The 51,194-nt window shown below is 55.3% G+C and carries 50 protein-coding genes, 4 tRNA genes and 9 pseudogenes; 15 read left to right on the plus strand and 48 right to left on the minus strand.

The window, feature by feature from the left end; genetic code table 11:
- Positions 1–12: 12 nt before the first annotated feature.
- A pseudogene (uvrB, locus tag JCM15764_RS17675) lies at positions 13–2,001 on the minus strand (excinuclease ABC subunit UvrB).
- Positions 2,002–2,071: 70 nt separating this feature from the next.
- Positions 2,072–2,518, minus strand: a complete 447-nt coding sequence (locus JCM15764_RS17680) for a response regulator (RefSeq protein WP_054698108.1) — start codon at positions 2,516–2,518, stop codon at positions 2,072–2,074.
- A 164-nt stretch (positions 2,519–2,682) separates the two neighbouring features.
- Between JCM15764_RS17680 and JCM15764_RS17685 the strand changes: the two genes are divergently transcribed.
- Entirely contained in the window at positions 2,683–2,874 is a 192-nt protein-coding gene (locus JCM15764_RS17685; protein WP_054698111.1) for a twin-arginine translocase TatA/TatE family subunit, read from the plus strand.
- Between the two features lie 76 nt (positions 2,875–2,950).
- Here the strand turns inward: JCM15764_RS17685 and JCM15764_RS17690 are convergent, their stop codons facing one another.
- The 28 genes and pseudogenes from JCM15764_RS17690 to JCM15764_RS17770 all read right to left on the minus strand — a co-directional run bounded on the left by JCM15764_RS17690 (position 2,951) and on the right by JCM15764_RS17770 (position 28,888).
- The gene (locus tag JCM15764_RS17690) at positions 2,951–3,550 is read right to left on the minus strand and encodes a YceI family protein (protein ID WP_054698114.1); all 600 of its coding nucleotides are present in this window, start codon (positions 3,548–3,550) and stop codon (positions 2,951–2,953) included.
- 75 nt (positions 3,551–3,625) lie between these two features.
- Positions 3,626–4,072 carry a MarR family winged helix-turn-helix transcriptional regulator gene (locus tag JCM15764_RS17695; protein ID WP_054698117.1) on the minus strand — a complete coding sequence of 149 codons (447 nt, stop codon included), beginning with the start codon at positions 4,070–4,072 and terminating at the stop codon, positions 3,626–3,628.
- A gap of 168 nt (positions 4,073–4,240) precedes the next feature.
- Positions 4,241–5,670, minus strand: a pseudogene (gene adeC, locus JCM15764_RS17700) (AdeC/AdeK/OprM family multidrug efflux complex outer membrane factor).
- Between the two features lies 1 nt (position 5,671).
- A pseudogene (locus JCM15764_RS17705) lies at positions 5,672–8,824 on the minus strand (efflux RND transporter permease subunit).
- Positions 8,825–8,836: 12 nt separating this feature from the next.
- A pseudogene (locus JCM15764_RS17710) lies at positions 8,837–10,038 on the minus strand (efflux RND transporter periplasmic adaptor subunit).
- A gap of 201 nt (positions 10,039–10,239) precedes the next feature.
- Entirely contained in the window at positions 10,240–10,368 is a 129-nt protein-coding gene (locus JCM15764_RS30215; RefSeq protein ID WP_500778439.1) for a hypothetical protein, read from the minus strand.
- The gene (locus JCM15764_RS27195) at positions 10,329–10,580 is read right to left on the minus strand and encodes a hypothetical protein (RefSeq protein ID WP_279384533.1); all 252 of its coding nucleotides are present in this window, start codon (positions 10,578–10,580) and stop codon (positions 10,329–10,331) included. The genes JCM15764_RS30215 and JCM15764_RS27195 overlap by 40 nt, the downstream gene beginning before the upstream one ends.
- 73 nt (positions 10,581–10,653) lie before the next feature.
- Entirely contained in the window at positions 10,654–10,809 is a 156-nt protein-coding gene (locus tag JCM15764_RS27200) for a TetR/AcrR family transcriptional regulator (protein WP_279384534.1), read from the minus strand.
- A gap of 251 nt (positions 10,810–11,060) precedes the next feature.
- The gene (locus JCM15764_RS17720; RefSeq protein WP_243689342.1) at positions 11,061–11,990 is read right to left on the minus strand and encodes a glycosyltransferase family 2 protein; all 930 of its coding nucleotides are present in this window, start codon (positions 11,988–11,990) and stop codon (positions 11,061–11,063) included.
- Positions 11,974–13,194, minus strand: a complete 1,221-nt coding sequence (locus JCM15764_RS17725) for a hypothetical protein (protein WP_243689343.1) — start codon at positions 13,192–13,194, stop codon at positions 11,974–11,976. Before JCM15764_RS17725 ends, JCM15764_RS17720 begins: the two co-directional genes overlap by 17 nt.
- A 38-nt stretch (positions 13,195–13,232) precedes the next feature.
- Positions 13,233–13,586 carry a glycosyltransferase family protein gene (locus JCM15764_RS24905; RefSeq protein ID WP_243689344.1) on the minus strand — a complete coding sequence of 118 codons (354 nt, stop codon included), beginning with the start codon at positions 13,584–13,586 and terminating at the stop codon, positions 13,233–13,235.
- Positions 13,587–13,769: 183 nt separating this feature from the next.
- Positions 13,770–13,846, minus strand: a tRNA-Arg gene (locus JCM15764_RS17730).
- Positions 13,847–14,001: 155 nt separating this feature from the next.
- Complete coding sequence (locus tag JCM15764_RS17735) at positions 14,002–14,256, minus strand: hypothetical protein (RefSeq protein WP_054698120.1); 255 nt, start codon at positions 14,254–14,256, stop codon at positions 14,002–14,004.
- 77 nt (positions 14,257–14,333) lie between these two features.
- Positions 14,334–14,885, minus strand: coding sequence for a hypothetical protein (locus JCM15764_RS30220; protein ID WP_279384535.1), 552 nt, complete (start codon positions 14,883–14,885; stop codon positions 14,334–14,336).
- Between the two features lie 50 nt (positions 14,886–14,935).
- Complete coding sequence (locus JCM15764_RS30225; RefSeq protein ID WP_279384536.1) at positions 14,936–16,240, minus strand: alpha-glucosidase C-terminal domain-containing protein; 1,305 nt, start codon at positions 16,238–16,240, stop codon at positions 14,936–14,938.
- Positions 16,237–17,676, minus strand: a complete 1,440-nt coding sequence (gene treS / locus JCM15764_RS30230; protein ID WP_279384537.1) for a maltose alpha-D-glucosyltransferase — start codon at positions 17,674–17,676, stop codon at positions 16,237–16,239. Before treS ends, JCM15764_RS30225 begins: the two co-directional genes overlap by 4 nt.
- A 17-nt stretch (positions 17,677–17,693) precedes the next feature.
- A pseudogene (locus JCM15764_RS30235) lies at positions 17,694–18,264 on the minus strand (hypothetical protein).
- 65 nt (positions 18,265–18,329) lie between these two features.
- On the minus strand, positions 18,330–18,725 hold the full coding sequence (locus JCM15764_RS30240; RefSeq protein ID WP_243689346.1) for an alpha-amylase family protein: 396 nt from the start codon (positions 18,723–18,725) through the stop codon (positions 18,330–18,332).
- A pseudogene (locus JCM15764_RS30245) lies at positions 18,722–19,677 on the minus strand (maltotransferase domain-containing protein). The gene JCM15764_RS30240 and the pseudogene JCM15764_RS30245 overlap by 4 nt, the downstream one beginning before the upstream one ends.
- Before the next feature lie 53 nt (positions 19,678–19,730).
- Positions 19,731–20,675: a malto-oligosyltrehalose synthase gene (locus JCM15764_RS27220; RefSeq protein ID WP_279384538.1), complete on the minus strand. Its 945-nt coding sequence runs from the start codon at positions 20,673–20,675 to the stop codon at positions 19,731–19,733.
- Positions 20,672–22,720: a malto-oligosyltrehalose synthase gene (gene treY, locus JCM15764_RS17750; protein ID WP_279384539.1), complete on the minus strand. Its 2,049-nt coding sequence runs from the start codon at positions 22,718–22,720 to the stop codon at positions 20,672–20,674. Before treY ends, JCM15764_RS27220 begins: the two co-directional genes overlap by 4 nt.
- A 176-nt stretch (positions 22,721–22,896) precedes the next feature.
- Positions 22,897–24,804: a DUF3536 domain-containing protein gene (locus tag JCM15764_RS17755; RefSeq protein WP_243689349.1), complete on the minus strand. Its 1,908-nt coding sequence runs from the start codon at positions 24,802–24,804 to the stop codon at positions 22,897–22,899.
- 537 nt (positions 24,805–25,341) lie between these two features.
- Positions 25,342–25,614 carry an alpha amylase C-terminal domain-containing protein gene (locus tag JCM15764_RS24930; RefSeq protein ID WP_500778438.1) on the minus strand — a complete coding sequence of 91 codons (273 nt, stop codon included), beginning with the start codon at positions 25,612–25,614 and terminating at the stop codon, positions 25,342–25,344.
- A complete protein-coding gene (gene treZ, locus JCM15764_RS17760; RefSeq protein WP_243689351.1) occupies positions 25,611–26,831 on the minus strand; it encodes a malto-oligosyltrehalose trehalohydrolase in 1,221 nt (406 codons plus the stop codon). The genes JCM15764_RS24930 and treZ overlap by 4 nt, the downstream gene beginning before the upstream one ends.
- Positions 26,771–27,199, minus strand: a complete 429-nt coding sequence (locus tag JCM15764_RS24935; protein WP_243689352.1) for an early set domain-containing protein — start codon at positions 27,197–27,199, stop codon at positions 26,771–26,773. Before JCM15764_RS24935 ends, treZ begins: the two co-directional genes overlap by 61 nt.
- Before the next feature lie 202 nt (positions 27,200–27,401).
- Positions 27,402–27,770, minus strand: coding sequence for a sll1863 family stress response protein (locus JCM15764_RS17765; protein WP_054698123.1), 369 nt, complete (start codon positions 27,768–27,770; stop codon positions 27,402–27,404).
- Positions 27,767–27,973: a DUF3309 domain-containing protein gene (locus tag JCM15764_RS24940; RefSeq protein ID WP_243689353.1), complete on the minus strand. Its 207-nt coding sequence runs from the start codon at positions 27,971–27,973 to the stop codon at positions 27,767–27,769. The genes JCM15764_RS17765 and JCM15764_RS24940 overlap by 4 nt, the downstream gene beginning before the upstream one ends.
- A gap of 205 nt (positions 27,974–28,178) precedes the next feature.
- A pseudogene (locus tag JCM15764_RS17770) lies at positions 28,179–28,888 on the minus strand (DUF922 domain-containing Zn-dependent protease).
- 366 nt (positions 28,889–29,254) lie between these two features.
- Between JCM15764_RS17770 and JCM15764_RS17775 the strand changes: the two are divergent.
- The 3 genes and pseudogenes from JCM15764_RS17775 (at position 29,255) to JCM15764_RS17785 (ending at position 32,752) form a co-directional block, all read left to right on the plus strand.
- Complete coding sequence (locus JCM15764_RS17775; RefSeq protein ID WP_054698127.1) at positions 29,255–29,893, plus strand: hypothetical protein; 639 nt, start codon at positions 29,255–29,257, stop codon at positions 29,891–29,893.
- A gap of 246 nt (positions 29,894–30,139) precedes the next feature.
- Entirely contained in the window at positions 30,140–30,943 is an 804-nt protein-coding gene (locus tag JCM15764_RS17780) for an SDR family oxidoreductase (RefSeq protein ID WP_243689355.1), read from the plus strand.
- 171 nt (positions 30,944–31,114) lie between these two features.
- Positions 31,115–32,752: pseudogene (locus JCM15764_RS17785) on the plus strand (aspartate:alanine exchanger family transporter).
- Here the strand turns inward: JCM15764_RS17785 and JCM15764_RS17790 are convergent.
- The 4 genes from JCM15764_RS17790 to JCM15764_RS17800 are packed head-to-tail and all read right to left on the minus strand — an operon-like array spanning position 32,725 to position 35,258.
- Complete coding sequence (locus tag JCM15764_RS17790; RefSeq protein WP_369412366.1) at positions 32,725–33,432, minus strand: alpha/beta fold hydrolase; 708 nt, start codon at positions 33,430–33,432, stop codon at positions 32,725–32,727. The pseudogene JCM15764_RS17785 and the gene JCM15764_RS17790 sit on opposite strands and share 28 nt — an antisense overlap.
- A complete protein-coding gene (locus tag JCM15764_RS24945; RefSeq protein WP_243689356.1) occupies positions 33,336–33,689 on the minus strand; it encodes an alpha/beta fold hydrolase in 354 nt (117 codons plus the stop codon). The genes JCM15764_RS17790 and JCM15764_RS24945 overlap by 97 nt, the downstream gene beginning before the upstream one ends.
- Positions 33,690–33,699: 10 nt before the next feature.
- On the minus strand, positions 33,700–34,926 hold the full coding sequence (locus JCM15764_RS17795) for an alkaline phosphatase (protein WP_369412367.1): 1,227 nt from the start codon (positions 34,924–34,926) through the stop codon (positions 33,700–33,702).
- Positions 34,872–35,258, minus strand: a complete 387-nt coding sequence (locus tag JCM15764_RS17800) for a hypothetical protein (RefSeq protein WP_054698133.1) — start codon at positions 35,256–35,258, stop codon at positions 34,872–34,874. The genes JCM15764_RS17795 and JCM15764_RS17800 overlap by 55 nt, the downstream gene beginning before the upstream one ends.
- A gap of 265 nt (positions 35,259–35,523) precedes the next feature.
- Between JCM15764_RS17800 and JCM15764_RS17805 the strand changes: the two genes are divergently transcribed.
- Positions 35,524–35,967, plus strand: coding sequence for an acyl-CoA thioesterase (locus JCM15764_RS17805; protein WP_243689357.1), 444 nt, complete (start codon positions 35,524–35,526; stop codon positions 35,965–35,967).
- Positions 35,954–36,148: a hypothetical protein gene (locus JCM15764_RS17810; RefSeq protein WP_054698136.1), complete on the plus strand. Its 195-nt coding sequence runs from the start codon at positions 35,954–35,956 to the stop codon at positions 36,146–36,148. The genes JCM15764_RS17805 and JCM15764_RS17810 overlap by 14 nt, the downstream gene beginning before the upstream one ends.
- Positions 36,149–36,172: 24 nt before the next feature.
- On the opposite strand, the gene JCM15764_RS17815 is transcribed toward JCM15764_RS17810, so the two are convergent.
- The 7 genes from JCM15764_RS17815 to ald all read right to left on the minus strand — a co-directional run bounded on the left by JCM15764_RS17815 (position 36,173) and on the right by ald (position 43,561).
- Positions 36,173–36,793, minus strand: coding sequence for a nucleotidyltransferase domain-containing protein (locus JCM15764_RS17815; RefSeq protein ID WP_054698139.1), 621 nt, complete (start codon positions 36,791–36,793; stop codon positions 36,173–36,175).
- A gap of 72 nt (positions 36,794–36,865) precedes the next feature.
- Complete coding sequence (locus JCM15764_RS30250) at positions 36,866–37,846, minus strand: penicillin-binding transpeptidase domain-containing protein (protein WP_439645332.1); 981 nt, start codon at positions 37,844–37,846, stop codon at positions 36,866–36,868.
- Positions 37,834–38,829 carry a transglycosylase domain-containing protein gene (locus tag JCM15764_RS30255; protein ID WP_439645331.1) on the minus strand — a complete coding sequence of 332 codons (996 nt, stop codon included), beginning with the start codon at positions 38,827–38,829 and terminating at the stop codon, positions 37,834–37,836. Before JCM15764_RS30255 ends, JCM15764_RS30250 begins: the two co-directional genes overlap by 13 nt.
- Before the next feature lie 211 nt (positions 38,830–39,040).
- On the minus strand, positions 39,041–40,324 hold the full coding sequence (locus tag JCM15764_RS17825) for a 4Fe-4S dicluster domain-containing protein (protein WP_054698142.1): 1,284 nt from the start codon (positions 40,322–40,324) through the stop codon (positions 39,041–39,043).
- Positions 40,324–41,088 (minus strand): MlaA family lipoprotein, encoded by a 765-nt coding sequence (locus JCM15764_RS17830; RefSeq protein WP_054698144.1) that lies wholly within the window; start codon positions 41,086–41,088, stop codon positions 40,324–40,326. The genes JCM15764_RS17825 and JCM15764_RS17830 overlap by 1 nt, the downstream gene beginning before the upstream one ends.
- The gene (locus JCM15764_RS17835) at positions 41,085–42,368 is read right to left on the minus strand and encodes an alpha/beta fold hydrolase family protein (RefSeq protein ID WP_054698147.1); all 1,284 of its coding nucleotides are present in this window, start codon (positions 42,366–42,368) and stop codon (positions 41,085–41,087) included. The genes JCM15764_RS17830 and JCM15764_RS17835 overlap by 4 nt, the downstream gene beginning before the upstream one ends.
- 110 nt (positions 42,369–42,478) lie before the next feature.
- On the minus strand, positions 42,479–43,561 hold the full coding sequence (gene ald / locus JCM15764_RS17840) for an alanine dehydrogenase (RefSeq protein ID WP_054698150.1): 1,083 nt from the start codon (positions 43,559–43,561) through the stop codon (positions 42,479–42,481).
- Positions 43,562–43,735: 174 nt separating this feature from the next.
- On the opposite strand from ald, the gene JCM15764_RS17845 reads away from it, so the two are divergent.
- From JCM15764_RS17845 to JCM15764_RS27230, 6 genes are all read left to right on the plus strand, one after another.
- Positions 43,736–44,128 (plus strand): hypothetical protein, encoded by a 393-nt coding sequence (locus JCM15764_RS17845; protein WP_054698153.1) that lies wholly within the window; start codon positions 43,736–43,738, stop codon positions 44,126–44,128.
- Between the two features lie 118 nt (positions 44,129–44,246).
- Positions 44,247–44,558, plus strand: a complete 312-nt coding sequence (locus tag JCM15764_RS17850) for a LysM peptidoglycan-binding domain-containing protein (RefSeq protein ID WP_054698156.1) — start codon at positions 44,247–44,249, stop codon at positions 44,556–44,558.
- On the plus strand, positions 44,555–44,911 hold the full coding sequence (locus JCM15764_RS17855; RefSeq protein WP_054698159.1) for a L,D-transpeptidase: 357 nt from the start codon (positions 44,555–44,557) through the stop codon (positions 44,909–44,911). The genes JCM15764_RS17850 and JCM15764_RS17855 overlap by 4 nt, the downstream gene beginning before the upstream one ends.
- The gene (locus tag JCM15764_RS17860; RefSeq protein ID WP_054698161.1) at positions 44,908–45,117 is read left to right on the plus strand and encodes a hypothetical protein; all 210 of its coding nucleotides are present in this window, start codon (positions 44,908–44,910) and stop codon (positions 45,115–45,117) included. Before JCM15764_RS17855 ends, JCM15764_RS17860 begins: the two co-directional genes overlap by 4 nt.
- Positions 45,118–45,171: 54 nt before the next feature.
- A complete protein-coding gene (locus tag JCM15764_RS27225; RefSeq protein ID WP_279384540.1) occupies positions 45,172–45,753 on the plus strand; it encodes a trypsin-like peptidase domain-containing protein in 582 nt (193 codons plus the stop codon).
- Positions 45,714–46,601, plus strand: a complete 888-nt coding sequence (locus tag JCM15764_RS27230) for a PDZ domain-containing protein (protein ID WP_279384543.1) — start codon at positions 45,714–45,716, stop codon at positions 46,599–46,601. Before JCM15764_RS27225 ends, JCM15764_RS27230 begins: the two co-directional genes overlap by 40 nt.
- A 33-nt stretch (positions 46,602–46,634) precedes the next feature.
- Here JCM15764_RS27230 and JCM15764_RS17870 read toward each other — a convergent pair whose 3' ends face one another.
- The 7 genes and pseudogenes from JCM15764_RS17870 to serS form a co-directional block, all read right to left on the minus strand.
- On the minus strand, positions 46,635–47,255 hold the full coding sequence (locus JCM15764_RS17870) for a trimeric intracellular cation channel family protein (RefSeq protein WP_054698165.1): 621 nt from the start codon (positions 47,253–47,255) through the stop codon (positions 46,635–46,637).
- Between the two features lie 96 nt (positions 47,256–47,351).
- Positions 47,352–47,428: transfer RNA gene (locus JCM15764_RS17875), tRNA-Arg, on the minus strand.
- 5 nt (positions 47,429–47,433) lie between these two features.
- Positions 47,434–47,643, minus strand: coding sequence for a DUF2155 domain-containing protein (locus tag JCM15764_RS24960; RefSeq protein WP_243689362.1), 210 nt, complete (start codon positions 47,641–47,643; stop codon positions 47,434–47,436).
- A gap of 29 nt (positions 47,644–47,672) precedes the next feature.
- Complete coding sequence (locus JCM15764_RS27235) at positions 47,673–47,804, minus strand: hypothetical protein (protein ID WP_279384541.1); 132 nt, start codon at positions 47,802–47,804, stop codon at positions 47,673–47,675.
- 153 nt (positions 47,805–47,957) lie between these two features.
- A tRNA-Ser gene (locus tag JCM15764_RS17885) sits at positions 47,958–48,050 on the minus strand.
- Between the two features lie 89 nt (positions 48,051–48,139).
- Positions 48,140–48,225 (minus strand) — tRNA-Ser (locus JCM15764_RS17890).
- Between the two features lie 6 nt (positions 48,226–48,231).
- Positions 48,232–49,497: pseudogene (gene serS / locus JCM15764_RS17895) on the minus strand (serine--tRNA ligase).
- Positions 49,498–49,603: 106 nt separating this feature from the next.
- Between serS and JCM15764_RS28775 the strand changes: the two are divergent.
- The 3 genes from JCM15764_RS28775 to thpR are packed head-to-tail and all read left to right on the plus strand — an operon-like array spanning position 49,604 to position 51,026.
- Positions 49,604–50,206, plus strand: coding sequence for a CapA family protein (locus tag JCM15764_RS28775; protein ID WP_369412365.1), 603 nt, complete (start codon positions 49,604–49,606; stop codon positions 50,204–50,206).
- Entirely contained in the window at positions 50,173–50,658 is a 486-nt protein-coding gene (locus tag JCM15764_RS28780; protein WP_369412368.1) for a CapA family protein, read from the plus strand. Before JCM15764_RS28775 ends, JCM15764_RS28780 begins: the two co-directional genes overlap by 34 nt.
- 2 nt (positions 50,659–50,660) lie before the next feature.
- Positions 50,661–51,026: an RNA 2',3'-cyclic phosphodiesterase gene (gene thpR, locus JCM15764_RS17905; RefSeq protein WP_243689358.1), complete on the plus strand. Its 366-nt coding sequence runs from the start codon at positions 50,661–50,663 to the stop codon at positions 51,024–51,026.
- Positions 51,027–51,194 lie beyond the last annotated feature (168 nt).

Genomic DNA, 51,194 nt, shown 5'->3' on the forward strand with positions numbered 1-51,194 from the left:
TCCGACAGACTCCTAGCGAAGCTTCAACTCCTGGTCTTCCAGCTTTTTGATCCGGTCCCGTAATCCTGCCGCCTTTTCGAAATCCAGCTCCTTCGCCGCAGCAAGCATCTCCTTGCGCAACTTCTTTACCAGCTTGGGAATATCCTTCACCGCCACGTATTCTTCCATGGTCTCCGCCGCCAGCGGCACGGTGACGTAGTCGTGCTCCTCCACCGATTCCAGAATGTTGCGTATCTGTTTCTTCACACTCTGGGGGGTAATATTGTTTTTCCCGTTATATTCCTGCTGAATCTGCCGCCGCTTCGAAGTGACGTCTATACAAGCCTGCATCGATCGAGTAACACTATCCGCATACATGATGACACGGCCCGACAGGTTTCTGGCGGCACGGCCGCAGGTCTGAATCAGAGAACGCTCGGAACGGAGAAAACCCTCCTTGTCCGCATCGAGGATTGCCACCAGTGACACCTCGGGGATGTCCAAGCCCTCTCTGAGCAGATTTATGCCCACCAGCACGTCAAACTCGCCGAGCCGGAGGTCACGGATGATCTGCATGCGCTGGATGGTGTCGATATCCGAGTGGAGATAACGGACTTTGATGCCCAGCTCACGGTAGTAATCGGTCAGTTCTTCGGCCATCCGCTTGGTCAGGGTTGTCACCAGCACCCGTTCACCCTTTTCCACGGTCAGGCGAACCTCATGGAGCAGATCATCCACCTGTCCCGAAGCAGGGCGGACCTCAACCTGCGGGTCCAGGAGCCCCGTCGGCCTGATCACCTGCTCCACAACTACGCCCCCCGCCTGCTTCAGCTCGTATTCAGCCGGCGTCGCGGAGACATAGACCGTCTGGTTCAACTTTTTCGTGAACTCCTGGAAGTTGAGGGGCCGGTTGTCCAGGGCCGAGGGGAGTCGGAAGCCGTAGTTAACCAGCGTCTCTTTGCGGCTACGGTCCCCCCGGTACATCCCCCCCACTTGGGAAACGGTGATGTGGGATTCATCGATAAAGAGCACGAAATCCCTGGGGAAGTAGTCGATGAGGGTATAGGGTGGCTCGCCGGCTGAGCGCCCATCGAAATGCCGGGAATAATTCTCTATCCCCTGGCAGAATCCCATCTCTTCCATCATTTCAATGTCGAAAAAGGTGCGCTGCTCAATGCGCTGGGCTTCCAGCAGCATGTTCTGCTCACGAAAACAGCGGATCCGTTCCTCCAGTTCCAGGCGGATCTGCTCGATGGCCCGGTCCAGGGTCTCCTTGTTGGCCACATAGTGGGAGGCCGGATAGATGGCGCACTTTGCCATTTTCTGGATCACCTGGCCGCGCAGGGGGTCGATCTCCGAAACGGCATCTACCGTATCGCCAAAAAATTCGATGCGTAGTGCCCTTTCATCGTCGTGGGCCGGAAATACCTCGACGATGTCCCCCCTGACCCGGAAGGTACCGCGGTGGAAATCAACGTCATTCCTTTCGTACTGGATGGCGACCAGCTTTTTCAGAAATTCGTCACGGGGAACATCGTCCCCCTGGTGGAAGAAGATGTGCATCTCCTGATAGGAAGCGGGCGAGCCGATGCCGTAAATGCAGGAAACAGATGCAACGATGATGACTCGCGACGGGTGAGCAGGGAGCGGGTAGCCGAGTGACGCATCTTGTCGATCTCGTCATTGATGGATGAGTCTTTTTCGATGAAGGTGTCGGTGGTGGGAAGATAGGCCTCGGGCTGGTAGTAGTCATAGTAGGAGACGAAATACTCCACTGCATTGTCAGGAAACAGCTCCTTGAATTCGCCGTAGAGCTGGGCGGCAAGAGTTTTGTTGGGGGCAAGGATCAGCGCCGGGCGATTAATGTTGGCGATGATGTTGGCATGGTAAAGGTCTTGCCGGAGCCGGTCACCCCCAGAAGTACCTGATCGCGATCCCCCGAATGATACCTTGGGTAAGCTCGTCTATGGCCTGGGGCTGGTCACCCCGTGGCTTGTAGTCACTGCTTAGTCTGAAATCCATAGGAGGATAATATCATGTTATGCGTGGTCTTGCATAGAAGGGGGGAGGCGGAGACATGTTCAGCTGCCGGTCAGCGTTGGCAATCAATTTGCGGAGGCAGTTGGCATAAAGACAACCAATAACCACTTATCTGGCGCAGTGCGTCGCAGAACTGGCTGAATTCCACCGGTTTGCGGATATAGCTGTTCGCCCCAAGACAGTAGCTGTGCAGAATGTCCAGCTCTTCCGAAGAAGAGGTAAAGACAACGATGGGAATTGTTCGGGTTTCGCTGTTGGCCCGCAGCTGGCGCAGCACTTCCAGCCCGTCTACCTTGGGCAGTTTGAGGTCCAGCAGTATCAGGCGAGGTTTATTGCTCCCGTCGCCGTCGCCATACTGTCCTCGGCCGAAGGCAATATCAAGGGCCTCAACCCCATCACGGGCAATGACAATTTCGTCATTGAGAGCAACCTTTTGCAATGCCCGCAGGGTCAAAGCCTCATCATCGGGATTGTCCTCAACCAGCAGAATCCTTTTCACTTCAGTTATTCCTCACCTTCTTATTTTTTCCCTAATATACTGGCCCCAAGATTAATGTGCAATTAATTTGTCGCCCCGGAAGGTCAGAAAGAACAGGTAATTTCTTGATTTTTTACATGTGCAATGCAATACTTGCTACAAATTTGCACAAATGTGGAGGATCTATGTTTGGATTCGGCATGCCGGAACTTATTGTCATCCTGGTAATTGTCATGGTCATTTTCGGAGCAGGGAAATTGCCGGAAATCGGCAGCGCATTGGGTAAAAGCATTAAAAACTTCAAGCGTGCGTCTGACGGCAAGGATGAGATAGAAATCAAGGCCCGCAAGGATGACGAGGCGAAAAAAGAAGGGTGATCCTTCTGACGAATGAGCTCAAAACAAAAGGGGATGGCAAATCTGCCATCCCCTTTTGTTTTTGCTGCTATCAATACTATTTTGCCTGAGCCTTGATCAACTCGATCTCCAGAGTAATTGTCACTTCATCGCCGACCGTAACCCCACCGGTTTCCAATGCAGCATTCCATACCAGACCGAAATCCTTACGATTTATTTTGGTCGTAGCCGTAGCACCGCGGCGGATGTTACCCCATGGGTCCTTGCTCTCTTTTGACAGTCCTTCCACAGTCAACACTACCGGGCGGGTAATCCCGTGGAGAGTCAGGTCACCCGTCATCTTGAGCTTATCTTTGCCTGCCTTGGCAATTTTTTTCGAAGCAAAGGTCATGGTCGGATATTTGGCAACGTCGAAGAAGTCTGCACTCCGCAGGTGCTCATCCCGTTTCTGCACGTTGGTGTTGACCGTGTTGGTGTCGATGGCCACTATTACCCTTGATCTGGTAATGTCCTTGTCATCCAACTCGATTTTTCCCGTGTACTTGTCAAAACTGCCTTTCACGTTGGAAACCATCAGGTGTCGTACCTTAAAACCCACATTTGAATGGTCGGGGTCGATGTTCCAGGTGGAGGCTGAAGCCACCAGCGGCAATGCCAGGGCGATAATGGCAGTTATGGATGCGATTGCTTTTTTCATGATTTTCTCCTTTTTGGTGTTGATTAGAAACAATACTGTTTGATATTAAACTAATTGACTAAATTTTTCTCTTTTTTACTTTCCCACTTTTTTCAAGCCGAGTTTTTTGCACAGGGTGCCCAGCTGCTCCTGTTCCTTTTCGGACAATTCCGACATTTCTTTAACGATAGCTGCTTCCACTGCAGTAAAAACCTCGGCGATCAGTGTTTCTCCTTCATCCGTCAGATAAACTGTCAGGTAACGTCTGTCCTCGCTATCCCGCTCCCGCCTGACCAGATGGCGCTTTTCCAGGTTGTCGATGACCATGGTGATATTGCCGGTGCTTTTGAGGATCTTCGCTGCCAGGTCCCGCTGGCACAGTGGCCCTTTGTGATACAAAGCCTCAAGAACGCCGAACTGGCTGATGGTCAGATCCGCAGCCGACATGTGGCGGTTTACCCTGACCGTAACCGACTCTGCAGCCCGCATCAGCTTTGTGTAGGTATTCAAGGCCAGGAATGACGGGTTGTTCTTTGCGTACATATGAGCACCTCATTTTGTTCAGGCGGAACGATTTAATATTAAACTAATTCATTTTTATCTATCTGTCAAGAAAGTTTATTTAACCGGAAAAGCCACTTGGGGAAATAAAAAGAGCCCGGCGGAAAATTTCCGCCGGGCTCAGAACATCGGTAACATCCTCCCCTTCTGTTATTTGCCTACCCCGCCCCCCAGCACCTTGTACAGGCTAACCAGATTGTTGAGCCGTATCAAACGGGCGCTGATCAGGTTCTGTTGGGCTGCATACAGGGAGCGCTGCGAATCGAGGACATTGAGGTAGCTGTCGACCCCTCTTTCGTAACGGGCCTCGGAAAGGCGGAAACTTTCGGCAGTGGCATCGGTAAGTGACTGTTGTGCCGCCACCTGCTCGTCAATGGTTCCCCGTTGAGCCAGAGCGTCGGCTACCTCGCGGAAGGCGACTTGAATAGCTTTTTCATACTGGGCCACTGCAATATCCCGGTCAACTTCCGCCACCTTCAGGTTGGCGCGATTGCGTCCCCCCTCGAAGATCGGCACCGATATCCTCGGCGCGAAGCCCCAAGTGAAGGCGCCTCCCTTGAAGAGCCCCGCCAGTTCGTCGCTGCCGAAGCCGACGTTGGAGGTCAGCGTAATGCGGGGAAAGAAGACAGCCCGCGCCGCGCGATATTGGCATTGGCACCTTTGAGCAGGAACTCGGCCTGAAGGATATCGGGACGATTGAGCAGGACATCGGAAGGAAGGCCGGGAGCAACGTCCTTCAGAGCGGTCAGGTTCGCAGTCAGCGTCTGGGGCAAGAGGTCCGCCGGTACGGAGGCCCCGACCACCAGGTTGAGGGCGTTCACGTCCTGGGCGGTGAGGGCGGTGAAGCGGGCAATGTCCACCCGCGCAGCATCCACGCTGGTCTGAGCCTGTTGCAGGTCCAGGGCCGAAGAAACGCCGGAGTCGAAACGGCTCTTGGTAAGCTTGAAGGATTCCTGCTGGTTGGCCAGGGTGTCCTTGGCCAGCTTGAGGCGTTCCAGGTCGGAGGCCAGGGTAAGGTAAGCGGTTGCCACTTGGGATACGAGACTGATCTGGACACTGCGTCGGGCCTGTTCGGTGGACAGATACTGTTCCAGAGCCTGGTCCTTCAGGCTGCGCACCCTGCCGAACAGGTCCACTTCATAGGAACTGACCCCCAACCCCACGTCGTATTGGTGAACGGTAGCTGCCTTGCCGGTGGCCGAGAAATCTTCAGGAATCCGCTGATAGGTTGCTCCTGCTGTGGCATCCATATTGGGAAACAGGTCAGCGCGCCTGATCTGGTACTGGGCGCGGAACCGCTCCATGTTGAGAATGGAAACGCGCAGGTCGCGGTTGTTGTCCAAGGCCAGGGCGATCAGTTTCTGCAGCTGGGGCTCGACGAAAAATTCCTGCCACGGGATTTCAGCCAGCGGCTTCTGATCCGCCTTGGCCGTTTCTACCTTGTAGGCAGGGCCGCTGGGCCAGGCATTGGGCACCGGTGCAGCGGGCTGGCTATATTCAGGGGCCATGGTCGTGGCACAACCGCTCAACCAGAGGAGTGCCCCCAAGGAAAGATACAACATATTTTTTATTCTATTCATCTCAATGCACCTCCTGGGCATTGGCGCCGGCAGCCGGTTCAACGACCCGCTTTCGGGCAAAGATGCGCGAGACCAGCACAAAGAAAAACGGAATAAACAGCAGATCGATGAAGGTTGCCGAGAGCAATCCTCCGTAACCGCCGTTCCTATGGCATTCTGGCTGCGGCCCCGGCACCCGTGGTGAGGGCCAGGGGCAGCGTGCCGAAGAAGAAAGCCAGCGAAGTCATAATAACCGGGCGCAGCCTGATCTTCACCGCCGCCAGGGTAGCCTCGACCAGCTCATGGCCCTGTTGCATCTGATCCTTGATGAACTGTATGATCAGGATGGCGTTCTTGGTTGAAAGCCCGACGGTGGTGAGCAGACCGATCTGGAGATAGACGTCGTTGGGCAACATGCGAAGGGTAATGGCCATAACCGCCCCCACCAGGCCCAGCGGCAGCATCAGCAGGTTAACAAAGGGAATGGTCCAGCTTTCGTAAAGAGCCGCCACGCTGAGGAAAACCACCAGGAGCGAGATGGCATAGAGGGCCGGAGCCTGTTTGCCTGACTGTATTTCCTCATAGGAGAGCCCGGTCCATTCGTAACCGATACCGGGAGGCAGCTGGGCAGCCATCTTTTCCATTTCGGCCATCGCCTCGCCAGTGCTCACGCCAGGGGCCGCCTGCCCCATGATCTCCACCGACGGAATGCCGTTATAGCGCTCCAGGCGGGGAGAACCATATTGCCAGTGTGCTGTGGCAAAGGCTGAAAACGGCACCATCTCGCCGGTCTTGTTGCTCACATACCAATTGTTGATATCCTCCGGCAGCATCCGGTACTTGGGATCGGACTGCAGATAGACCTTCTTTACCCTGCCGTTCTCGATAAAGTCATTGACGTAGGAACTCCCCCAGGCAGTGGACAGAACGCTGTTGACATCCGCCAGGGAGACCCCGAGGGCGCCGGCCCGAACATCGTCAATATCCAGTTTGAACTGGGGTGAGTCATCCTGGCCGTTGGGCCGCACCGCAATCAGCTTGGGGTTCTTCATGGCCATCCCCAGGAGCTGGTTACGCGCCTCCATCAGTTTGTCATGCCCCAGACCGCCACGGTCCTGCAGCTGAAAGTCGAAACCGTTGGCCTGCCCCAGTTCCACCACCGCCGGTGGCGAAAAGGCAAAGGCCAGACCATCTTTATATTGGGAAAAGGCCGCCATGGCACGGCCGGCAACGGCCGGTGCCTTCAAATCAGGCGTTGGGCGCAATTTCCAGTCCTTGAGCCTTACAAAAGCCAGGCCCATATTCTGTCCCCGGCCGGCGAAGCTGAAACCGGCAACAGTAATGATTGATTCTACGGACTTTTTCTCCTTTTCAAGAAAATGCTGTTCCATCTGCTCGATAACCTTCAGGGTCCGCTCCTGGGTGGCACCGGCAGGCAACTGGACCTGGCAGATTATGAATCCCTGGTCCTCGTCGGGCAGGAAGGCGGTGGGAAGCCGCAGGAAAAAGAACACCATGGCAGCGACAATGGCGCCGTACACCACCAGATAGCGTACCGGCTTACCAAAAGATCGTCCGACAATCCCTTCATACTTGCCCCTGCTCCAGTCAAACACTTTGTTGAACAGGCGGAAGAAACCGCAGAACCATCCCGACTCACACGCCTCATGGCCCTTTGCCACGGGCTTCAGGAGGGTAGAACAAAGGGCGGGGGTCAGGATCATCGCCGTCAATACCGAAAGAATCATGGCTGAGATGATGGTGATGGAAAACTGGCGGTAGATGACGCCGGTGGAACCGCCAAAGAAAGCCATGGGCAGAAAGACTGCCGTCAGCACGGTGGCAATGCCCCACAGGGCGCTGGTGATCTGCCCCATGGACTTGATGGTGGCCTCACGGGGGATAATCCCTCCTCGGACATGATACGTTCCACGTTCTCCACAACGACAATGGCGTCATCCACCAGGAGACCGATGACAATGACCAGGGCGAACATGGTCAGGGTGTTGATGGAAAACCCGGCTGCAGAGAGAACGCCCATCGTGCCCAACAGCACCACCGGCACCGCGATGGTCGGGATCAGTGTGGCACGGATGTTCTGCAGGAAGAGGAACATGATGACAAAGACCAGGAAAACGGCCTCCATCAGGGTTTGGATCACTTCTTCGATGGAGATCTTGACAAAGGGGGTAGTATCATAGGGGTAGACTACCTTCACCCCTTGGGGAACGAATTTTTCCAGCTCAGCCATCTTGGCCTTGACCCGATCAGCGGTGTCGAGGGCGTTGGCGCCGGCCGCGAGTCTGAGGCCATGCCGCCAATGGGTTTACCCTTGTAGCGTGCCTCGATATCGTAATTCTCGGTGCCGATTTTACATTCAGCCACATCCTTGAGCTTGACTGTCGAGCCGTCAGGGTTGGTGCGAAGAACTATGGCATCAAACTGTTCCGGCGTCTGCATCAGGGTGCGCGCGTGATGGTAGCGTTCAACTGCTGCCCCTGCGGCGCCGGGTTGCCGCCGAACTGGCCGGCCGAAACCTGGGCGTTCTGTGCCTGAACTGCGGCAATCACATCGCTGGTAGTCAGATGAAAATTGTTCAGCTTGACCGGGTTCAGCCAGATGCGCATGGCATTTTGGGAGCCGAAGACCGTTACCTCGCCGACCCCTTCCGTCCGGCTGATGATGTCCTGAATATTGGCCACCATGTAGTCGGTCAGGGCATGGCGGCCCATGGAACCATCCTCCGACACCAGTCCGACAACCATCAGAAAGTTCCTTGTGGACTTGACCACCTGGATCCCCTGGCGCTGGACGATCTGCGGCAGGAGCGGCGTGGCCAGCTGCAGCTTGTTCTGCACCTGTACCTGGGCGATGTTCGGGTCAGTGCCTGCCTTGAAGGTCAGGTTAATGGCCACGGCGCCAGCCGAGTCGCTGGTGGATGACATGTAAATCAGGTTGTCTATGCCGTTCAGCTTCTGCTCGATCACCTGGGTGACCGTATCCTGCACGGTCTGGCTGAAGCACCGGGATACATGGCGTTGATGGTTATCTGCGGCGGCGCAATCGGTGGATACTGGGAAACCGGCAAGGTCTTGATCGCCAGCAGACCGGCCAGCATGGTCATGATGGCGATTACCCATGCAAATATGGGTCTGTTTATGAAAAAGCGAGGCATGGAGAGGCTCCTTTATTTTTTAGCTGTTGCGGCAGGTTGTCCTGCGCCGGTGGGCGCTGGTTCCGGGTTGCTGTTAAAGGGCACGGCCTTGACCTGGGTACCGGGACGGGCCTTTTGGATTCCCTCCAGGATAATCCGGTCCCCGGTTTTCAAGCCGTCCCTCACCAGCCAGCTGTCGCCGACGGTCCGGGCGACATTGATTACCCTGGGCTCCACTTTCTCCTCAGCCCCGACCACCAAGACCATGGCATTGCCGGCCGGATTGCGGGTCACGCCACGCTGGGGCACCAGAATTGCCTGTTCATTTATCCCTTCTTCCAGGACGGCTCTGACGAACATGCCCGGCAGCAATGTCTGTTTCGGATTGGGGAACACTGCCCGCAGAGTGATGGAACCGGTGCTCTGGTCCACTGTTACTTCCGAAAACTTGAGCGTGCCGGGCACGGGATAGGCAGTTCCATCCTCCAATATCAGCTTGACGCGCGCCTGACCTGCATTGTCCTTTTTCAGCAGACCACTGGCCAGACTCTGTTGCAGCCGCAACATCTCCGAAGTGGATTGGGTCACATCCACATACATGGAACTGAGCTGATGGATGGTGGCCAGCGCAGCCGGCTGGTTGGCGGTAACCAGGGCGCGTTGGTCACGGTCGAGCGGCCGATGCGGCCGGTAATTGGTGCTGTCACTTTGGTGTATGCCAGATTGATGCGGGCAGTTTCGACCGCCGCCTTGGCTGAAGCCAGATCGGCCTCGGCCTGTTTCAGTGAGGCATAGGCATTATCGTAATCCTGCTGACTCACGGCCTTTATTTTAACCAGTTCACGAAAACGTTCCTCGCGGAGTCGGGCCGGGACCAGGTTGGCTTCAGCGCGGGATTCTGCCGCTCTGGCGCTGGCATAGGCAGCCTGATAGGTGGCCGGATCAATCTGGTAGAGCACTTGCCCGGCCTTCACATCGCTGCCCTCAGTAAAAATACGCTTCTGGATGATGCCACTCACCTGCGGCCTGACTTCGGCGATCATATAAGGCGACGTGCGGCCAGGCAGTTCGGTAGTCAAGGCAACCCGCTGCGGCTTCACCTCGATGACACCTACCTCGGGAGGTCCGGATTTTACCGGACCTGCCTGCTTCTTCTTTCCGCAACCGGAAAGCAGCATGCAACCACTGATAATGGCGGTGACGGCGATTAATTGTGCTCTCTTCGTGATGTGCATTGAAATACCTCGTATGATTTTGTTGAATAAAGCCCATAGTAAACACCGCCATTGCGGCTGCAGCAGCGGGTTCATTTGCGCCGGGAAAAAGCGATGATTATGATCAAGCTCCACATGGCAGCCAGCAATAAAAGAAACAGCTTGGTAAGCACTTGTAACCTCAAAATTAGCAGAAATGAATATTCATTCCGGTTTATATACTCAGCGCCTTACCGCATCCCAGCAGGCGCCGACCGTTTGTTCGATCAGCTGATCGGTGAGGTTGATGAACTTCAGGATATGATCCCTGCTCACGTCCACCAGCGGCCCGAAAGACAGGGCGAAAAGTATGGTAGATCCAGGTCCTTGAAGATCTGCTGCTGCCTGGCTTCGTCGAAAAGTTCCCTTATGATGTCCTTTTCCCGTTCGCCGAAAAGCTTTTCCCGACGATGGGCAACGCCGTATGGAGAATTGTGAAACTGTTCGACGAAACGCAGCTCCAGCGGGGCCGCTATCAGGTGCCTGACCAGCACCGCGCCCATGTGGAGAAACCGCTCGCGCACTGACCCTTTCTCCGGGTACCCTCCATGAGCGCCGTCACGAATCGCTCTTCGACAATGCTGTAAATCTCCATGATCAGGGTGTCCTTACAGTCGAAATAACGGTAAATGGTCCCTGCTCCAACCCCAGCCTTCTCGCGATCATCGCCATGGGGGCACCATGGAAGCCGTGTTCCGCAACAAGCTCAAGAGCCGCCTGGATTATCGTTTCCTTTTTGTCACATTTTTCCATTCTACAAATCCTCTTTCACGGAATGAACGTTCATTCTTTATAACTACTGATGCAGCTCCTTGTCAACGGAAAATTAATAGGGAAACCTTCACATAAGGCAGAGTGCGTTGTGAGTGAATAATGATGTGGCGAGAGATGCATCCCTAAGAGTATGCCAAGCGAGGAGAGTTTCTTTGCAAGACTGGATTATAAACGTTTTTGCAGTGGTATTTTCGGTACGTTTGCCGAATCTGTCGCCAGAAAAGATAAAATCAACTGGATGCCCACCAGCGTCGTAATGCAGCGAGCATTACCGTGCCGCTGGTTGCCACCACTCCAGTGCGCACAGATGTCACCCATGCCGTACTTCCGACAATCATACCTATGGAAAGGGCCAGCAGTCCCAGCAAAAGTCCCAGCGACATGGCACTGAAATCACGAAGATAATAGTTGTAAAAAATTCTCTTCAAGGTGTTCCGCACATGTTTGCAAGCGAATTCAGGGATCGAACGGAAGACGTTCAAGTTACTTTTTTCATCCGCATATCTTGCAGGGAGCGGAACATCCATCACAACCGCACGAATGATGTTCAGCCTGAACAGCATGTCTGACTCAAAGAAATAGCGATTATCTACCTTTTCCAGGGGTAGATGTTCCACCACCTTGGAGTGCACGGCAGTGAATCCGTTGGTGGGATCAAAAATATCCCAATACCCGGACGAAAATTTGGCAATAAAGGAGAGGGCCGCATTGCCGAGCAGGCGCACCAGGGGCATCTGTTGCACCCCTTCAAGGTAGTAGAACCTGTTGCCCTTGGTGTAATCTGCAATGCCGTTAATTATAGGCGAAATCAGGATGGGGATATGTTTGGGGTCCATCTGCCCGTCACCGTCAAGCTTGACCACGATGTCGGCGCCGTCACTGACCGCCTGCCGGTAACCGGCAATCGTAGCCCCCCCTACACCACGGTTTTCCCCGTTGAAAAGAACCCGAACCCGCGAATCGTCGCACTTTTCTGAGACGTATCTCCCTGTCTGTTCGAAACAAGCATCATCTACCACATAAATTGCCTGCACTTCCGGGCCAATCGCACTGATCACGCCAAGTATATGATTGCGGACGCCATAACAGGGGATAACTACGGCGACTGACTGCCTTCCGTTTCCCGACAGTGCCTCTGAATCTTTAAGGTGTGACTTCATAAACCGCTACTCCGACACTGGAAGGATCTTTATACAACAGATGGAGGCGCACCCCGGCCATGGGGGTGAAAGAGTCTCCGTTCTGTGGGGCTGTACTAAGGATTGACGCAGGTGCATTGAAAAGCGGCAGGAAAAGCAGCTCGAATTGGGGTCGCATGCCCGCCAGCATGCCATCGATTATTATATATCTTGCCCCTTTTTGTCTGGCCGTGGAGACCATCTCCTTAAGGTCCGTCTGGGGCATGCCTACATTTTCCAATTCCGAATAAAAGGATATTCTTCCCCACCGGGTCATTATTTTTGCTCCCGGGGGGAGATGCTTTTTCAGGAGCTCTCCGATACGACGCTGGTCGTAACGGCCGCCGTCATCTTCGAATTGATAAGGCTTGTTGCGATCTGCGGGAATCTGCGCGGCAAAAGTGTACAGGGTAAGCAGTGAGACCGCGATAATGGAAACCGGCGCCCAAGCCATATATTTAGAAAGGCCACTGTTTGCGGTAAACAGCCCCGACAGCCAACGTTCGGCGGAATACAGACCATTACCCACCCATAAAAAAAGCACCGGCAGGTACGGTTGCAGGTATTCAGGCCCAACAAAGAAAAAGACCACGATGATGCCGAAGGGAGCAAAAGATGCCAGTAAATACACTCGCCGTGTTACCTGCTCCCGATTCCACCTTCCCCAAAAGAAGCCGGCTACCACGGCGACCCACATATACAAGGGCACCATGGTCTGAAAGACTTTGATCAGATTTTGCGAAAGGTTTATCCAGAGAAAATCCGGGTAGGAGCGAATCACTTCAAGAAATCCAATCCCCTTGAAGCCAGGTTCGTTTTTCAGATCCGGCCGGCCCAGATACTCGCTCAAGGCATCGGCGAGGGTTGCGCCCCCCTTGCCGGTCAATTGCCACTGGCCGGTGACATTGTGAACCAGCAGGACAAAGGGCAACAACATCAGTATAAAGGAACCTGCACATACTGAAATCAGGAGGAGTCGTTTTTTCACGCTCCTGGTGCCGCCCCACGGCAGGAGCAGTACCGGCGCCATAAAAGCAAAGGCAACCAGAGATTCCGGCCTGGTAAGGTAAGAAAGCCCGGCTACAGCGCCAGCGGCAAGCGCCCACTGCACAGAGCCGCGGCGGAAAGCCTGCCACAAAAGCCAGTACCATGTGACGAGCAAAGTGATATACGTCGCCTGGGTCATGACCTCGCAAGCCCAGGAGCGCAGTGGCGGCCAGGCGATCACGAGAATGCAGCAATAATGCCAATGGAACGCTCAAAGAAGTCCCTGGCAAGCAGATACAGCGGAAAGATCAGCAGACTGCCCATCACTGCCGATACGAGGCGACCGGCTGACTCCGTATCTACGTCTAATAAACTTACCATCGCCGTCAATGACGGATATATGACGCCATAGGTAGTAAGCGGAGCAAAGTTGCCGTTGATAAGATTTCTCGCCGCAGATACATAGCCAACCCCATCGGCAGAAATGACACGATAGAAAGGAATAAAATACAGCCTTACCAGGAGCGCCGCGGTAAACAGTGAAACCAACAATATCAGCTCATTCCTGTTCAGGAATCGTTCCTTGTTCATGCTATCAGTCTCCGGTTTCAAAAAACTGCTTCCTGCTTGCGGCAACATATCGGATTGTCACTATATTATTTAGATCACATTGTCAATTTATTAGTAGTGCTTAAACCGTTTGAGACTGGCAGCTTCTTTCTCCCATGGCAAAAAAAGAGGCTACGGCCAAAGCCATAACCTCCGTTTATATATTGGCGCGCCCGGACAGATTCGAACTGCCGACACCCTGGTTCGAAGCCAGGTACTCTATCCAGCTGAGCTACGGGCGCCTGATGCCGCTGCTGTTGTTGCATGAAAGCCGGTGCAGTCTAACCGCAATCGCTTTGCCAGTCAAGACCATTCCTGGTCATGCAGCTGCCTTTCGCCATAAAAAAACCCGAAGCAAGCTCGGGTCTTTTTCATCGTCTCAGAGAATCTTCCATTTTCAGGGGAAGTGGTTATCTTTTTCGTTAAGCGTGGCCATGGCTGTTTTTATCTCCGGCCGTAGTAGCTGCCGGTCTGCCTGCTCATAATGGGCTGCTTCGGCATGAATCTGCCGCTTCATGTTCATTTCGTTGGCCGCATCGATCTGGCCGATGATCCCGCGGAAAGAATAACTGCCGCCATCACTATCCCCTGATAGAATCTTGTCATTGCCGTACCTCCTTATAACAGGCTGTTGGATTTCAACAGTCTGCAATCCAGGTTATGCAGAGCGAGCATGCAGGACAAGTATAAATAGTTTTAAATTAAAAGCAACTTATTTTTAGATATTTTTCATTTGACCGTCTCTTCCGCCGGCTCCGCATTCTTCATCAGACGCAGAATAGCGCGCAGAGGTATCAACAGCCAGTCGGGACGGTTGTTGATCTCATAGCCCAGGTCATGGATCGCCTTGTCCAGGATGTAGATGTCGAGGATGGTCTGCACGTCCGCCTCCAGGGTGGGGATAAATTGGGCGCCTTTCACATTTTGCAGATAGGCATGGAGGAAGGTCCCGGCCACGTAACGGTACCAGGCCTCCGCCCAAGGCTCCAGGAAAGGAATATCCTCGGTACGGATATGGGCATGCTGCACCAGCACTGCATAGGCCGCATATTGGAACGAATTGATCATGCCGGCAACGTCCCTGAGCGGCGAATCCTTGATCCTTCTTTCCCGCATGGAACGCGCCGGTTCCCCCTCGAAATCGATGATGATGAAATCCTGGCCCGTATAGAGCACCTGCCCCAGGTGATAATCCCCATGAATGCGTGTTTTCATCGCAGAAAACCTGCGACCGGTAAATTTGCCGAGCTTCTTGATGATCTCCTGTTCCAGCAAGAGCAAGTGTTCCGCCTCCTGCCGGATCTCGTCCTTGAGGTTTTTCAGGTTCCGCTTCAGAAGATCGAAGACGGTGCGGACCTGTTGCGCATGGACTGGAAACGCGAGCGCTGGTTGAAGATGGAAAATGGCTCCGGGGTAAAGGCCGGGTATTTGCTGTGGGCAGAAAGGGCCAGATGCAGCTGGGCCGTCCTCTTGCCTAAGAGGGGCACCATCTCCAGATAGAAGCCTCCCATCAGTTCCTGCATTTTCGGTGAAAGCGCCCCGTGATCGGCATCATAGATATTGGCCGGCAGCCGCGGCGTCACCTTCATATCCTCCTTGCTTGCCAGGACCCGCTCCACGTATTCCCCAACCTCGTCCATGGTCAGCCCCCAGGCATCCCCCTGGTTCTCTACCAGCCCTTGCATGATGCCAAGGGTGACCGGTTCCGTCCCTTTCTGCCAATACTCCAGCACTCCGACCAGCGGTGCAACATGGGCAAAGCGATCCTTTTCCGTCAGAAATCTGCCAATTTCCACCTCGGGATTGACCCCCTCCTCCACGCGCCGGTAGAGCTTGAAGAAGAAACTCTCGTCGAAATGGACAGCCGTGTTGCTCTGCTCAACCTTGCCCACCCTGGATTGCAGCGGCGCCTTCTTTTCCCGGAAGATGGCGGCAAAGGAATGTCCGGGACGCCCGGACAAGACCCTTCCCTCAAATCCCTCAATACGCTTTCTTCCCGCGATCAGGCCGAAAATAATGCAACGGAAGGCGCTGCTGTACATGGCATCGTAAAGGATGCCGTCTTCATTGTTCACCTTCAACCGGGCAATGACCGCCTCCGGGTATTCCTGCAGGATTTCCTCACCTTCGGTCAACGGCAGGTAATGCAGGGGAAGGAGATAGGTCTCGGTCTGCCCTTCGTTATAGGCGGTCTCGATAAAGCTCAGGAAGAAGGAAGTACTATCGGCCGGCACAGGCAGACTATCGCCGATGATCAGTTTGCTGATGGTCTGCCCTTTGCTGCGGAACCAGCGGGTCTTTCGCAGGTAGCCAGGAAGCACCCGCCGCTCCATCTGGGCCAAACCCGCTCGTCTCAGGATATTCTCCCAGGAACCGCTTACCGACAATTCGGGGCACACATATTCCGCTGCAGGCGCCTCCGCCTCCTGGGCCTTGGACATGAGCAGGAGATGGTAGTTGTATGGTCCGAGAATCAACACGTAGGGGCTGTCCTTGATCACCGGGAACCGATTGCGGCTGAAGATGTCCTCCGGTACATGGCCCAGAAACTCAGGAGAGGCTATCTCCACCACCTGGGAAAAACGGGACAGGTTGATGAAGATCAGGATTGTCTCCTCCTCGAATTTTCTGATCATGGCAATGACTTTCGGATTGCGTAACCGGACAAACTCAAGTGAGCCACGCTGAAGGCCTTATACTGCTTGCGCAGATCGATGAGACGCCGCATCCACCACAACAGCGACGATGGGTTACGGGTGTGGTTCTCCACATTGACCGCCTCGTAGTGGTACTCCGGATCGATGATCACCGGCAGAAACAGACGCTGTGCGTTGGCAGCGGAAAAACCTGCATTGCGGTCAGGACTCCACTGCATGGGGGTACGGACGCCGTTGCGGTCCCCCAGGTAATAGTTGTCACCCATGCCGATCTCGTCGCCATAATAGATGATGGGAGTGCCGGGCAGGGCGAAGAGCAGCACGTTCATCAGCTCGATCTTGCGCCGGTCACTTCCCATGAGTGGCGCAAGGCGACGACGGATACCCAGGTTGATGCGGGCACGGGGGTCGCTGGCATAGACCCGGTACATGTAATCCCGCTCTTCGTCGGTGACCATCTCCAGGGTCAGTTCGTCGTGGTTGCGCAGGAAGAGCGCCCATTGGGAATGCTCGGAAATGCCCGGAGTCTGTTCCAGAATGTTGATGATGGGAAAGGACTCCTCCATCTGCAGGGCCATGAACATGCGCGGCATGAGAGGAAAGTGGAAAGCCATGTGGCAGGCGCCGCTCCCCAGGTAGGAAACCGCGTCCTCCGGCCACTGGTTGGCCTCGGCCAGGAGCATCCGCCCCGGATATTTCTCGTCCATGAACTGGCGAATCTTGTTGAGAAAGGCGTAGGTCTCCGGCAGATTTTCGCAGTTGGTCCCCTCCCGTTCGTACAGGTACGGCACCGCATCAAGCCTTAAACCATCCACCCCCATGCCGAGCCAGAAATCTAGGACCTGCAACATAGCCTCGTGGACCCGTGGATTATCGTAATTCAGGTCCGGCTGGTGGGAATAGAACCGGTGCCAGAAGTAAGCCTTGGCCACCGGATCCCAGGACCAGTTGGACGATTCGAAATCCTTGAAGATGACCCGTGCATCCTGATATTTGGCCGGGGTGTCGCTCCAGACGTAGAAATCCCGCCACACCGACCGTGGCCCACCCCGGCGCGACTTCTGGAACCAGGCGTGCTGATCGGAGGTATGGTTCAGCACCAGCTCAGTAATGATCCTGATCCCCAGCCGGTGGGCCTCGCGCAGCACCGCCTGGAAGTCCCCGAGGGTGCCGTAATCGGGATGGATGCGGTAATAATCGGCAATGTCGTAGCCGTCGTCCTTGAGTGGCGACGGATAAAAAGGCAGAATCCACACTGCCGTCACCCCCAGGTCATGGAGAAAGGGAAGCTTTTTCAGCAGCCCACGGAAATCGCCGATGCCGTCGCCGTTGCTGTCGTAAAAGCTCCGGACGTGAACCTCGTAAATAACGGCGTCCTTGTACCACAGGAGGGGTTCATCTTTCAGTCCTGTCATGGCTTTGCTCCTGCCGATCACATGTAGTAGTCGAAATCCGCCTCATGGCGCAGACGCGGACGGATCTGGAAAATGCGTGCCGGCATCCGGCGGGGATCAAGCTCAATGAAATTCCAGGCCCCCTGCCAGATGGATTTTTCATCACTGATGAGATCGTGGATCAGATAGGGATGCCCCGGAGCAACTCCAAGCTGCTCAAGGGGAACGTGCAGCCTCCCCCCCTGAACTTGTCGGGTCCAGGTTTACCACCACGAGAATGATATTGCCGCCGTCACGGGAGACCTTGCTGTAGAAAATGAGGTTGTCGTTGTCCGTCTCATAGAAGGTAACGTTATAGGTGCTGTGAAAGGCGCGATTCTCCCGGCGAATGCGGTTGATGGTCGTGATCAGCTCCTTCAGGTTACCGGGGGCATTGCGGTCCCAGCTCCTGATCTCATATTTCTCCGCGTCCAGGTATTCCTCTTTCCCCGGCAGCTTCGTTGATTCCCAGCTCGAAGACCGGGCCATAGATGCCGTAACTGGATGAAAGGGTCGCTGCCAGGACCAGGCGATGATGAAAGCCGGCCGCCCTCCGTACTGGAGATGCATGGGGAGGATATCCGGGGTGTTCGGCCAGAAGTTGGGGCGAAAGAACTCCCGCACCTCGCTGCGGGTCAGCTCGCCAGGTAGGCGGTCAACTCGTCCCTGGTGGTCCGCCAGGTGAAATAGGTGTAGGACTGGCTGAAGCCAAGCTTGGCCAGGCGGTACATGACCTTTGGCCTGGTGAAGGCTTCGGCAAGGAAGATTACATCCGGATAATCGCGCCTTATCTCGCCTATCAGCCACTCCCAGAAAGGGAAGGGCTTGGTGTGCGGGTTATCCACCCTGAAGATGCGAATCCCCTTTTCGATCCAGAAGGTCACGACCCGCTTCAGCTCCTGCCAGAGCGACTGCCAGTCCGGTGTCTCGAAGTAAAAGGGGATGATGTCCTGGTATTTCTTCGGCGGATTTTCGGCAAATTGGACCGTGCCGTCAGGCCGCCAGAAAAACCATTCCGGGTGATCCCTCACATAGGATGATCGGGGGAGCACTGGAAGGCCAGGTCGAGGGCAATCTCAAGGCCATGGGTCGCCGCCTTGACCACCAGGGATTCGAAGTCCTCCATGGTACCCAGCTCGGGATGGAGCTGGGCGTGTCCCCCGCTTATGGCACCGATGGCCCAGGGGCTGCCCGGGTCGTCCGGATCGGCCGTTGGGGCGTTGTTCTTTCCCTTGCGGTTAGTGGAACCAATGGGATGAAGGGGGGGGATATAGAGCACATCAAAGCCCATTCCCGCCAATTCAGGCAGAAGCTCCTCACAATCACGGAAGGTACCGTGCCGCTTGCCATCTGTCCCCAGAGACCGGGGAAACAGCTCATACCAGGCACTGAAGCCGGCCTTCTCACGCTCGACGACCACCGAAAGCTCATGGTGATAACGTGTTGCCAGCGGCCTGTCTATGACACTGCTGTAAAGGTGTCCTTCGGAAATAAGTCCCAGCGCCACCCGCTGTTCCGGGCTATGGCGGCTGGAAAGTTCGTCCGCCGCCCCATGCAGCCGCTCTGAGGCTTGATGATTCCCATTCCCGGCGGCCGTTTCCGCCGCCTTCTTGAGTTGATCCCTGATCATGTCCAGTTCGACCGTTACATCCTGTCCATCCTCGTATTTTTTCAGCAGGTCCTTCTGCCATGATTTGAAATGGTCCACCCAGCAATAATGGTGTACTGCCAGACCCCGGTGCTCCGGAGGACAAAGGAGCCTTCCCAGCGGTCATTGCCCACATGCTTCATCTGCTCCTCGCGCCACGACTGTTCCGTCTCCACACGATAGAGCAGAACGGCACTCACTTCATCGTGGCCGTCGCAGAAAATATCGGCCTTCACCGTCAACTCGTCCCCGCAGATCCTTTTGACAGGATACAAGCCGCAATCCACCTGGGGGAAGACCCCTTCGATGACTACCCGTTTTCTCCCTTCAGACATATGAGCCCCCTCGTCGAGATGTCATGTCTGCTCTACAGGAAAACTACTGCGCGTTAGTGGAGACGCTCCAGCATGGCGACCGGAGCATCGCTGAAAACCTCGGCCAGCTCTAGGGCAGTACCCATACCCCGGTCCGCTCCGGCAATGGTCCCGCCGGTGACTATATTCCGGTATTTTGCCCCCTGCTCTTCCCACGGCAAGGAAAGGGCGGTGTCTTTCCATACATCCCTGCCGACGGGTACAGGCCCCAGATCGCCAACCAGTCCGACGGTCAGCCGGGAAGCGGCAATAATCATGGTTTTCCGTTCCCACCTGCGGGCAAAGGCGCATCCATGCCTGGATTTTTCCCCTTGCACCTCCAGGGGCAGATAGTCCCCGTTTTCAAAGAGCCGGCGTTCTGCACGCCGGTAATTGAGGCCGCGGTATATGAGGTAAAGCTTGATGCCGCCGTCCTCTTTCGCCGCCAGCAGTTCACGGACCAGGGGGCCTGGCCCCACCTGAGCTTCTCGCTCCTTAAGCCGGCTGAGCATCTCGCGCCGGATGCGGAAATCCACCGGCCGCCGGTTGTCCGGGTCCACCAGGCTCAATTCCCACAGTTCCGTTCCCTGGTAGAAATCTGGTATGCCGGGCGAGCCTATCTTGAGCAGTACCTGGGACAGGGAATTGAACATGCCGTGGTGGGAAACCAGGGCGGCAAAAGCTTTGAAATCCCTGAGAAAGGCTGCATCCCCCAGGACGGCATCGATAAAGTCCGTCAGTGCTTTTTCATAGGTCCCGTTGGGGTTTATCCAGCTGGTGTGAACCTTGGCCTCGCGAGTCGACTTGACCATGTACTCCCTGATCCTGGCTTGAAATCCCGGCGAAAACGGATTCGAAACCTCCTCCACCGGCCAGGCGCCGACCAGGGTCTGATAGAGCAGGTATTCATCGTTACGCCCCGGCGCCGGCTGCCCGTCCACCATGTTTTTTTTTCTCTTGTTCAGGCGACTCCACTTCACCAGAGATTTCTGCCATTTCTCCGGCATCTCGGAAAGGACATCGATTCGGTTCTTACGTCCTCACCCCTCTTGGAATCATGGGTTGCCGTAGCTATAAGGGCGTGGGGGAAGGTCCTGAAACGGTCCGCATTCTGGCTGTGGAAGGCATCAACGGAAATACCGAACCTGTCCGGCGCCCCTCCCACCTCGTTGAGGGAAACGAGGCGGTTATAGACATAAAAGGCCGTATCCTCCATCCCCTTGGCGGTGACCGGCCCGGTAAGCTGCTGAAATTTCATGACGAAATCCAGCCATTCCAGCCGGTCCCCTTCGCTGGCATCCTCCCCCTGGCGGAGCAGCAGGACATCACGGAGAAAATCGAAGATGGAAGTACTGATGGCGGGATTGCGGCGCTTGGCCTTGGCCACGGCGGTTTCTATGTACTGGACGTCTTTCTCCCGAATGATCGAAGAATTGGCGTAGGTCCTGTAGACGGGAAAGCAGGCAATGACCTCGATGATGGCCCGGGTCAGGCTGATAAGGGTGAAATCCCTGGTCAGGCGATTCTTTTCCGAGATGTTATTCAGATAATGCCCAAGGGTGTTGATCTCCCCCGACATGGACACCTGCATGACCAGTTTTTTCTTCTCGTAGACCGCTTCGGCAAAGTTGATGGTCTGGCGGATAAACCTGGTATAGCTGCGGTCCAGCCACTTGAGGTTTTCCTGGTCGATGAAAATGCCATTCAGATAATTGAGATAGTCATAGCCGGTGGTGCCGAGCACAGGCCACTCCTCCGGCAGCTGCTCCCCTTTGAGCAGGATCTTCTCGCAAACTATAAAGAATGGCTTGTATGACGGATTTTCAGCAATCACTCCGTTATAGTCGTCGTTGCATTTCTTCATAAAATCGGCTGCAGTTTCGGCATCGGCCAAGCGGGGGCCGGCCCCGGATGCGCCCAGACAGCACTGGATGAAGCAGTTTCTCTGCAACCGCTCCAGGTAGGTCAACGGGTCATAAAGTCCATCCACATGGTCGATCCGGAGCCCGGTCACCTTCCCTTCCTGGATAAGCCTCAGGACAAGGGCATGGGTTTCCCTGAAGACAATGGGGTCTTCCATCCTGATGGCGCTCAAGGCATTGATGTCGAAGAACCGGCGATAATTTATCTCCTCAGTGGCCACCTTCCAGAAGGAAAGGCGGTAGACCTGCCGACAGAGAAGCTGGTCCAGCAGATCGAAACTGGCCGGGTTACCCTTGCTGCCATTGAAGATGGTCACATTTTCAGTTATGAAGTTGAGGATTTCCACACTCTGGCCACAGAGCATTAAAAGCCTCTTCTTTACCACCTCTTTCTCCCGGTACCTTTCGCCAATCTTCTCCGGGTCGTGCTCAGTAGTGGGGGGAAGGTGCTGCAGTGCAGTGATGATGCTCAACAGTTCCTGAAGAAGCGGAGCATCGGCGGAAAAAGCCGCCTCTACCACATCGAGACGGTGCCTGAGGATCTGCAGCCAGCTGGTCGGCTCCAGGGGAAGCCTGGTTTCGTAATAAGCGATGGAAAAAGCGCCGTCTTCGAACAACAGGCGCAGCTCCCCGTTTTCCAGGACCTTGCCGTACTGGTCCCCCAGAAGCGGCAATAAGACCTTGTTGGTCAGCTCCTTCTTTACCGGTTGCCAATTGATATCGAAGAAGGTGGCATAATTGGAACAGGGACCGTTTTCCAGGACGTCCATCCACCAGGCATTTTCCCTGCTTTCTATGCACATGTGGTTGGGGACGAAATCGAGGATGTGCCCCATGCCGAATTTGTCCAGCTCGCCGATCAGCTCTGCATAGGCCTCGCCGGTGCCTATTTCCCAGTTGAGCCGGTTCTGGTCCACAACATCGTAGCCATGCATGCTTCCTTCCTTGGCCGTCAGGTAGGACGATGCATAGATGTCGCTCACCCCCAGATCGTTAAGGTAGGGGACGATCTCTTGGGCAGCGGCAAAACTGAATTGCCGGTTGAACTGGAGCCGGTAGGTTGCAACAGGTATTCTCGCAGCCGGCGGGTTCTCGTTTACCATTGCACCTCCAACTTTAGAGTTTCGCTTTCTTCACACCCTCTGTGCCCTCTCTCCAGTTCTCTCCCAGAGAAAGAAGCATTTTCTCCCCCATCAAGGTGGAGGGAGTGTAGTGTCACTCTTCCGCCAGGACTGTTCCCAGGTTCATGGAAAGCATCTCCCCCAGCTGTTTGAAGGCCTCAACCCACCCTGCGGCAGCCCCATCCCCTTCCCTGGCTCGGCTCTGGAACCGGGGATATGCAGTTTTCGCCAATTTGTAATAAACGTTCTGCATGTCCCAGAGATCCACTTGAATAGGGGTAGTCTTCTGCAGCTCGACAAACGTCTTGATCCTCTGCAGCAGCGCAAGGTCTGATGGGCTCCCGTAAAGCCGGTCCATCAGCATCGGCAAAGGTGCGCAGGCTGTATTCCACCTCGGGGAGATCCACAGCCACCTGCCAGCGCTGCATGTTGGCGATGATCCTCTGCACCTGGTCCCCGTCCATATCCTCGGCCATGAGCGCTTCTTTTATCTCCGTGTTAAGGCTTATCTCTGCAGCAGCCAAAAATCGCTTCGGCACCGGCATGCCGGTCTCCTGGACGAACTCCATCAGATGGCGGTTATGCTCATAGATGCTGCGGTAGTCCTGGGTGAACTCCTCCATGGTGGCATCGAGGATGAGGTTCAGTATTTCCCGCTGTTCATCGCGGAAAAGATCCAGGAGAGAGAAATTGTGCATGCCGAAATGCTTGTCCAGCAGGCCGACAATCTCGATGTAATGCCCCCGGTCAAATTCTTCCAGCAGTTCCTCCTTGATGGAGGCACATGCTGCTTCTATCAGGCAGGAACTTACCCCCCCCTTGAAGTCGTGGTGGCCGATGCGAACCACGCAGAACATGAGCCGGGAGCTCTCCTGGGTAATCTCGGAAACAATGCGCACCGTGCCGGTTGCCAATGCCGCATCTTCAGTAACCATCTTCTTGTAATCTTCCACGTTGACCGTATAGGAAAAGATCCTGGTCTGTTCCGGATATTCCCTGAACAGGGAGCTGAAGGCAAAGTGGACCGCCACCTTGGTCAGGTCGACCTGGGCCGGAAGGGCAAATTTCTCATAGATTTGGGTACCGTTGCCGTTTTCCGGGATATTGGACCGGGCAGCGGACAGCCTTTCCTTGAATCCCCTTTCAAGATCCTGCCCCAAAAGCCCTTGGGACAGCTGCAGTGCCCTTCCCGCGTACTGGATGACCTGAACCGTCTCGATGCCGGAAAGCTCGTCGAAGAACCAGCCGCAACTGGTATACATGAGCATGGCGTGGCGCTGGATCTCCTGCAGCTTCAGCACCGCCACCTTGTCATCGTCGCTCAGGTTCCTGCGCGCCTGCTCCGCGAAGAAGGTGTTGCGGTTTGCTTCATCCCGGTCCAGCACTACCCGGATGTATTCGTTCCGAGCCTGCCACGGGTCCTTGAGATACTGGCGGCCAAGCTCGTCATACCTTTCCGCCAACCGGTCCCGCAGCCAGTCCAGGGCACTGCGCAGGGGCGCCCGCCATTCCTGATTCCACCCTCCATGCCCCCCCGAATTGCAGCCGCAGTTGCTCCGCCAGCGCTCGATGCCGTGGGCACAGCTCCAGGAAGAATTTTCATGGATCTGCACCTCAACGGTCGGAGGAAACTGGGCGAGATATTCGCCATAGTTGGTGAGACGGGCCAGGCTGTTGCTTTCGATATGGTCCAGGGCGGCTGCAAGGGCCATATCTCCGAACTTGTGGTGATGGCCGTAGGTTTCCCCATCGGTGGCGATATGGAAAAGCTGCGGCCAGTCCCTGGCGTCGTCGAAGCCCCCTACCAAGCGTTGGGCAAAGGCCTCGCCACGGCTAAGCAGGTCCTCGAAGGCGACCGCCTGGGAAATGGGACCGTCGTAAAAAAAGAGGGTGATGGTCCGTTTGGAGGGAAGCCGGCAAAGATAGGCCCTGGTCGGGTCGATGGATCCATTGCATTCCTGCCACTGCTCTTCGCCGATCTTCCTGAAGGAGGCTGCCTGGCGCGGAGCCAGGATGGTGTATTTAATCCCCTGCTCGGCCAGGATATCCAGGCTTTCCAGGTCCACGGCCGTTTCCGCCAGCCACATCCTTCGGGAAAGCGTTTGAAGCGGTGCTCGAAGTCCCTGAGCCCCCAGACGACCTGGCTGCACTTGTCTCGGGCATTGGCCAGGGGCATAATCATGTGATTGTATACCTGGGCGATGGCGGCACCATGCCCGGACCGCCAATCCATGCTCTGGCGGTCCGCATCCAGCACGGCCTGGTAAAGTTCCGGGTCGCAACCCTGCATCCAGGAAAGGAGTGTTGGGCCAAAGTTGAAGCTGATCTTGGCATAATTGCTGACGATATCCTTGATCCACCCTTCCCCGTCCAGGATACGGGACGCGGAGTTGGGCGCATAGCATTCCGCGGCGATGCGCTCATTCCAGTCATGATAAGGTCGGGCCGAATCCTGAATTTCAATGGCCTCAAGCCAGGGATTTTCCCGCGGCGGCTGATAAAAATGTCCATGAATGCAGATAAAGCGCTCCATTATTACCCCTTAAAATCATGTTCGAGGTTCGAGGTTCGAGGTTCGAAGTCTTCCCGTCACTTGTCACTTGTCACTTGTCACTCACATAAACGGCAAAACTCCATGCCCCAATGGGGATGCGTACTCTCCCTTCCGTCACTGTCAGCCTTGCATGGGCAGTCTCACCCTTCCCACCCCACTCTGCTGCCGACGAATCGAAAAGGTTCGGCCAGTGGCCGTTGGCCAGCTCCACCACCACCTCCTGGGCCGATTCGCTGAAGTTCCAGACACACAAGGTGCTGTTGTTCCCTGCTCGCCGTGTCAGCGCCAATACCCGCTTCTCGTCGAAGGCATTGATCGTCATGTCTTTCCTGTCGATACAACCCAGTGCCGGAATTTCCCTGCGTAGTGCCAACAACTTTTTATGGCAGGCATAGATGAGGGCATGTTCACCCGTCTGCTCGATTCCAGGTCCAGCTTTGACTGCATGAAGGTATCCGGATCCTGGGGATCGAGGGCCTCTTCAGCCCAGGCAAAGGCGGCAAATTCTTCTTTTCTCCCCTTGCGTACCGCTTCAATGAGGAAATTGTCCCCATAACTGACAAAGTAGTTGAAGGGCGCCTTTTCCCCGTATTCCTCCCCCATGAACAAAAGGGGAAGATAGGGCGAAAGCAGCACTGTGCCCGCAGCGAGCAAAAGCTTCTGCAACGGCAGCTTGGCGGCAAGGCGGTCGCCGTGAAGCCTGTTGCCTACCTGGTCGTGATTTTGGGAAAAAGCAACGAATTGAAGCGGTGGCCGGTCCTTGGCCGAATTGCCATGGCGCTTGCTGCGGTACCTGGAATACTGGCCGCTGTAGACATAGCCTTCGGTAAAGGCCTTGACGAGATGGTCGAAGCGGCCGAAGTCCTGGTAATAACCTTCCTTTTCCCCCGTCAGCAGGGCATGCAGGGCGTGGTGCAAGTTGTCGTTCCACTGGGCATCCACACCGTAGCCCCCTATTTCAGGCGGATTTATCAGCCGCACATCGTTGAGGTCGCTCTCGGCGATGAGGTAGATCCTCCTCCCCAGCTGCTGCCCATGGCGGTGCACCTCATCGGCAAGGGCACGGAGGAAATGGGTAGCGCCAAGGTCGTAGATGCGGTCGATGGCATCCAGACGCAGCGCGTCGAAGTGGTACTCATGTATCCAGTAGAGGGCATTGGCAATGAAATATTCTCTAACCTGATCGCTGTGTGGGCCGTCGAAGTTTATGGCGTCACCCCAGGGAGTCCGGTAGCGATCGGTGAAATAGTAGCCGTAATCGTTGAGATAATTTCCTTCCGGTCCGAAGTGGTTGTAGACAACATCGAGAATGACGGCAAGCCCCTTGCCATGACAGGCATCAACCAGCTCCCTGAGCCCCTCGGGTCCGCCATAGCTGTTCTGGGGAGCAAAGGGGTAAACGCCGTCGTAACCCCAGTTGCGGTTTCCTGGAAACTGGGCCACCGGCATGATCTCCACCGCCGTTACCCCCAGGTCCTTCAGGTAGTCCAGATGGGGGATGGCCGCGGTAAAGGTGCCGTCGTGGCTGAATACCCCCACATGCAATTCGTAGATACGTAGGTTTCAAGCGGTATCCCCTGCCATCCCTGGTCCTGCCAGGGAAATTGCCGGGGATCGACAATCATGGAAGGTCCGTGCACCCCCTGGGGCTGAAAGCGGGATACTGGATCGGGTCGCTCGGTGTGGCCGTCAAGCAGGTAGAGATAGCTGTCACCGGCAGAAACCTTTTCCACTTCGGTTGTAAAGTAGCCATCTTCACCGGCAGCAAGATCGATCGACCTCTCGGAACCGGGGGAAAAGAGGCGCAGCGCCACCTTGCCTGCTTTTGGCGCCCAAACCTTGAAATGTGCCCTGCCGTTGTCCAGCAGTTCTGCGCCCAGACCTAGTTTCCATCTGTTTTCAGACATGATCGCTCCGGTCTTTAGCAACACGTTGGACAAATCGTCGTCAATCGGCTGGTCCAAGTCGAATGCTCGGCAAGACTCCGGGATTTATATTTTGAATGAGACTTGTGGATGCCGCATTACCTGTGATCGGGGCTAACGTCCCGAATGATACGTTACACTCGCGGCACTGGTGGGATAACCGGCCTGTTGCACAGGGACGCGGTCAGGGGTTTTTTAGGCGTTCCTCCAGTATCTCATACTGCCTGTTCAAATCCTGCATGGCAGCTTCCACTCCTGCTTTGCCCCGCCCCCAGGTCCTTGCCGTGGCAGCCCTAAGCCTCTGCAGTTTTGCAGCTGCGATCTTCTCCTTTTCCCGGAAGATCCGCATATCTTCGTCGAACCGTACCTTCGCATCGTCCTTAAGGATCGATGACCTGGCCTTCTGTTCGTCCAAGTTCTGTCTCAATGTCCTGAGCCTGAGTTCTATCTGTTTCTGATAGTCTTCTCTCTTGCCGTCTTCGCCGCCGAAGGCCATCAGGAACCCGGAAAAGGTGAAAAAGGCCAGAACGAGTGCCATCCATGTGCGTCTCATATTCTTCGCCCCTTATTCTGTTGGTCAAAACTGCCGCGAATGCACCAATGCTTCAGATGTGCCCGAGCAAAGCCAGAATCAGCAGTATCAACAGCACCAGCAAGACCACCGCTGGGGTAATATCCCCAGGAGGAGCTGTAGGGCCATAAGGGTAGAGCGCCGACCAGGAGTATGATCAGGATAATGAGCAGGATGGTTCTCATGGTTTGCTCCTTGAAAGAGAGAGAAATGCCGGGAGACAAAACAAGTGTAATTGAAGGCAGTTAAGGAACAATCAACCTTAAGGTCATTTTTTTCACGACGAATGGGTTACGAATGGGGTTAATACGGTGGGTGTAGTACATGGGGGGAATGATTTAGCAGCGGACGGGCCTACTCCGTCCGCTACCAATCGTTTTCAAAGCCCTGCTAACGAAGAATTGCGCCCTGGGTTTCTCCATGGTGGGTCTCGGCGTCGTATCGAATCTGATCCTCCTTCAGGGTTTTCAATCTTGCCTCGACAACCCGGTCAACCACGTTATTCAGTTCCCTCCGGCTACTGAAGTTGCCCAATGAAGACAGCGCCCCGTTGATGTCGGCGGCAGCTTGACGGCAATGTCCTTATGACCTATTTCGTGAATAGTGACATTCTCCATATATGAGCTCCACTGTCCTGCCAGTTGCTCGGACATGCCGGCTGCGCTGGCAAGCCGCGGATAACGGTAGACTATGTCGACCTTGGTTTTCACTGAAGCTACGGAATATCTGCCGCCGCTTTCGTTAATGTCGTAGTTGTATCTGATATTCCAGGTCGTCAGGGCCGCATAGGTATGGTTGTCATTCCACCGTGTGCCGTTTTCTTTCATCTGCTTGCGCAATTCCGTCAAGCTGGTGCCTCTGATGTCGTAGTATTCATGCTTTTCCTTCAGATCCAAAGCCACTTCCGGCCTCTTCAACTGAAAAAGGTTTTTTTCATCATACTTGGCAAGCTTTATAGTCTCCGTCCCAACCTTTTCTGCGAGCACGGGCGAAGCGCAAAACAGGGCTCCGGCAATCAAACATATGAATTGTCTGGTCACTTTCTGTTCCTCCTTGTGTTGAACCGCCTTCCGTTTGAAAGCGCAGGTCCAATAGAACATGAAAGGGGCAGTGCCATAAGTGCGCCTGCTCACAAAACCGCAAACTATCCAGTGAGCTCAGGCAGAGCAATTGGAATTATGGGAATTACAGTCGGCGCCTGCAGGGAAAACTTGAGGGAAAAGGTCCATGGGAGGGGGATAAGGGCTCCAGGAGGCGAGGCGGTAAATTTGTAAAAATTAATTTTATTGTTATAGTTGCAGTAGCCTCTGGCGTAGCGCTTTCGCAAGGCGACTGCTCTACCCCAGGGCTTGAAAAAGTGACTGGTCGGGAGGCCGAGTCAACGGAGCAGATCGGCCCGCAGTAAATTTACAAAACCCATTGGTACAGCTGACAGCACAGCACACCCAGACAAAGGAGGAACAGCGATGAACAATGCGAAACGTCTTATTTTTGTCACTGCAGCGCTGGTTGCCCTGTCAGGATTGGCTTTCAGCGCAGACGACAACGAAACCATGGACGAACCTGCAGTTGGTCTTGGTTCTGACGCCGGCTCGGGTGCCGGAGGAGCAACTATTTATCGGAGCTACAGCAGCAGCGGCCCTGGCGGAGAAACCATCTTCCGAAGCTACAGCAGTAGCGGACCTGGTGGAGCTACCATCTACAGAAGCTTCGAAAGTGGCGGCCCTGGCGGAGCCATTGAGTATCGGGAGGAACGCGGCACCCCCACAGGCGGAACATCCGGTTACGAAGTGGAGAGCGGCAGCGGCACAGGCGGCATGACCGGTGCAGAAAGCGGCAGCGGTGCGGGAGGAGCTACTTATAAGAGCTACAGCAGCAGCGGTGCTGGGGGCTCAACCCACGGCGATTACGGCATCGATGTGGATACCCGCACTGGCGGCAGTTATCCCGGAGTCTCTCCAGACACCACTACCGGGACCGACACCAGTCAGGGTATGGGTGGTATTACCGGTGGCAGATCCGGCAGCTATAAATTCGGAGTAGAGGGTCAAGGCGCCGGCGGCACTATGGGCACCTATTCCAGCGCCACAGGCACTGGTCGCTGACGGATTATGGCAAAAATAATCAGCCTTGGCCGAAGCCAGAGGATAGGAAATTTCCCGGAGGTTCCCATGGACTTTGACTACACTGACCACGAGTACCTGCCCATTGCACCGACGGCTGCGGCGCCATTACGGGCTGGCTCTACAGCAGGGAAGTGGCCTCGGAAGCCGGCATGAATCACGCAAAAAACAAGGGTCACCATTGGATGGTGAGGGAAAGAATGAAATAGTCCATGGGAGAGCTTGATCATGAGCAATATGAGTTTTCCGCCGCAGCAGCAGGAACAGCCCGGCGTTGAACAGCAAATGACGCCCCGTCCCGACAGCGGCGAACTTTCATACGCTGGTAGTGGCAGGCTCAAGGGGAAAAAGGCGCTCATCACCGGCGGTGACAGCGGTATCGGCCGGGCAGTGGCCATCGCCTTCGCCAGGGAAGGGGCCGACGTGGCCTTTGCCTACCTGAAGGAAGAGCAGGATGCCATGGAGACATGGGAGATCGTCAAGCGGGAAGGTGTGGACTGCCTCCATTTCCAGGGGGATGTGGCCGATAAAGCTTTCTGTACCGGCATTGTGGAAAAGACGGCGGCCCGATTCGGCAGGATCGATATCCTGGTCAACAATGCCGCCGAGCAGCACTATGCCGAAACCATTGAAGACATCTCGGCCGAGCAGCTGGAGCGAACCTTCAGGACCAACATCTTCGCCTATTTCTATATGGCGGCGGCATCCCTGAAACATATGGGGGAAGGGGGGAGGATCATCAACACCACCTCGGTAACCGCCTTCAAGGGAAACCCGAAACTGATCGATTACTCCTCCACCAAGGGGGCCATCGTCGCCTTTACCCGCTCCCTGGCCCTCTCCCTGGCCGAGCGGGGCATCCTGGTGAACGGGGTTGCACCCGGTCCGGTCTGGACGCCGCTGATACCGGCAAGCTTTCCCGCAGAAAAAGTGGAGCAGTTCGGCGAGAACGTGACCCTGAAAAGGGCTGGCCAGCCGGTTGAGATTGCACACAGCTATGTCTTTCTCGCCTCCCAGGGGGCTCCTACATGACCGGCCAAATCCTCCACCCCAATGGCGGCACCATCGTCGGAGGCTGACCTTGTAGCAGGTTGTTGAAAAACTATTTCTGGATCGCTCTGCTAAAGCAAAATTGTTTCAGCTCAGACACAAACTGCCGATAAGAAAAATATCATTTTAATCTTCTTTCTTATCGGCAGGTCCATGCTGCAAGTTCTCATCAATAACCCGCTTCTGCTGCTGTTCGTTGTGGCAGCAATCGGTTACCCACTGGGGCAGCTGAAAGTCCACGGCAGCTGTCTTGGCGTTGCCGCCGTTCTTTTTGTCGGCCTGGCAGTGGGTTCTATCCATCCGGACCTGAAGCTGCCGGAGATCGTCTACATCTTAGGTCTCGGCCTGTTCGTCTACACCATCGGGCTGTCCAGCGGCCCGGCCTTTGTCGCTTCCCTAAGGCGGGAAGGACTGCGCAACAACCTGCTGGTTATCGGCATGCTCTTTTTTGCCTCGGGACTTGCCGTCACCGCCCACCGGCTTCTTCACCTCAAGGCCTCCCTCACCGCCGGAATGTTCGCCGGCTGCCTGACCAACACTCCTGCCCTGGCCAGTGCCCTGGAGACCATAAAACACACCGCGCCGGCACAGGCACTGGAACTGATGCTGGCCGAACCGGTTGTCGGCTACTCCATCACCTATCCGGTTGGGGTTATCGGCGTCGTCCTTGCCATCACCATTGTCCAGCGTCTCTGGCATATCGACTACACTGCCGAAGCAAAAAGACTGCATACATTCGGCGCCAGCAGCGAGCCTCTCCTGAATTGCACCATAAGTGTCACCCATGCCCATATCTCGGCTACCATCGACCAGCTGAGCCGCGAGCAGAAGTGGGATGTGCTGTTCGGCCGAATCAAGCGCCGGAATCATGTCTTCCTGTCGACACCCCAGACGGTTTTAGAGCCGGGAGACATGGTGATTGCCGTGGGAACCGAGGAAGAGCTGCACAGGGTTGCTGCTTTTCTGGGTGAGCAGAGCAGCGAGCACATCGGCCTCGACCGCAGTGAATACGATTACCGCAGGATTTTCGTCTCCAACACCCATGTGGCGGGGCGCGCCATCGGGGAACTGAAGCTGCAGGAGAAGTTCGGAGCAGTGATTACCAGGGTGCGGCGTGGGGACGTGGATTTTCTCCCCCACGAGGACATGGTGCTGGAGCTGGGGGACCGGGTGCGAGTTCTGACCAGGACCCGGGAAATGGGGAGGGTCACCTCCTACTTCGGCGATTCGTACCGGGCGGTGAGTGAAGTGGATATCATGACCTTCAGCCTCGGCCTCGCCCTGGGGCTGCTGCTCGGCACTATCCCGCTGCCGCTGCCGGGGGGCATCACCATCAAGCTCGGCTTTGCCGGAGGCCCGCTCATTGTCGCCCTCATTCTCGGCACCGTCGGCCGCACCGGCTCCATGGTCTGGAGCCTGCCATACGGCGCCAACATGACCCTGCGCCAGATCGGCCTGGTCTTTTTCCTGGCCGGGATCGGCACCCCGGGCCGGCTACAGCTTTTTCTCCACCTTCAGCCAAGGTGGCGGACTGACCATCTTCGCCGTCGGCGCCGCCATCACTTGTCTCACCGCCCTTGCCACCCTCTGGGTCGGCCATCGTCTGCTGAAGATTCCCTTCAGCCTCCTCATCGGCATGGTCGCCGGTATGCAGACCCAACCGGCCGTACTGGCTACGCCCTGGAGCAGACCGGTAACGATCTCCCCAACATCGGCTACGCCTCGGTCTATCCGGTGGCCACCATCGGCAAGATCGTCGCCGTTCAGTTGATCCTTGTTCTGCTGATGTGATGGTGAATAAAACCATCTATAATGCGGAAGGTTTCTCCCGGCCTCTCTTCCTGGGGATTATGCCCGCAATCCTCAATAATCTCCAACCTCGCTCCGGAAATTGCCTCTTTCAGCCTTTCGCCCTGGGATAACCTGACAATCCGGTCATGCCGCCCCCACAGCAATAGAACGGGCAGGCGAAGTTTTCCGTAGCAGCCGATGAGCCTGTCGCTGTCGGGGGGGACGAGGGTTCGACAAGTTGCCACCAGCGCCAGTTTGGCATCCCGGTCCTGGTAACATGGGGCATACCTGGCCACGTGCTCCCGGTCCACCAGTCTTTTGTCGTAGTAGGCGGCTTTCAGGCCGATTTTTACCCACGCCTCCGGCGAAGATGGCAATGAACGCTTTTCCCGCCAGGGGAAACCGGAAGACCTGCGCCATGAGCGGCAGCTGTTGAATGAATCCCGGCCCTCCCATGATGACCAGGGACTTAAGTAACGCCTCCCGTCCGGCCATGGCTCGATGGCCGCAAAAAGCACCACCGTTCCCCCCAGTGAATGCCCGACAAGCGTCACCCCTGAAAGCCCCAGTCCTTCAATGAAATTTAGCAGCCGCCGCCCATGGGCGCGAATTGAATAATCGGCTTGGCAGGTTTGGCCGATCCGCCCGAGCCAAGGAGATCGAGGAGATAGAGTGTATATCGGTCGGGAGGGAAAAGCGGCACGAGGTCAGTCCAGGTTTCGGCGCGGGAAGCCAAACCGTGGACCAGTATCAGCTTTTGGCTGCCGTGGCCATGGACGCGATAGCGGAGGATGGCATCATCGGCAACGGCATATTGGCGGAGAGGTGAAGTCATCTTCTCAAGGGTAACAGAAATTCCTTGTAAGACACCTTCATCTGCTGACCGGAACGAAGAAGGGCTGAAGGCTTCGCAACCTTCAGCCCCGTTAGAACGCATTCCGCTTACCTCAGTTGGCCTTGATGCGGTTGTCGTCGGTCAACCCCAGCGCCCCCATCATCCCCTTGAAGATATGGGTATTATCGATGATCGTCGTCCCCGGATACCAGAGCCCCTGATAGGCGGCGAGCTGCGATAGCCCGGCGCCCTTCCCGTAGAGGGTCACCAGCTCGTTGGAATGGGAGTTGACCCCTTTGCCCGCAAAGCCATAGGTCACCTCCGTCGGATCGTAATAATAGCTGACGGTGCGGTCATAGTCAGTCGGGGCACCGCCATCATTGATGGGGTTCTGCTTCGGCAAGCTCCCTTTTGCCAGGTCTTTCGCCAAACGCATATAACTGTTGCCGTGGTCCGAGGTGACGATAAGCATGGTGTTATCCCAGGTCACATCATCCCCGGATTGATCCACGTAGGCCTCGATGGATTTGATCGCCTCGTTCAGGTCCCAGATGCCGCCGATCATGGAAGCATAATCGTTGGCATGGTTGGACCAGTCTATGTCCCCCTGCTCCACCATGAGAAAAAAGCCGTTCCGATTCTTGCCGAGCACTTTTAGTGCTGCCTTGGCAGCATCGGCAAGGGTGGGATTTTCAATGGAACCACGGGTAACCTGCGAAGTACCGTCATTACTCGGTTTATGGTATTCGAAACTCCCTCCCGCGCCCCCGAAGAGTCCGAACAACTTCTTGTTTCCTGCCGCCGCAGCATCTGCCGCGCCGGACAGGGCTGTTCCGCCGTCAACACCAGCCTTACGCTCAACGAAAGTGTATTCTGTCGAACCTTTCAGCACGGCATAGTCGGCAGCATCAACATACTGGTAAGCAGCGGGTCCGGTAATCCCTGCCGGATCATTGAAGTTGGGGTTGCCGCCCCCAATGACCACCTCCGGACGGGACACGGTGATGATCTCCTGGGCTATGGCCTGGTAGTTGTTGCGGTTGGTGTTATGGCTGACAAAAGCAGCCGGAGTGGCGTGGGAAAAGGGTACCGTGCTGACGACGCCGATGGATGCCTTCTTCTGATTGCGATACATCTCGGCGATCCTGGCAAGACGGCCGTTGGCCGGATCGCCGCTACGCCAGGCGATGTTGCCGTCATCGGTTTTGAACCCGGTCGCCAGTGCCGTGCCTGCCGACGCCGAGTCTGTTGCGGGATATTTGGCAGTGCCGGTACTGCTGTCCTTTATTTTGGCGCCGAAGTACCCGGTCTGACCGGTGGTATCCTGGCGATAGGGCAGTTTTCCCCCTTTCGCAGGATTATAGCGAGGGTGGGGTCGAAGGTTGCAAGATTTTCCAGATTGACGGTGGCGTCGCTATAGCGCCTGCTGCTGAAACCATTGCTGGAATAGGCCGCAAAGGCATAGCGGTTGTAGGTGGTCACGTCCCAAGTGGAAGCTGCCCCCTTGTAGTTGTACTTCTGGTGCTGCAAAGCTCCCTCGGGCGCGCCATAAAGGTAATTGCCAGCAGCCCGTTCGTGCTCCAGCTGCATGCCATCTGCGACAACCAGGATGACATTTTTCGCCCCGCCGATCGTGTCCGTCGTTCCGCATCCGGCCAGCGACAGTATCAATTGGACGGTGACAACTAGGGAGATGATACTTTTTCTTTGCGCATTTCCAGCATTTCCGTTCCTCCTGTATGAAAGTTAATACCTTTTTCTAACAAATCAAGATTGAGGTGGCGTGGCAACAAGGTGACAATTTAATACAAGATTTAATTTCCAGGCAACATGGAAGCCTGTTACGCGCCTCTTTCGTTGCCTTTAGCCAATTTGTCTGATAATTTGATCCCACAGTAAGAACAGCCCAGAGGGGCATACCAAGGGAGATCAGGGCATGATTGACCAGATTTTGAAGGGCTTCCCCATAGTCGTGGAGTTTCCAGTCGCCTGGGGTGAGATGGACTCCCAGAAGCACGTAAATAATGTCGTCTATTTCCGCTACATGGAAAATGCCCGCATCGCTTATTACGACAGGATCGGCGCCTGGCAGATGATGGAAGAAACTGGTATCGGCACGGTCCTCGCCTCATCCGATTGCCGCTACCGGATCCCGCTTACCTATCCGGATACCCTTTCAGTGGGAGCGAAAGTCGTCAGCATCGAGGCGGATCGCTTCACCATGGAGTATCGTGTGGTAAGCCACCGGCTGGGCAAATTGGCAGCAGAGGGGAAGGGTGTGCTGGTTGCTTACGATTTCCGGGAGGACAGGAAAACTGTTTTGCCTGAAGCCCTGGTACGGAATATGGAGGCACTGGAAGCCACTGTTGGAGAGAATTAAACCGATCCTCGCAGTTGATGTGAAATATTCGGAGAAGGTTGCCACCATTGCCGGGGTCAATGGGGCAGACCTGAAAATCAGGTCTGCCGCCTACCAGCTGATTTCACCACCTTTACAACCCAAAGCTCGCCGTTGCAGCTCAGGCCATTTCCAGGTCCAAAACTACGCCATCATTTCTTAGTGTCAGCATCATCCTCACCGGGGATCATCTCCCCTGGCAAAGAAACTCCAGGATGATCTTTTTCAATTTTCGGGCATCTGCACGTTCCATGGGCTTGCCGGTGATGCTGCTTTTGGGGATGCGGTGGATGTCCTCGGAAGGATAGACGGTGCACTCGATCACCACACCGTCCTCCTCCAGGTAGATATGTGGATACTCGAAAAATTCTCCGCCGTGGCGGATGGTGACCAGTTCCTCCTCGAAAGAAATTCTCTTGCTCAGAAGAAACTCCTCCACCTGTTCGGTGGAGTCGGCAAAGAGATGGAGGTCGATGTCGCTGCGCTCGGTGACGGCGCCGCTCAGGACCGAGCCGACCAGATAGGGATGAAACTGTTCCAGGAGTTCCATGTGCCTTAAGGCCACGAGGCGAAAATGCATCAGCCGCGCCGGCAGCACCTTTTCATCGTGGATGTTGATGAGGCGTTGCACCTCGGCATGGATCTGCCAATTGGCAGGGAGATGAGAACCAAGGGAGAGTGCCTTTTCCGGGCCGAAGCGCCGGGCGGCCTTACGCTTGGCATCAAGGTATTCCTTGACCCCCTCCTCGAACATGAGGCGTGCCGCTTCTTTCGCGATGAGCTGACGAATTCTGTCCATCTTGGCCATGGAGAAATTATAGCAAAAAAGCCCGGGAGAGTGAGTTCCCCGGGCTTTCGAAAAGAAGTTGGCAGCAGCGACCTATTCTTTTATCTCTTCCTGTATCGGCTCTTGAGCCCCTTCCGGCGCGGGCTGTCCCTCCGGCGCTTCAGGTTGTACCGGTGGCATAGCAACAGGGTTCAATGCCTCTCCACCATGCTGGAGACAGTATTCGGTGGGCTGGGTGCCCGGAATAAAGAGTTCATCACGCTTATCGGGGCAATCTGGTGCCGCCAGGTAACCGGTGGCTGGATCGATGGCGACGGAAACGACCATCTCGGGTTTCTGGAAGTCGGCAACCGGTCTCGACGTCACTGCCTGCCGCATGAAACGCTCCCAGATGGGGGCAGCCACCGTGCCGCCGGTAAAGCCTTTGCCCCCCGGTTTTGGTTTGTCGTAGCCGAGCCAGACCCCGGTTATGATCCCGGGAGTATAGCCGACAAACCAGGCATCCCGATAGTCGTCGGTGGTACCGGTCTTGCCGGCGGCTGGGTACAGCTGGGTGAATTTTTTGAGTCCCTTGGCCGTACCGTAGGTCATGACATCCTTCAGCATCTGGGTGGAGATATAGGCGGTGGCCGGAGAAAGAACCGGGGTGATGACGGGAGGATTCTCAGTCCAGGTGCGGCGATTGCGGTCATAAATGCGGATAATTGTTCTCGGCTCGGGGCGCAGGCCGCCGGTGGCAAACGGACTGTAGGCGCGGACCAGCTCATTCAGGGTCACCTCGTCACTGCCCAGCGCCAGGGAAAGGCCGTTTTCCGCCCTCAGCGGCAGGCCGACCTTGCCGGCAAAATCGACAAAATACGGGACGCCGACCGTATCCAGCAGCTTCACGGTAATGACGTTGTTGGAATAGGCCAGGGCCTGTCGCAGGCTCAGCTCCCCATATTGCTCCCGACCGTAGTTGAGGGGTTTCCACACCTCGTTGTTGCCACGGTTGTAAGCAACCGGGGTATCGCTCCAGATGCTGCTGGTTGCAATCCCCTTTTCCAGGGCAGCGGCATAGATCAGGGGCTTAATCGTCGAGCCTGGCTGCCGTTTGGCGAAGAAGGCGCGATTATAGGGCTCTGTTTGTAATCGGTGCCGCCAACTGCGGCAAGTACATCGCCGGTGTTGGTATCCAGACACAATAGTGCCCCCTCCATCTGTGGCGAGATGCGCTTCACTCCATCATGCAGGGTTTTTTCCGCCAGCTTCTGCAGCTCCAGGTCCATGGCCGCCGTCACTTCAAGCCCCCCCTGCTCAATAACCTGCGGTCCGAACTGCTCGATAAGTTTCCCCTTGATATGGGCCAGGTAATAGGGTGCCTGACCCCCTCTGGTCACTGCAACACGCTGGGCCTTCAGCTTCTGCTGCTGCCGTGTAGTGATCATGTTCAAATCAGCCATGCGCTTGAGGACTACCGCTCTCCGCCTGGACACCTCTTCCGCTTTTCCCAGAGGATTGTAGCGCCCCGGGTTTTTCGGCACCCCGGCCAACAAAGAGCATTCAGCCTCGGTCAGCTCCTGGGGGCTTTTATCGAAATAAATTCTTGCAGCCTGGGCAATGCCCCAGGCCCCGTTGCCGTAGTAGATTTCGTTGAAGTACATTTCCAGGATCTGCTTCTTGGTGTACTTCTTTTCAAAATCCATGGCCATCACCCCTTCCTTCAGCTTGCGGTCAATGGATTTCTCGCTGCTGAGGAACTTGTTCTTGATCAGCTGCTGGGTGATGGTCGACCCCCCCTCGGCCATTCTGCCCTTGACCACATCCTTTACCAATGCCCGGGCAATGCCCCGCACATCGATGCCGTTATGCTCGTAAAAACGCGAGTCTTCTACAGCGATAACCGCCTTCTGCAGGAACGCCGGGATGCGATCGATGGAGACCCAGTATCTTTTCTCCGGCAGCAGTCTGCCGACGAACTGCCCCTTGCTGTCAAAGACCTTGATGGAGGAATATGAGGGAGGCAGGTGGGAATAAGCGGCAAAGCCTCCTGGGCCAGGGCCGAGGGAACGATGCACGCAGCCATGCCGATAACCAGCAGGCCGAAAAGGGTCACTTTCCTGCAAAAACGGAAATTCAAAATCTGCTCCTCGATAACATTTGTGCCGATTGTCTGCTGATCGCTGACATGAAGCGTTATAGTTCACCATTTCTTGCTTCAAGAATCAAATTATTAATTTTTAAACGAGGGAAACAACACTGAAAACCGGTTCTGGTGGGATTACGAAATCAGATAATATTCCGCCCGGCCAGCAGGCGCTCCAGGTAGCGGGACTTCATCTGCCGGCTGGCCATTAGCTGTTTGACGCCGGGCAGGCGCAGGACCACCCCGAGGATTGCCGCCATCAGTCGGTGGCTGAACAATGCTTGGGTGTCGAAAATAAGCTGCTGCAGCTTGCCCCGCTCTATTGCCATGAGCACGATGCGGTGAGCTGTGTTGACCGGGGTCACCACCCGCCTCGACCGCGGCACTAGTTTTATGGCCGTGGCTGAACAGGAACGGACGCAGATACCGCAGCCGAGGCATATATCCCCATTGACCACTCCGCTGGCCCGCGGCACCCCATCCACTTCGTGTTTCGAGACCACGGACATGGCCCCGATCGGACAGATATCGGCGCACCTGCCGCAGCCGCTGCATGAATGGGCATCGACCGCCGGCAGAAAATTCGTAGTGCACAGGGGGTGGCTGACGGCAAGACGGCGGACGGCAATCAGCCCTTCGCAGCAGCAGCTGCAGCAGTTGCAGATGAAATTCACCCCCTGCTGGACATTGTCGGCACATTGCAAAAGGTTGAGAGACCATGCTTCCTGCAGGAGGTCAAGCCCCTCGGCAACATCGATCCTCCGGGCAGTGCCGTGGCGGATCAAGGACTCGGCCACATCGTTCAAGGTCATGCAATCGCCCAAGGGCGCCCTACAGGCTCGCCCCAGATGTCCCATTTTGTGCCGACAGTAGCAAAGGCCAACGGCAAGGTGGCTGGCGGTGCTGATTATTTCGCTGGCCCGCTCATAATCGAGGACAACGGCAGCGTTGTCATCTGCAAGAGAAGGCTCGCTGACCAGCACCCGGCCGAGCTGGGTCTCGCCACCGGCAAACAGGTCGCGGACAAATGCGTCCTCGACGTTTACGTACTGGTGTAAAAGCCGGCTCAGAGCTTGCTGATCAAGGTCGGAGCGGACCCGCATCAGGGAAAACTCGAAAAATCCGGCCATTGGTGGAGGCAGCACATAATATACCGTGCCTTCCTTTTCCACATCAAGCAGCATCGCCCGCTCAGCGAGCGTATCCAGTACCAGCCAGGCATTCACCTCTGTCACCTTCCACAAGCGAGCTGCTTTTGCCGCAGTGAATGGCCTGAGGGGCAGCAGGGCCACCAGCGCGGCCTCTTCTTCGTTGAAAAGCAGGGAAAGGATCCGGTAAAGCAGATCCGAAGGGGGGGCGCCCTGGGGAAACCGGTTGATACGGGAGGCTAGCGCCGGGTAGACGCCCTTTGGCTGGTGGTGGGACACTAATTTCTGATCTCCGACTCGCGGGCCTTGGTGTAGAGCATGCGTATCAGTTCGTACTCAAAGGGGGAACCCGACTCAAAATATCTGAATTTTATCTTGTGGCGCATGTCCACCAGATACATGGTGTCAAAGGCCAGGCCGAGTGCTTTGTTGTGCTCGAAGTCGAACGGGTCGATGAAGAAAAAGCCTCCTATGTCTGCAGAAAGACCGATGGTATCACGCAGGTTCGAAGGCCCCATAAAGGGCAAAACCACGAACGGCCCTGGCCCGGCTCCGTAATAACCGAGGGTTTGGCCAAAATCTTCCCTTTGTCGGTCGATCTGCCACTGGGTTGCCGGATCGAACATGCCTCCTATGCCCAGAGTGGTGTTGATGACAATACGGCCGACCGTTTTGGCGGTGCATTTGGGTTTAAGCTGCAGGATGCAGTTGGCCAGCGTGCTCAGTTCAGAGACATTGTTGAAGAAATTGCTGACCCGGTCCTGGAGGAAGACCGGCGTGACAAACTCGTAAAAATTGACCACCGGCAAAAAAACATAGTTATCAGCGTAGTAGTTGAAGCGGTAGACTCCCCGGTTGAACCGTTCCACAGGGTCGTAGATATCCAGCGGGTCGTCCTGGCGCTCGGTCTCGATAAATTCATCCAGAGTGTGGCGCGCCGGTATTTCTGCCTCCAGCCGTGGCGTGGCACAGCCGCAGACAACAGCCATGACCACCGTTACCAAAAGGATTCTTCCAATTGTAGCCAGGGCTCTCCCGGTCATTGTTCTTCTCTCCCCACGCCGAAAAAAGCCAGCATGTCTTCCACATTCTCCTTGTAATCGATGTTGCCCAGGTGCCCTCCCCGAGGGTAAATCTTGGCCCTGTTGCCGAATACAACCACCAGATATTCCAAATCTTCAGGTGCAAGGATCATGTCGTCGGCATTGACCATAACTCCTATCTTGTCTGTGCTTCGCAGATAAGGCTCAAGGCTCTTCAAACTGACCTCCGCAATAAGAGCTTCTTTGGTCAGTCCCGGCATGCGCGCCTTGAAAAAAGGAAAGAAAAATTCATCAAAGAACTGGTCGAAGCTCAGGCGCAATGCAACTTTCAGATATTCGGTGGTGGGGTCGGTGGGTGTCAGAATGCGGTTCTTCGGCACCAGGTATCCCTGGTTGTTGATGATATCAGCGGTCAGCATCATGTTGGCGGATACCAGGCGGAAGGACAGTCCAATCAGGGCAGCCATCTCCCGGTCGTCCGGTTTTTCCTCTTCGAACACCTGGTACAGCACGTCGTTGTTGAAGTCCAGCGCTTCCATTCCCCGGTAGAGCCCGGCAAACTTGGTCATTATCTGATCGACGAAGGGGTTGAGGCCGGCGATGCCGCCGGGGATGTTATCGAGGAGCATCCGGTCGAGAAGCAGGATCGAGTCATGGAGATTGACGGGGGGATTGATCATCAGCACCTTTTTGAAGTTGAAGCCCTTCACCTCCTCATCCAATCTGGCGACAAAGGCTGCATCCGCCGCCCCCAAACTGTAGCCGGTGAGATAAAATTCCGTAACCTGCGCCTCCCCGTCCAGGTCCTGCCAGACCTTGGTCATGGCCCGGTAAAGGTCACGGGCATCGTCGGGTACATAGCCCGGCACGCCGGTCGTGGAGGCGGTAACCATGAAATTGGGATGGGTGGGGGAGGAGAGGCAGACCACATGAAAGCCGGCTTTGTAAAAGGCCCGCTGCAAACTATTGGTGGTGGGAGAGTTGTAGCTGGATCCGGCAGCAGCAATGACAAAGATCAGAGGAGCCTTTCTGTCCTGCAGCGTCACCGAATATTTCATCCTGTTCTGGAACCAGAAGATGGGGGGAACGTTGCGCCCCTCGGCAATTCTCAGTTCCTTGTGCTCTTCAGGAATTGCCAATTTCAGATCGGCCTTGTAGGCGGTTGGAGTGCCGGCGATGGTGGCGATGTACGGGTTGGCAACCGGATAATCATAGGCAGGGGTGTTTACCGGAGAAGCCAGGAGGAGAACTGCCGCTAACAGAACGTGAAACCGTCGCATCAATTTCCCTCCAGCTAAATTAAATTGATATAATTAAAGATACAATACCCTGTATCCATGTCAATTAATTGCAGCTGCAGGAAAGAAGCGAGGGGGAGAATACTTCGCTTTTAACGCTTTTGCATCGCGTCTGCCAAAGCCCGGTGGACTATCGCGCCGCCCTGGGTGTTTACAGCCCCGGCCAGGGCCGCATCCGATTTCAACGCCTCATCGATCCCCCGCCCTGCCAGTATGCTGATGTACTGGAGGGTGGCGTTGGCCAGCGCCAGGGTGGAGGTCCTTGGATAGGCGCCCGGCATGTTGGCCACCGTGTAGTGCACCACCCCCTCTTCCAGGTAGATCGGATCATCATGTGTTGTGGGGCGACTTGTTTCTGCGCATCCCCCCTGGTCGATGGAAACATCAACCAATACCGACCCACGTTTCATGCTCCGCAGCATTTCTCGCGAAATGAGAAGCGGCGTTCTCCCTCCCGGCACCAACACCGCCCCGACCACCAGATCGGCAGTCTCGATTTCCTCCCGGAGGATCTGCCCGTTGAGTACCAGCGTCTTCAGCCTGCCGGGAAAAAGCTCCTCCAGCTCCTGCAAGCGCTCCACACTCCGGTTGAGGACGGTGGTGTCCATGCCGAGGCCGGTGCAGATCCGGGCAGCATTGGTGCCGACTACTCCGGCTCCCAATATCAGAGCACGGGCCGGTTTCACCCCGGGTACTCCGCAAGGCAGGATGCCTGCACCACCATCTTGCTTGTGCAGGTAGAATGCCCCAACCAGCGGCGCCATCCTTCCCGCCACCTCACTCATGGGGGTCAGCAGGGGGAGTGTCCCATCTTTTTCCAGTGTTTCGTAACCGATGGCGGTGATTTCCCTTTCCAGGAGAAATTCCAGCAGGGGAGCGTTGGGGGCCAGATGCAAATAGGTGAAAAGTGCCTGTCCTCGGCGGAAAAAATGGAATTCTTCAGCCAGGGGCTCCTTTACTTTCACAATGAGATCACTGCGGCCAAAGAGCTCCTCCCTGCCGCAGATCTCTGCCCCTCCCTGAAGGTACGCCCTGTCCTCAATACCGCTCCCTGTGCCGGCATCGGTCTCGACTAAAACAGAGTGCCCCTCCCGCGCCAGTTCCGCGGCACCACCCGGTGTAATGCTTACCCGGTACTCGTGCCGTTTGATCTCTTTTGGTATACCTATGACCATCTCGCCCCCCTTTGCATCCATTCCACTTTATCCGCACATTTTATCCCACAAGGGCCATTTGACAACCTATTGCCAGCTCAATGCCCCAGTTCTGCCTATGGCCGCTTCATTTGACTTAGGTACAGGCGAGAGTAAAATTAGATTAGTTGTAATTAATGGTTTAAGGAGATTCCAATGGCCATGGGTAGATTGATACAGGCAAGCCTGCTGCTCCTTATTGTCTCCGGCTGTGCAACAAACAAGTCGGTTACTGAGCAGATCCAACCACTCTCCCACCGGGTCATCCAGCTGGAGCAAAAGATTTCGGCCCTGGAGAAGCAACTGAACGACCAGGACCAGAAGATTACCATTTCCTTGCAAAACAGCGAATCCGCCAGGAACAGCGCCGAAGCTGTCAAAACCTCGCTGATCAATGCTGAAAAAGGTTCGCAGAATTCTGCTGCCCGTGCTGAAGCGGCAGCAGCAACCTCCGAATCGGCTGCCGCCAGAGCAGAAAGCTCGGCAGCCCGGGCCGAAGAGGCGGGCAATCGTGCCGTCAAGGCCTTTGAACTTGAGCAGCGCAAATAAATGGACCATCCGGGCACTAATGATGTCGAAATGACGGGAGATCAGTTTGCAGGATGTCCCGTTGTTTTTTTCGGCATCGGCAAGTTGAGGCTGTATCACCTGTCCCTGAATATGCCCAATGAAAATGTCAACCACAACGATAACCATAGCAGTTATTGCCTTCGCACTGCTCTGCAGGCTTGCATCGGCAAGAGTTTTTTTGCATACCGGCAACTGCATCGGCATGGTCAATATTTATAGGGTAATGCCGGATGAGTCCCTTATCGAGATTGCACGCAAGTTTGATCTGGGCTTCAATGAGATAGCAGATGCCAATCCTTCTGTGGACCCGTTCATTCCTCCCCCCGGCATGGATATTCAGCTGCCGTCGGCGTGGATTGTACCTCATCTGCCTCCCAAGAGGGGATTGTCATCAATCTTGCGGAAATGAGGCTTTATTTCTTCATACCCGGAAATGATCGTAAAATCATGACATTTCCGGTAGGCATCGGCGAAGTCGGCAAAGAGACTCCCCTTGGTACCTTTTCGGTGATCGAAAAGCTGTCGGACCCGGTCTGGCATGTCCCGCCATCGATCCGCATGGAAAGGCCAGACCTGAAGAAAACAGTGGCGGCCGGGCCGGAAAATCCCCTGGGAACGCGTGCTCTGCGACTGTCGGTCAAGGACGTGCTGATCCACGGCACCAACAGGCCATGGGGACAAGGAAGAAGGGTGAGTCACGCTGTCTCAGACTTTACCCGGAGGACATTCTGCAGCTGTATGAAGCAGTGCCGGTCGGAATGAAGGTGACCATCGTCAGCCAGGCGGTGAAAATCGGCACCAGGGGTAGTAGAATATTGGCTGAGATTCACCGGTCCGACGGCACCGACTACCTTGCGGAGGCACTGGCATTGCTCCAAGGACAGGACATTCTCGAACAGGTAGACCTGCTGAAATTAAAGGTGGCAATTTATCAAAAAAGGGGAATACCCGTAGATATATCCCGATAGCCAAGAATGGAAAGTGGCAGGGCGTTAGTAGTCAAACTCTTTTGGAGGCAGCTCATGCTAAAATGCAGAATGGCCGTTATCCGCAGAGTAACCCTTTTGGTTCTGACCATCCTCGTTCTCAGTACCTCCCAGGGAGGCTGCGAGAGCAAGAAAAAGCCGGAGGTGAACAGCTCATTCCGGTCCTTTGCCGATATTGCGGAAAAGGTGAAACCAGCGGTGGTCAACATCAGTACCACTTCGACGGTAAAGGTGCCGGCCAACCCCCTTGAGCAGTTTCTCGGCCCCAATGACGACAGTCCGCTCAGCGAGTTTTTTAAACGCAACTTCGGTGAGAACGGTGAGCGGGAAATGAAGCAGCAGAGTCTCGGCTCCGGCTCCATCATCAACAAGGACGGACTCATCCTCACCACCAACCATGTGGTGGACAATGCCGAGGAAATAAAGGTCAAGCTGTCGGATGGCCGTGAGTTCAAGGCAAAGGTCATCGGCAGGGACGCTAAAACCGATCTTGCCCTGATCAAGATCGCCTCCCCCTTCGAGAACCTGCCGGTGCTCTCACTTGGCGATTCCGACAGGATGAGGGTCGCGATTGGGTCATCGCCGTCGGTAACCCCTTCGGCCTGGAAGAGACCGTGACCCATGGCATAATCAGCGGCACGGCCAGGGTCATCGGCTCCGGACCCTATGACAACTTTCTCCAGACCGATGCCCCCATCAATCCCGGCAACAGCGGCGGGCCGCTGGTCAACGTGACCGGGGAAGTCATCGGCATCAACACCATCATCGTCTCAGGAGGCCAGGGGCTTGGTTTCGCTGTGCCTTCCACACTGGCGTCATCGGTTGTCGACCAGTTGAAGGAAAAAGGGAAGGTTGTGCGCGGCTGGATGGGGGTCAGCATCCAGAATGTCAGCCCGCCCATTGCGAAAGCTTTCGGCCTCAAAGAGCCGAAAGGTGCACTCATTGCCGACGTCATTGCCGGCGGTCCTGCAGACAAGGGGGGGATGAAGAGTGGCGACATAATCAGCTCCTTTGACGGCAAGGAAATTAAAACTGCCAACGATTTATCGCGCGTTGTTGCGGGAACCGCTGTCGGCAAGGAGATCAAGGGCACGGCCATTCGCGATGGCAAAGAGATCCCCTTCACCATGAAGGTGGAGGAACTGACCGAAGAACGGACTGCGTCAAAGGCGCTACCGCCGCTTCACGGTTTCGGCATGAAACTGGAGGATATGACACCGAAACTGAGAGAACAGCTGAAAAGCGAGGAGAAGGCAGGTGTGGTGGTAGTGGATGTGGAGCCGGGGAGTCTTGCTGATGATGCCGGAATAAAGCCTGGTGATGTGGTGAGGGAAATAAATCGCAAGCCGGTGAAGAATCTGGCGGAATATGGTGCAGAAGCTGAAAAGATCAAGAAGGGTGAGCCGATCCTGCTGCTGCTCAAGAGGGGCAAGCAGACCTTCTACATCAGCATCGAAAAATCATAAACGAGAGACAGCCGCAAAAGCTTGATCTGTAGGTTAATCGGCATGCTCTTTGTGGGAGGCCCGCGGCAGCGACCAGTTGTAACGGATGGCGAGAAGGCGCAGCACTATGACCGCCAGAGCTGCAATCAGCGAGGCATAGTTCCCCGGCAGTGGAGTGAAGTGCAGCAGATAGAGAAGTGCGGCGCCTGCCAGACAGGCCGAGGCATAAACCTCCCTTTGCAGCACCAATGGCACGTGGGTGGAGAGCATGTCGCGGACCATGCCCCCTGCAGTAGCTGTCATGACCCCCATCATGATGGAACCGAAGAATCCAATGTGGAAGGCAATGGCTTTACTGGTACCGATGACGACGAAGGTCCCGAGCCCGACCGCATCGCAGTAGAGCAGCGGATGATGAAAACGATCGATGTTTCGATGAAAGATAAATACTGCAACGGACACACACAGGGATAGATAAAGGTAGGTTTCATCCTTGAAGATGAAGGGGGGCGTGTCTCCCAGGAGCAGATCCCGGATAGTGCCGCCACCGGTGGCAGTAACCAGACCGAGCACCAGCACGCCGAAAAGATCCATATTGCGGCGCACTCCGGCCAGCGCGCCTGATGCGGCAAAGGCAGCGGTACCCAGGAGATCGAGAGTGTAAAGTAGGTTCATGCCCCGGCTCCTTCCGGAATTTATCAATGGGCAGCACGGCAAGCTGCTAAGCGTTGCTAAAAGAAAAGGGCCGGCATTTTTGCCGACCCTTTATTATGGCGCGCTCGGAGAGATTCGAACTCCCGACCCCAAGATTCGTAGTCTTGTGCTCTATCCAGCTGAGCTACGAGCGCATATCCTAACCTGCCGGGACAAAGTCCTGCAGGGTAAAGCCGTAACGGGGATGCTGAAATGCATGGGTTGTGGGATAAAGAGTAAACAGCCATCCCTTGAAAATTTCCTTGCCGTTTTCAATCACCCTAACCTGCGCTGCAGGATTTTTCGGCTCGTTTGACTGGGATGTAAGGGTGGTTCCCTCCATGACGAACTGGGGAAGGAAGTTATCCACCTTCAAGGTCAGGTTTCCTCCCGGCAGGGTTACCTCGCGCCGATATTCACCGTGTAGATGGTGTCCTTTTTAGTTGTCTTATCGGTTACGGCAATCTTCACCGCTTTCCACTTGCCTTTGACATTATCCGGCACCACAACAGTGGTCTGCTTTTTAGTCACCTGACCTTGCGGCGCTGCCGTCTCGCTGGGCTTTTTTTTCCTCTTTTTTGGAGCAGCCCCCCAAAGCAACCATCGCCATCAGGGTCAAAATTAAAGATTTCAGCACTGTCTTCACACAACCTCCAAACCTAAAGCATTTCCATTGACAATAAGTGGCGGAGAGAGAGGGATTCGAACCCTCGATACCGGTTTCCCAGTATACTCGCTTAGCAGGCGAGCGCCTTCGACCTACTCGGCCATCTCTCCTTAAAATCAGTTCAAGGTTCTATGTTCGATGTTCTACGTTTTTGACTCTAACACGGAACTTAGAACTTTGAACTTAGAACCTGTTTTTCTGGCGGAGGAAGTAGGATTCGAACCCACGGAACTTTCGTTCAACGGTTTTCAAGACCGCCGCCTTCAACCACTCGGCCATTCCTCCGGAAAGCTAACCAATCTTTTCGGCACCACCCATATATGGCCTTAACGCTCAGGAATTACAACAGAACCGTCCGACTGCTGGTAATTCTCCAAAATGGCCACAACAGTTCTTCCCACTGCCAGTCCTGAGCCATTAAGGGTGTGGACAAATTCAGGCTTGGCCTTTTCATCCTCACGAAAGCGTATCGAGCGCGTCGAGCCTGGAAATCCTCGAAATTGCTACAGGAAGAGATTTCACGATAGCAGTCCTGCCCTGGCAGCCATACTTCAATATCAAAGGTCCGGGCTGCGGAGAAGCCGATATCACCAGTGCAAAGCTCAACCACCCGATAGGGGAGCTTCAACAGCCGCAATACCTCTTCTGCATTGTCCAGAAGTTTGTCCAATTCAGCGTAGGAATGGTCAGGGTGAACGAATTTGACCAACTCCACCTTGTTGAACTGGTGTTGGCGGATCAGGCCCCTGGTATCCTTGCCGTATGATCCGGCTTCCTTGCGGAAACATGGCGTATAAGCGTGTAGCAGAGCGGCAGCTCCGATCCTTTGAGAATCTCACCGCGGTGAATATTGGTTACCGGCACCTCTGCTGTCGGGATCAGAAAATAATCAACCTCTCCCAAATGAAAGAGGTCATCTTCGAATTTCGGCAACTGACCGGTACCGGTCATGCTTTCCCTGTTTACCATAAAGGGCGGGAGCATTTCAAGATAATTGTGGCGTCCCGTGTGGAGATCGAGCATGAAATTGATAAGAGCCCGTTCCAGGCGTGCGCCAAGTCCCTTGTACAGGGTAAAGCGTGCTCCGGTCAGCTTGGCGCCTCGCTCGAAATCCAGAATATCAAGATCTTCGCCAATTTCCCAGTGGGGCTTTGGAGTGAAGTCCTGGCGAGGCTTTTCGCCCCAGACTCTGACTTCCACGTTGTCCGCTTCGGAAGCGCCCACAGGTGTTGCCAAAGAAGGAATATTGGGCACCGTCAGCAGGAAATACTCCAGCGCCTCTTCTACGCCCTTCAACTCTTCATCCAGACCTTTGACCCGCTGAGACACCTCGCGCATTTCTGCGATGCGGTCTTGTGCCTGACTTTTGTCCTTGACCCGGCTTATCTCTTCTGAAACCTTGTTACGTAAGGCTTTGAGGGTTTCAGTCTGCTGGAGTAGTTCACGTCTTTGAGAATCAAGCTGCCGGAACCGCTCCAGGTCAATACCTGTACCGCGTGTTTTCAGGCGCGTTTCCACCAACTCCAGGTTTTCACGAATATATCTCACGTCCAGCATGAAAAAGGCCTTTACAATCGGATAAACGAAGCTATATTTTTTAGCATTTGACCGAAAAATAGTCAATACTTTAATAGAAAAAATCCATTAACGAGAAAAGCCCGCCATGCATTCCCGACTGCTGTTGGTTTTACTGGTCCTTACCGTGAGCATGCCTACCCTTGCCATCGCCGGCCAAGTGGTCATCAACGCCGTTGGCGACATCATGCTCGCCGGAAAGGGAGGCGCGGCGTTGGAACGTATGGGCTACGACTATCCGTTTGCCGCCACTGTTGCAGCTCTGAAAGCGGGGGATCTTGCCATGGGCAACCTGGAAACACCAATTACCAGCGGCGGCTTGGAATTCAAAAACAAAAGTTACCGGTTCAAAGCCGTTCCCCAAGCTGCTGCTGCATTGAAACGGGCAGGCTTCAGGGTGCTTTCCATGGCAAACAATCACATGCTCGACTACGGCGCCGACGGCTTGTTGGAAACCATCTATCACCTGGATAAACAGGGGATTAAACACAGTGGAGCCGGTAAATCCCTGACTGAGGCCCGTCGAGAGGCAATAGTCGACTGCAACGGTAATAGGATTGCATTCCTTTCCTATTCTCTCACTTACCCTGCGGAATTTTCGCCGCCGGCAGGCGCGCCGGGACAGCACCCGGCTATCCTTCCTACTATGAAAAGGATATCTCCAGAGCCAGAGCCAATGCTGATTGCGTGATCGTCTCGTTTCATTGGGGACAGGAAGGGGCCGCCACGCCGAAAAGATATCAGGTTCTAACAGCCCGCAGGGCGGTAGAGGCCGGAGCAGATCTGGTCATCGGCCACCATCCCCACGTTCTGCAGGGGATCGAAAGCTACAGGAACGGCCTGATCTTTTACAGCTTGGGCAACTTTGCCTTCGGCAGCCTGAGCAGGAACTCCGACAGGAGCATCATCGCCCGGATTACGTTGGATAGGGGGGTAAAGGAAGCCGAACTGATTCCCATCAACGTTCTTAACCATGAGGTCAGGTTTCAGCCGGCCATACTAAAGGGAAAAAGAGGTAAGAATGTAATCGAGCGTTTACGGGCAATTTCCAGCATGATGGGCACCACCATACGAAATGAGAACGGTCGTTACCTGATCGATCTGCAACAGACCGGACAAACTCTTGCGGAAAGAAGGGAATAACCATGTACCGACTGTTTGTTGCTGTTGACTTGCCTGATAAGGTGAAAAAATCGGTGACGGACATCAGATGTGAGCTGCCGGGGGCTCGCTGGGTCGCGGAGGAACAGCTGCACCTCACCTTACGCTTTATCGGTGACGCTGATGAACTGACTATGCGAGCCATAAAAACAGCGTTTAAGGAATTGACCTCACCGGCATTTCAACTTGCCCTTTGCGGCGTTGGTCATTTCCCGCCAGGGAAACACCCCCGGGTGCTCTGGGTGGGGATGACAGTAAGCGAGCAGCTATTGGCACTGCAGCAGCAGGTGGAGCTGGCCTTGATGGAGGCTGGTATCCCTTCGGAAGACCGGAAATTCTCCCCCACATAACCATCGCCAGACTGAAGGAAACGCCGGCACGGCTGGTGATAGCCCTTGAGGAAAAGGAGAAGCTTTCGCCAGCGAATCTTTTCAGGTAACTCAATTCCATCTCTATTCCAGCACCCTCACCGGCAGCGGTGCCATCCATACCCGGCAGGCCAGTTACCCTCTGATCTT

Origin of the sequence: Geotalea toluenoxydans JCM 15764, from assembly GCF_001311985.1 — a bacterium.
Taxonomy (GTDB): domain Bacteria; phylum Desulfobacterota; class Desulfuromonadia; order Geobacterales; family Geobacteraceae; genus Geotalea; species Geotalea toluenoxydans.

Excerpts from the sequence above, each read along its gene's own strand:
- JCM15764_RS17685 (WP_054698111.1), top strand. The coding sequence starts at position 2,683 with ATGTTTGGATTCGGCATGCCGGAACTTATTGTCATCCTGGTAATTGTC.
- JCM15764_RS17690 (WP_054698114.1), bottom strand. The coding sequence starts at position 3,550 with ATGAAAAAAGCAATCGCATCCATAACTGCCATTATCGCCCTGGCATTG.
- JCM15764_RS17695 (WP_054698117.1), bottom strand. The coding sequence starts at position 4,072 with ATGTACGCAAAGAACAACCCGTCATTCCTGGCCTTGAATACCTACACA.
- JCM15764_RS27200 (WP_279384534.1), bottom strand. The coding sequence starts at position 10,809 with ATGGAAAAATGTGACAAAAAGGAAACGATAATCCAGGCGGCTCTTGAG.
- JCM15764_RS17720 (WP_243689342.1), bottom strand. The coding sequence starts at position 11,990 with ATGAAGTCACACCTTAAAGATTCAGAGGCACTGTCGGGAAACGGAAGG.
- JCM15764_RS17725 (WP_243689343.1), bottom strand. The coding sequence starts at position 13,194 with ATGACCCAGGCGACGTATATCACTTTGCTCGTCACATGGTACTGGCTT.
- JCM15764_RS24905 (WP_243689344.1), bottom strand. The coding sequence starts at position 13,586 with ATGAACAAGGAACGATTCCTGAACAGGAATGAGCTGATATTGTTGGTT.
- JCM15764_RS30225 (WP_279384536.1), bottom strand. The coding sequence starts at position 16,240 with ATGATCAGAAAATTCGAGGAGGAGACAATCCTGATCTTCATCAACCTG.
- treS (WP_279384537.1), bottom strand. The coding sequence starts at position 17,676 with ATGACAGGACTGAAAGATGAACCCCTCCTGTGGTACAAGGACGCCGTT.
- treY (WP_279384539.1), bottom strand. The coding sequence starts at position 22,720 with ATGGTAAACGAGAACCCGCCGGCTGCGAGAATACCTGTTGCAACCTAC.
- JCM15764_RS24930 (WP_500778438.1), bottom strand. The coding sequence starts at position 25,614 with ATGACGATCAATGCCTTCGACGAGAAGCGGGTATTGGCGCTGACACGG.
- JCM15764_RS24935 (WP_243689352.1), bottom strand. The coding sequence starts at position 27,199 with ATGTCTGAAAACAGATGGAAACTAGGTCTGGGCGCAGAACTGCTGGAC.
- JCM15764_RS17765 (WP_054698123.1), bottom strand. The coding sequence starts at position 27,770 with ATGAGACGCACATGGATGGCACTCGTTCTGGCCTTTTTCACCTTTTCC.
- JCM15764_RS24940 (WP_243689353.1), bottom strand. The coding sequence starts at position 27,973 with ATGAGAACCATCCTGCTCATTATCCTGATCATACTCCTGGTCGGCGCT.
- JCM15764_RS17775 (WP_054698127.1), top strand. The coding sequence starts at position 29,255 with ATGAACAATGCGAAACGTCTTATTTTTGTCACTGCAGCGCTGGTTGCC.
- JCM15764_RS17780 (WP_243689355.1), top strand. The coding sequence starts at position 30,140 with ATGAGCAATATGAGTTTTCCGCCGCAGCAGCAGGAACAGCCCGGCGTT.
- JCM15764_RS24945 (WP_243689356.1), bottom strand. The coding sequence starts at position 33,689 with ATGCGTTCTAACGGGGCTGAAGGTTGCGAAGCCTTCAGCCCTTCTTCG.
- JCM15764_RS17805 (WP_243689357.1), top strand. The coding sequence starts at position 35,524 with ATGATTGACCAGATTTTGAAGGGCTTCCCCATAGTCGTGGAGTTTCCA.
- JCM15764_RS17815 (WP_054698139.1), bottom strand. The coding sequence starts at position 36,793 with ATGGCCAAGATGGACAGAATTCGTCAGCTCATCGCGAAAGAAGCGGCA.
- JCM15764_RS17830 (WP_054698144.1), bottom strand. The coding sequence starts at position 41,088 with ATGACCGGGAGAGCCCTGGCTACAATTGGAAGAATCCTTTTGGTAACG.
- JCM15764_RS17835 (WP_054698147.1), bottom strand. The coding sequence starts at position 42,368 with ATGCGACGGTTTCACGTTCTGTTAGCGGCAGTTCTCCTCCTGGCTTCT.
- ald (WP_054698150.1), bottom strand. The coding sequence starts at position 43,561 with ATGGTCATAGGTATACCAAAAGAGATCAAACGGCACGAGTACCGGGTA.
- JCM15764_RS17845 (WP_054698153.1), top strand. The coding sequence starts at position 43,736 with ATGGCCATGGGTAGATTGATACAGGCAAGCCTGCTGCTCCTTATTGTC.
- JCM15764_RS17850 (WP_054698156.1), top strand. The coding sequence starts at position 44,247 with ATGAAAATGTCAACCACAACGATAACCATAGCAGTTATTGCCTTCGCA.
- JCM15764_RS17855 (WP_054698159.1), top strand. The coding sequence starts at position 44,555 with ATGAGGCTTTATTTCTTCATACCCGGAAATGATCGTAAAATCATGACA.
- JCM15764_RS17860 (WP_054698161.1), top strand. The coding sequence starts at position 44,908 with ATGAAGGTGACCATCGTCAGCCAGGCGGTGAAAATCGGCACCAGGGGT.
- JCM15764_RS27225 (WP_279384540.1), top strand. The coding sequence starts at position 45,172 with ATGCTAAAATGCAGAATGGCCGTTATCCGCAGAGTAACCCTTTTGGTT.
- JCM15764_RS17870 (WP_054698165.1), bottom strand. The coding sequence starts at position 47,255 with ATGAACCTACTTTACACTCTCGATCTCCTGGGTACCGCTGCCTTTGCC.
- JCM15764_RS28775 (WP_369412365.1), top strand. The coding sequence starts at position 49,604 with ATGCATTCCCGACTGCTGTTGGTTTTACTGGTCCTTACCGTGAGCATG.
- thpR (WP_243689358.1), top strand. The coding sequence starts at position 50,661 with ATGTACCGACTGTTTGTTGCTGTTGACTTGCCTGATAAGGTGAAAAAA.